At 35.3% G+C, this 57,671-nt stretch carries 61 protein-coding genes, 7 pseudogenes and 2 other annotated features (2 of these 70 only partly in view); of the genes and pseudogenes, 59 read left to right on the forward strand and 9 right to left on the reverse strand.

Going from position 1 to position 57,671, the window contains the following annotated elements:
* The 3 genes in view from ACWPVO_RS02515 to ACWPVO_RS02525 are tightly spaced (at most 35 nt apart) and all read left to right on the forward strand, a layout consistent with a single transcriptional unit that may run on beyond the window.
* Positions 1-563, forward strand: the 3' portion of a protein-coding gene (locus tag ACWPVO_RS02515) for an ABC transporter substrate-binding protein (protein WP_454206319.1). It extends 427 nt beyond the left edge of the window; the window shows 563 of its 990 coding nt (coding positions 428-990); the start codon falls outside the window, past its left edge; it ends in the stop codon at positions 561-563.
* Positions 564-598: 35 nt separating this feature from the next.
* Positions 599-1,483 (forward strand): ABC transporter permease, encoded by an 885-nt coding sequence (locus ACWPVO_RS02520; RefSeq protein WP_005956138.1) that lies wholly within the window; start codon positions 599-601, stop codon positions 1,481-1,483.
* Positions 1,470-2,282: an ABC transporter ATP-binding protein gene (locus ACWPVO_RS02525; RefSeq protein ID WP_454206321.1), complete on the forward strand. Its 813-nt coding sequence runs from the start codon at positions 1,470-1,472 to the stop codon at positions 2,280-2,282. Before ACWPVO_RS02520 ends, ACWPVO_RS02525 begins: the two co-directional genes overlap by 14 nt.
* Before the next feature lie 74 nt (positions 2,283-2,356).
* Here the strand turns inward: ACWPVO_RS02525 and ACWPVO_RS02530 are convergent, their stop codons facing one another.
* From ACWPVO_RS02530 to ACWPVO_RS02545, 4 genes are all read right to left on the reverse strand, one after another.
* Positions 2,357-3,397, reverse strand: coding sequence for a DUF4179 domain-containing protein (locus ACWPVO_RS02530; RefSeq protein ID WP_454206323.1), 1,041 nt, complete (start codon positions 3,395-3,397; stop codon positions 2,357-2,359).
* Complete coding sequence (locus tag ACWPVO_RS02535; RefSeq protein WP_454206325.1) at positions 3,387-3,908, reverse strand: sigma-70 family RNA polymerase sigma factor; 522 nt, start codon at positions 3,906-3,908, stop codon at positions 3,387-3,389. Before ACWPVO_RS02535 ends, ACWPVO_RS02530 begins: the two co-directional genes overlap by 11 nt.
* Before the next feature lie 128 nt (positions 3,909-4,036).
* Positions 4,037-4,867: an ABC transporter permease subunit gene (locus ACWPVO_RS02540; protein ID WP_060799374.1), complete on the reverse strand. Its 831-nt coding sequence runs from the start codon at positions 4,865-4,867 to the stop codon at positions 4,037-4,039.
* Positions 4,857-6,131, reverse strand: a complete 1,275-nt coding sequence (locus tag ACWPVO_RS02545) for an ATP-binding cassette domain-containing protein (protein WP_454206328.1) — start codon at positions 6,129-6,131, stop codon at positions 4,857-4,859. Before ACWPVO_RS02545 ends, ACWPVO_RS02540 begins: the two co-directional genes overlap by 11 nt.
* 378 nt (positions 6,132-6,509) lie before the next feature.
* Here ACWPVO_RS02545 and ychF point away from each other — a divergent pair, with 378 nt between their 5' ends.
* The 27 genes from ychF (at position 6,510) to ACWPVO_RS02680 (ending at position 29,801) form a co-directional block, all read left to right on the forward strand.
* A complete protein-coding gene (ychF, locus tag ACWPVO_RS02550) occupies positions 6,510-7,598 on the forward strand; it encodes a redox-regulated ATPase YchF (RefSeq protein ID WP_454206330.1) in 1,089 nt (362 codons plus the stop codon).
* 25 nt (positions 7,599-7,623) lie between these two features.
* Positions 7,624-8,454 carry an HAD-IIB family hydrolase gene (locus ACWPVO_RS02555; protein ID WP_412275923.1) on the forward strand — a complete coding sequence of 277 codons (831 nt, stop codon included), beginning with the start codon at positions 7,624-7,626 and terminating at the stop codon, positions 8,452-8,454.
* Complete coding sequence (ylqF, locus tag ACWPVO_RS02560; RefSeq protein WP_454206332.1) at positions 8,455-9,306, forward strand: ribosome biogenesis GTPase YlqF; 852 nt, start codon at positions 8,455-8,457, stop codon at positions 9,304-9,306.
* A complete protein-coding gene (locus ACWPVO_RS02565) occupies positions 9,293-9,910 on the forward strand; it encodes a ribonuclease HII (protein ID WP_270673977.1) in 618 nt (205 codons plus the stop codon). The genes ylqF and ACWPVO_RS02565 overlap by 14 nt, the downstream gene beginning before the upstream one ends.
* On the forward strand, positions 9,904-10,263 hold the full coding sequence (locus tag ACWPVO_RS02570; protein ID WP_195443263.1) for a YraN family protein: 360 nt from the start codon (positions 9,904-9,906) through the stop codon (positions 10,261-10,263). Before ACWPVO_RS02565 ends, ACWPVO_RS02570 begins: the two co-directional genes overlap by 7 nt.
* A 126-nt stretch (positions 10,264-10,389) precedes the next feature.
* Positions 10,390-11,136: a Fe-S cluster assembly ATPase SufC gene (gene sufC / locus ACWPVO_RS02575; RefSeq protein WP_454206334.1), complete on the forward strand. Its 747-nt coding sequence runs from the start codon at positions 10,390-10,392 to the stop codon at positions 11,134-11,136.
* A gap of 37 nt (positions 11,137-11,173) precedes the next feature.
* Positions 11,174-12,553 carry a Fe-S cluster assembly protein SufB gene (gene sufB / locus ACWPVO_RS02580; RefSeq protein WP_250342633.1) on the forward strand — a complete coding sequence of 460 codons (1,380 nt, stop codon included), beginning with the start codon at positions 11,174-11,176 and terminating at the stop codon, positions 12,551-12,553.
* Positions 12,554-12,560: 7 nt separating this feature from the next.
* Positions 12,561-13,610, forward strand: coding sequence for a SufB/SufD family protein (locus tag ACWPVO_RS02585; RefSeq protein ID WP_454206336.1), 1,050 nt, complete (start codon positions 12,561-12,563; stop codon positions 13,608-13,610).
* Complete coding sequence (locus ACWPVO_RS02590; protein ID WP_413013248.1) at positions 13,611-14,852, forward strand: cysteine desulfurase; 1,242 nt, start codon at positions 13,611-13,613, stop codon at positions 14,850-14,852.
* Complete coding sequence (sufU, locus tag ACWPVO_RS02595) at positions 14,842-15,297, forward strand: Fe-S cluster assembly sulfur transfer protein SufU (protein ID WP_148465365.1); 456 nt, start codon at positions 14,842-14,844, stop codon at positions 15,295-15,297. The genes ACWPVO_RS02590 and sufU overlap by 11 nt, the downstream gene beginning before the upstream one ends.
* Before the next feature lie 11 nt (positions 15,298-15,308).
* Positions 15,309-15,704 (forward strand): RrF2 family transcriptional regulator, encoded by a 396-nt coding sequence (locus tag ACWPVO_RS02600; RefSeq protein ID WP_148465366.1) that lies wholly within the window; start codon positions 15,309-15,311, stop codon positions 15,702-15,704.
* A 7-nt stretch (positions 15,705-15,711) separates the two neighbouring features.
* A complete protein-coding gene (locus ACWPVO_RS02605; RefSeq protein ID WP_454206339.1) occupies positions 15,712-16,839 on the forward strand; it encodes a cysteine desulfurase family protein in 1,128 nt (375 codons plus the stop codon).
* Positions 16,840-16,843: 4 nt separating this feature from the next.
* Positions 16,844-18,127 carry an AI-2E family transporter gene (locus ACWPVO_RS02610; protein WP_282925391.1) on the forward strand — a complete coding sequence of 428 codons (1,284 nt, stop codon included), beginning with the start codon at positions 16,844-16,846 and terminating at the stop codon, positions 18,125-18,127.
* A 77-nt stretch (positions 18,128-18,204) separates the two neighbouring features.
* Complete coding sequence (alaS, locus tag ACWPVO_RS02615) at positions 18,205-20,817, forward strand: alanine--tRNA ligase (RefSeq protein ID WP_454206342.1); 2,613 nt, start codon at positions 18,205-18,207, stop codon at positions 20,815-20,817.
* A 48-nt stretch (positions 20,818-20,865) separates the two neighbouring features.
* Positions 20,866-21,120, forward strand: coding sequence for an IreB family regulatory phosphoprotein (locus tag ACWPVO_RS02620; RefSeq protein WP_005956238.1), 255 nt, complete (start codon positions 20,866-20,868; stop codon positions 21,118-21,120).
* A gap of 57 nt (positions 21,121-21,177) precedes the next feature.
* Positions 21,178-21,594, forward strand: a complete 417-nt coding sequence (gene ruvX / locus ACWPVO_RS02625) for a Holliday junction resolvase RuvX (protein WP_005956077.1) — start codon at positions 21,178-21,180, stop codon at positions 21,592-21,594.
* A gap of 8 nt (positions 21,595-21,602) precedes the next feature.
* A complete protein-coding gene (locus ACWPVO_RS02630; protein ID WP_005956313.1) occupies positions 21,603-21,848 on the forward strand; it encodes a DUF1292 domain-containing protein in 246 nt (81 codons plus the stop codon).
* Entirely contained in the window at positions 21,849-22,307 is a 459-nt protein-coding gene (locus ACWPVO_RS02635) for a Fur family transcriptional regulator (RefSeq protein ID WP_005956136.1), read from the forward strand. It abuts the gene before it with no gap.
* Positions 22,307-23,968, forward strand: coding sequence for a ribonuclease J (locus ACWPVO_RS02640; protein WP_005956166.1), 1,662 nt, complete (start codon positions 22,307-22,309; stop codon positions 23,966-23,968). The genes ACWPVO_RS02635 and ACWPVO_RS02640 overlap by 1 nt, the downstream gene beginning before the upstream one ends.
* A 42-nt stretch (positions 23,969-24,010) precedes the next feature.
* On the forward strand, positions 24,011-24,667 hold the full coding sequence (locus tag ACWPVO_RS02645; RefSeq protein ID WP_454206346.1) for an O-methyltransferase: 657 nt from the start codon (positions 24,011-24,013) through the stop codon (positions 24,665-24,667).
* Positions 24,654-25,883 carry a peptidase U32 family protein gene (locus ACWPVO_RS02650; RefSeq protein WP_454206348.1) on the forward strand — a complete coding sequence of 410 codons (1,230 nt, stop codon included), beginning with the start codon at positions 24,654-24,656 and terminating at the stop codon, positions 25,881-25,883. Before ACWPVO_RS02645 ends, ACWPVO_RS02650 begins: the two co-directional genes overlap by 14 nt.
* Positions 25,873-26,490, forward strand: coding sequence for a uridine kinase (gene udk, locus ACWPVO_RS02655; RefSeq protein ID WP_060799404.1), 618 nt, complete (start codon positions 25,873-25,875; stop codon positions 26,488-26,490). Before ACWPVO_RS02650 ends, udk begins: the two co-directional genes overlap by 11 nt.
* A 73-nt stretch (positions 26,491-26,563) precedes the next feature.
* Positions 26,564-27,184: a translation initiation factor IF-3 gene (infC, locus tag ACWPVO_RS02660; protein ID WP_231723709.1), complete on the forward strand. Its 621-nt coding sequence runs from the start codon at positions 26,564-26,566 to the stop codon at positions 27,182-27,184.
* Positions 27,185-27,195: 11 nt separating this feature from the next.
* A complete protein-coding gene (gene rpmI, locus ACWPVO_RS02665) occupies positions 27,196-27,387 on the forward strand; it encodes a 50S ribosomal protein L35 (protein WP_005956626.1) in 192 nt (63 codons plus the stop codon).
* 12 nt (positions 27,388-27,399) lie between these two features.
* Positions 27,400-27,750, forward strand: coding sequence for a 50S ribosomal protein L20 (rplT, locus tag ACWPVO_RS02670; protein ID WP_005956682.1), 351 nt, complete (start codon positions 27,400-27,402; stop codon positions 27,748-27,750).
* 68 nt (positions 27,751-27,818) lie between these two features.
* Complete coding sequence (locus ACWPVO_RS02675; protein ID WP_454206351.1) at positions 27,819-29,147, forward strand: TrkH family potassium uptake protein; 1,329 nt, start codon at positions 27,819-27,821, stop codon at positions 29,145-29,147.
* Positions 29,148-29,150: 3 nt separating this feature from the next.
* The gene (locus ACWPVO_RS02680; RefSeq protein WP_005956632.1) at positions 29,151-29,801 is read left to right on the forward strand and encodes a potassium channel family protein; all 651 of its coding nucleotides are present in this window, start codon (positions 29,151-29,153) and stop codon (positions 29,799-29,801) included.
* A gap of 71 nt (positions 29,802-29,872) precedes the next feature.
* Here the strand turns inward: ACWPVO_RS02680 and ACWPVO_RS02685 are convergent, their stop codons facing one another.
* On the reverse strand, positions 29,873-30,046 hold the full coding sequence (locus tag ACWPVO_RS02685) for a hypothetical protein (RefSeq protein ID WP_156417309.1): 174 nt from the start codon (positions 30,044-30,046) through the stop codon (positions 29,873-29,875).
* 343 nt (positions 30,047-30,389) lie between these two features.
* Between ACWPVO_RS02685 and ACWPVO_RS02690 the strand changes: the two genes are divergently transcribed.
* The 4 genes from ACWPVO_RS02690 to ACWPVO_RS02705 all read left to right on the forward strand — a co-directional run bounded on the left by ACWPVO_RS02690 (position 30,390) and on the right by ACWPVO_RS02705 (position 33,527).
* The gene (locus ACWPVO_RS02690; RefSeq protein ID WP_454206354.1) at positions 30,390-31,484 is read left to right on the forward strand and encodes a DUF3048 domain-containing protein; all 1,095 of its coding nucleotides are present in this window, start codon (positions 30,390-30,392) and stop codon (positions 31,482-31,484) included.
* 46 nt (positions 31,485-31,530) lie between these two features.
* Positions 31,531-32,031, forward strand: a complete 501-nt coding sequence (locus tag ACWPVO_RS02695; RefSeq protein WP_060799410.1) for a DUF4342 domain-containing protein — start codon at positions 31,531-31,533, stop codon at positions 32,029-32,031.
* A gap of 66 nt (positions 32,032-32,097) precedes the next feature.
* Positions 32,098-32,844, forward strand: a complete 747-nt coding sequence (locus ACWPVO_RS02700; protein ID WP_454206356.1) for a TrmH family RNA methyltransferase — start codon at positions 32,098-32,100, stop codon at positions 32,842-32,844.
* On the forward strand, positions 32,841-33,527 hold the full coding sequence (locus ACWPVO_RS02705; RefSeq protein ID WP_454206358.1) for a DUF6873 family GME fold protein: 687 nt from the start codon (positions 32,841-32,843) through the stop codon (positions 33,525-33,527). The genes ACWPVO_RS02700 and ACWPVO_RS02705 overlap by 4 nt, the downstream gene beginning before the upstream one ends.
* Before the next feature lie 88 nt (positions 33,528-33,615).
* Here ACWPVO_RS02705 and ACWPVO_RS02710 read toward each other — a convergent pair whose 3' ends face one another.
* Together ACWPVO_RS02710 and ACWPVO_RS02715 are read right to left on the reverse strand one after the other, a co-directional pair.
* Positions 33,616-34,119, reverse strand: a complete 504-nt coding sequence (locus tag ACWPVO_RS02710) for a hypothetical protein (protein WP_454206360.1) — start codon at positions 34,117-34,119, stop codon at positions 33,616-33,618.
* A 28-nt stretch (positions 34,120-34,147) separates the two neighbouring features.
* Complete coding sequence (locus ACWPVO_RS02715; RefSeq protein WP_454206362.1) at positions 34,148-34,396, reverse strand: hypothetical protein; 249 nt, start codon at positions 34,394-34,396, stop codon at positions 34,148-34,150.
* Between the two features lie 170 nt (positions 34,397-34,566).
* Positions 34,567-34,745, forward strand: a binding site (T-box leader).
* Between the two features lie 40 nt (positions 34,746-34,785).
* Between ACWPVO_RS02715 and thrS the strand changes: the two genes are divergently transcribed.
* The 23 genes and pseudogenes from thrS to ACWPVO_RS02830 form a co-directional block, all read left to right on the forward strand.
* Complete coding sequence (thrS, locus tag ACWPVO_RS02720; protein WP_454206364.1) at positions 34,786-36,696, forward strand: threonine--tRNA ligase; 1,911 nt, start codon at positions 34,786-34,788, stop codon at positions 36,694-36,696.
* Positions 36,697-37,004: 308 nt separating this feature from the next.
* Positions 37,005-37,072 (forward strand) — a sequence feature (ribosomal protein L21 leader region).
* An 11-nt stretch (positions 37,073-37,083) separates the two neighbouring features.
* Positions 37,084-37,389 carry a 50S ribosomal protein L21 gene (gene rplU / locus ACWPVO_RS02725; protein ID WP_412593453.1) on the forward strand — a complete coding sequence of 102 codons (306 nt, stop codon included), beginning with the start codon at positions 37,084-37,086 and terminating at the stop codon, positions 37,387-37,389.
* Positions 37,389-37,727 carry a ribosomal-processing cysteine protease Prp gene (locus ACWPVO_RS02730; protein WP_060799420.1) on the forward strand — a complete coding sequence of 113 codons (339 nt, stop codon included), beginning with the start codon at positions 37,389-37,391 and terminating at the stop codon, positions 37,725-37,727. Before rplU ends, ACWPVO_RS02730 begins: the two co-directional genes overlap by 1 nt.
* Positions 37,720-38,019 carry a 50S ribosomal protein L27 gene (gene rpmA, locus ACWPVO_RS02735; RefSeq protein WP_005956665.1) on the forward strand — a complete coding sequence of 100 codons (300 nt, stop codon included), beginning with the start codon at positions 37,720-37,722 and terminating at the stop codon, positions 38,017-38,019. The genes ACWPVO_RS02730 and rpmA overlap by 8 nt, the downstream gene beginning before the upstream one ends.
* A gap of 147 nt (positions 38,020-38,166) precedes the next feature.
* Complete coding sequence (gene obgE / locus ACWPVO_RS02740) at positions 38,167-39,435, forward strand: GTPase ObgE (protein ID WP_454206366.1); 1,269 nt, start codon at positions 38,167-38,169, stop codon at positions 39,433-39,435.
* A 12-nt stretch (positions 39,436-39,447) separates the two neighbouring features.
* Positions 39,448-39,735: a ribosome assembly RNA-binding protein YhbY gene (gene yhbY / locus ACWPVO_RS02745; RefSeq protein ID WP_412621595.1), complete on the forward strand. Its 288-nt coding sequence runs from the start codon at positions 39,448-39,450 to the stop codon at positions 39,733-39,735.
* Positions 39,735-40,343, forward strand: coding sequence for a nicotinate-nucleotide adenylyltransferase (nadD, locus tag ACWPVO_RS02750; protein ID WP_250341835.1), 609 nt, complete (start codon positions 39,735-39,737; stop codon positions 40,341-40,343). The genes yhbY and nadD overlap by 1 nt, the downstream gene beginning before the upstream one ends.
* Positions 40,333-40,905 carry a bis(5'-nucleosyl)-tetraphosphatase (symmetrical) YqeK gene (gene yqeK / locus ACWPVO_RS02755; RefSeq protein ID WP_454206369.1) on the forward strand — a complete coding sequence of 191 codons (573 nt, stop codon included), beginning with the start codon at positions 40,333-40,335 and terminating at the stop codon, positions 40,903-40,905. The genes nadD and yqeK overlap by 11 nt, the downstream gene beginning before the upstream one ends.
* Complete coding sequence (locus ACWPVO_RS02760; protein WP_454206371.1) at positions 40,902-41,780, forward strand: LCP family protein; 879 nt, start codon at positions 40,902-40,904, stop codon at positions 41,778-41,780. Before yqeK ends, ACWPVO_RS02760 begins: the two co-directional genes overlap by 4 nt.
* Positions 41,781-41,788: 8 nt before the next feature.
* The gene (gene rsfS, locus ACWPVO_RS02765) at positions 41,789-42,133 is read left to right on the forward strand and encodes a ribosome silencing factor (protein ID WP_005956671.1); all 345 of its coding nucleotides are present in this window, start codon (positions 41,789-41,791) and stop codon (positions 42,131-42,133) included.
* A 5-nt stretch (positions 42,134-42,138) separates the two neighbouring features.
* The gene (locus tag ACWPVO_RS02770) at positions 42,139-42,516 is read left to right on the forward strand and encodes a RidA family protein (RefSeq protein WP_454206373.1); all 378 of its coding nucleotides are present in this window, start codon (positions 42,139-42,141) and stop codon (positions 42,514-42,516) included.
* A gap of 54 nt (positions 42,517-42,570) precedes the next feature.
* Positions 42,571-42,861 carry a rhodanese-like domain-containing protein gene (locus ACWPVO_RS02775; RefSeq protein ID WP_454206375.1) on the forward strand — a complete coding sequence of 97 codons (291 nt, stop codon included), beginning with the start codon at positions 42,571-42,573 and terminating at the stop codon, positions 42,859-42,861.
* Positions 42,862-43,991: 1,130 nt separating this feature from the next.
* The gene (locus ACWPVO_RS02780) at positions 43,992-44,249 is read left to right on the forward strand and encodes a hypothetical protein (RefSeq protein WP_454206377.1); all 258 of its coding nucleotides are present in this window, start codon (positions 43,992-43,994) and stop codon (positions 44,247-44,249) included.
* Positions 44,135-44,632: a Rib/alpha-like domain-containing protein gene (locus tag ACWPVO_RS02785; RefSeq protein ID WP_454207173.1), complete on the forward strand. Its 498-nt coding sequence runs from the start codon at positions 44,135-44,137 to the stop codon at positions 44,630-44,632. The genes ACWPVO_RS02780 and ACWPVO_RS02785 overlap by 115 nt, the downstream gene beginning before the upstream one ends.
* Positions 44,583-44,933, forward strand: a pseudogene (locus tag ACWPVO_RS02790) (Rib/alpha-like domain-containing protein); the annotation flags it as partial. The gene ACWPVO_RS02785 and the pseudogene ACWPVO_RS02790, both read left to right, overlap by 50 nt.
* Positions 44,857-45,612, forward strand: a pseudogene (locus tag ACWPVO_RS02795) (Rib/alpha-like domain-containing protein); the annotation flags it as partial. The pseudogenes ACWPVO_RS02790 and ACWPVO_RS02795, both read left to right, overlap by 77 nt.
* Positions 45,613-45,634: 22 nt before the next feature.
* Positions 45,635-45,982 (forward strand): annotated as a pseudogene (locus ACWPVO_RS02800) (Rib/alpha-like domain-containing protein); the annotation flags it as partial.
* A gap of 105 nt (positions 45,983-46,087) precedes the next feature.
* Positions 46,088-46,834, forward strand: a pseudogene (locus ACWPVO_RS02805) (Rib/alpha-like domain-containing protein); the annotation flags it as partial.
* A 172-nt stretch (positions 46,835-47,006) separates the two neighbouring features.
* Positions 47,007-48,701: pseudogene (locus tag ACWPVO_RS02810) on the forward strand (Rib/alpha-like domain-containing protein); the annotation flags it as partial.
* Positions 48,613-49,188 carry a Rib/alpha-like domain-containing protein gene (locus tag ACWPVO_RS02815; protein WP_454207175.1) on the forward strand — a complete coding sequence of 192 codons (576 nt, stop codon included), beginning with the start codon at positions 48,613-48,615 and terminating at the stop codon, positions 49,186-49,188. The pseudogene ACWPVO_RS02810 and the gene ACWPVO_RS02815, both read left to right, overlap by 89 nt.
* Positions 49,139-49,696, forward strand: a complete 558-nt coding sequence (locus tag ACWPVO_RS02820; protein ID WP_454207177.1) for a Rib/alpha-like domain-containing protein — start codon at positions 49,139-49,141, stop codon at positions 49,694-49,696. Before ACWPVO_RS02815 ends, ACWPVO_RS02820 begins: the two co-directional genes overlap by 50 nt.
* Positions 49,697-49,725: 29 nt before the next feature.
* A pseudogene (locus ACWPVO_RS02825) lies at positions 49,726-50,265 on the forward strand (Rib/alpha-like domain-containing protein); the annotation flags it as partial.
* Positions 50,244-50,723 (forward strand): annotated as a pseudogene (locus tag ACWPVO_RS02830) (Rib/alpha-like domain-containing protein); the annotation flags it as partial. The pseudogenes ACWPVO_RS02825 and ACWPVO_RS02830, both read left to right, overlap by 22 nt.
* Before the next feature lie 263 nt (positions 50,724-50,986).
* On the opposite strand, the gene ACWPVO_RS02835 reads toward ACWPVO_RS02830, so the two are convergent.
* Positions 50,987-51,265, reverse strand: a complete 279-nt coding sequence (locus ACWPVO_RS02835; RefSeq protein ID WP_454206379.1) for a hypothetical protein — start codon at positions 51,263-51,265, stop codon at positions 50,987-50,989.
* 6 nt (positions 51,266-51,271) lie between these two features.
* Positions 51,272-51,598: a hypothetical protein gene (locus ACWPVO_RS02840; RefSeq protein ID WP_454206381.1), complete on the reverse strand. Its 327-nt coding sequence runs from the start codon at positions 51,596-51,598 to the stop codon at positions 51,272-51,274.
* A 208-nt stretch (positions 51,599-51,806) separates the two neighbouring features.
* Between ACWPVO_RS02840 and ACWPVO_RS02845 the strand changes: the two genes are divergently transcribed.
* Entirely contained in the window at positions 51,807-52,157 is a 351-nt protein-coding gene (locus tag ACWPVO_RS02845) for a copper amine oxidase N-terminal domain-containing protein (protein ID WP_454206383.1), read from the forward strand.
* Between the two features lie 1,182 nt (positions 52,158-53,339).
* Positions 53,340-57,671, forward strand: the 5' portion of a protein-coding gene (locus ACWPVO_RS02850; RefSeq protein WP_454206385.1) for a hypothetical protein. 582 nt of this gene lie beyond the right edge of the window; only the first 4,332 of its 4,914 coding nucleotides appear in the window; it begins with the start codon at positions 53,340-53,342; the stop codon falls past the right edge of the window.

Consider the following 57,671-nt stretch of genomic DNA (forward strand, 5'->3'; position numbering starts at 1 on the left):
ATATAACAGGAGTTTCTGATTACTTCTCAATACAAGCTCAACTAGAAGAAATGATCAAGATCTTCCCAAATATTAAAAACATTGGAGTTATGTTCTCAACAAATGAAGCCAATTCAAAATTCCAAATCGAAGAACTAAAGAAGGCTGCAGATGGTTTTGGACTTAACGTTGTGGAAGTTGGAGTAAACAATATTAACGACGTATCAACAGCTATAAAGACAATTGAACCAAAGATAGACATCTTCATGTCAATCACAGACAACACAGTTTCATCTGCATCAACAATAATTGCAGAGTCACTAAAGGCTGCTAAGATCCCTTCCTTTGCATCAGAAGAAGGACCAGTTGAAAATGGAATTCTTGTAAGTGCAGGAGTTGACTATGTTGACCTTGGCAAGAAGGCAGCAGGCATGGCAAGTGATATCCTTGGTGGCAAGGCTGTAAAAGATGTTCCAGTTTTATTCTCATCTGACACAAGAAAAGTTGTTAACAAGAAAACTGCTGAAGCTCTTGGCCTAGAATATGATAAGAACTTAATGGATAATGCAAAAGTAGTTGAATAGATGAAAAATAATTAAAACAAATTAGGAGGAAAAAGTTGAATTCAGTAATAATGGAATCCATTGTCATGGGACTTATATTTTCCATATTGACAATAGGAGTTGTAATAACCTTTAAAATTTTAGATTTCCCTGACATGTCAGTGGAAGGGACTTTCCCACTGGGGGCCTTCGCCTTTGCTAAGATGTTGACACTTGGCATGAATCCTGTGCTTGCTATGGTGGTTTCACTTGCAGCAGGGGGACTTGGAGGCTACATCACATATATTTTATTTAGGAAGTTTAAGATCCAAGCTATCTTAGCTGGGATCCTAACAATGACATTTTTATATTCAGTGAACCTAAGAATTACTGGTACGCCAAATGTTACTTTTTTCGATTATAAAACTATATTTCAACTTTTTGAAAGCCTTCCTAAGATGTTAATTCTTGCAATAATAACACTTGTTATAAAATTAATTCTTGATTGGTTTTTAAAAACTGAGAAGGGCTACCTTCTTTTGGCAACAGGAGACAATGAAACTCTTGTTAAGTCCCTTGGGAAAAATCCAGACAAGTACATTGCAATTGGCCTTGTAATATCCAATGCACTTGCAGCACTTGCTGGAGCTTTAATGGCACAGTCCAATGGTTATGCAGACATAACAATGGGACAAGCCATAATAGTATCAGCACTTGCATCAGTTATAATTGGCGATGCCTTCTTAAAGAATGCAAACTTTTTAAATAGGACAACAAGAGCCATCATCGGTGCAATAATTTACAGGATCATCTATGGAATCGCCCTTTACCTAGGACTTGCTCCAAGTGATTTAAAGGGAATAACTGCAATTATCGTAGTATTCTTCATAGTTTACAATAATGTTTCTTCAAAGGGACTATCTGTTTTAAAAGGAAAGAGGGAAGAAAATGCTAAGAATTAAAAATTTATCAAAAACTTTTTACAAGGGTATGGAAGAAGAAAATCAAATTTTTGATAATTTCTCCCTTGATATAGAAGAAAATAAGTGCGTTGCAATTTTAGGACCTAATGGTTGTGGCAAGTCTACACTTTTTAATATGATTTCAGGTTCACTTAATCCTGACTCAGGAGAAATAATGCTGGGAGATGTGGACATTGCAAAATTATCTGAAGACAAGAGGGCAATAGACATTGGAAAGGTAAACCAAGATCCATCAAAGGGAGTTTGCCAAAGTCTTAATATTTTAGAAAATATGTCTATGGCCTTTAAGAAGGGTCACAAGTTCACCTTCAAGAGGTTAATCGATAAGAACAACATCGACCAAATTATAGAAAAGCTAAAGTCTATTGACCTGGGACTTGAAAACAAATTAAAGACTCAAGTAAAGTTTTTATCAGGTGGACAAAGACAATCACTATCTCTTTTAATGGCAACTGTAAAGAAGCCAAAAATTCTTTTATTAGATGAACACACAGCAGCCCTTGATCCAAAGACTTCAAAGATAATAATGGATAAGACCAATGACCTTATCAAGAAGGAAAAAATCACAACACTAATGATCACTCACAACTTAAAAAATGCTATTGACTACTCAGACAGAATTATAATGCTAAATAAAGGCAAGGTTGTCTTAGATATCCTTCCAAGCCAAGTTACAGAAGAAGAACTAAATAGGATCTACAACGAAAAGATTGAAGAAGAAAACAATGTAGAAGTAGAAAGTATGACAGGAGTAAAGCAAGTAGAAAAAATTGCATAAATTTCATAAAATAATAACATGAAAAAATCCTACCCACTGAAGGGTAGGATTCTTTTTGAATATAAAATTTTATTCTATCTTAATTTAAGAGTAAATTCCTTGCCAATTGCTTGTTCTTCAATAGGCATTTCTCTGTTGTCATAGCTGTGAACTGTCACTCTGTATAATTGGCATTTTAGTGTTTTTATTTCATTTAAAAGTTCATCGGAAGTAACTTTGCTAATGACTGGTGAAAAGTATAGGTTGGATTTATTTTTCTCTGCTTCGTGAGTTTCAAAATATACGAACCTATTTTTAGAATCTCTGGCTTTTATTGAATAAATATATCCATCTTCGCTGTCAGGATAGCTTAGTACAATTTTTTGTGAAGCTGGACTTGTAGTAAAGCTTTCAATGACAATGTTATTAGTATCTGGAATAGTAAAGTCCTTTGCTATAAGATTTTTATTCATTTTCATTTGAGACATATCTATATTTGTTGAAAGATTAATTTTTTTCTTGTCTCCTAAAAATTCATCAAAGGAAAATTCTAAATTAACTTTGCCTTCTTTTGGTAAGGAGTCTTCCAAAGCATATTTAAGAGTATAGACATTTACTTTTTCATCTTCAGGTAAAGTATAGGCAGAGCCAGTAGAACTAAGAATTATATTTTTCTTGCCATTAACCTTAAGTTCAGTTAAGTTAACTTCTCCAGAGGGTATTTTTTCTGAGTCATTTAGGCTTAAAATAACTGTGTATAAATTGTTATCTTCAATAATAAATTTATCTAGAATATATTTTTTGCCATTTATTTCAAAAGCTTCGTTTAAATTTACGCTGTACTCATCAACTTCCCTTGACAATCCCATGGCATCAGATAAAGTAATTTTAAAATTACTTGCTACTTCTTTTGTCTTTGCCAATACATAACCACCAGATGTGTGGTTTGTTATTCCTAAAATCAATATAAGAGACGCTGCTATTGCTACAATTCTTTTATTAAACTTATTTTTCTTATTTTTTATTTTTAATGATTTCACAGTTCTTTTTAGTTTTTCTCTTTCGAAATCATTAAGAGGAACTTCTTCATATTCTATTTTCATGTCGTTTAATTCATCATAAATATTATTTTTCATAAAAACTTTCCCTCCATTTTTTTAAAAAATTTCTTCCTCTGCTAACTTTTTTGTAGGCATTTGCTGTGGAAATATTTTGTTTTGATGCTGCCTCTTTATAGGAAAGACCATGGATAAAAATATTTTCAAAAAGTTTTTTATCTTCATCATTTAAAAGTGAAAGGACTTCTTCTATTTCTAAATTTGAAGATAAATCTGAATCGACGATTTTTGAATCTTCATCTAGTCTAAGGCTTTCAAATTTAATTTCTTTTCTAAGAATATCTATGGCTCTATATTTAGCAACAAGGGCACACCAATTTTTAAAAGTGGATCTACTTGGGTCAAAGTATTCTATATTTTGCCATATACTTAGGAGAGCATCATTCATAGCTTCTTCCCAGAGGTTTGGATATTTCCAAAGTGTTTTTGAAATAACACCTTTTAATATTTTTCCATATTCTTCAATAAATATATAAAGGGCATCTTCATCTCTCTTTTTTAGCCTTTCTATCAAGTCTTTATTATCCATATTTCCTCCTTCACTTATATATTCGTGATAGAGATAATAATTCTGACAAATTTTTAAAATTAAAATTTATGAAAAATAATTTTGAGCGCAAAAAAAACTATCCTGGTCATCCAAGATAGTTTTTAAAATTAATATTTAAGTTCTTTATTTGAATAGATAGAGTAAGTTAATACTATCATCAAGATAAATATCACTGCATTTGCTATTAGGCCAAATAGGTTTAGGTTTGCGCTGACAAAACTATAAGGTCTAAAGGCTTCGTTAGGGAAGTAAGTAACCACCATTCCAAAGACGTCGCCAATAACTTTTCCTACAATTGTAAGTAGTACAAGAAGGAATACAAAAAGTGCAGATACTGCATCTTGATGTAGGGCTGACTTAGACATTGAAGAGAAGAAGAATCCAATGGACATAAAGACAAGACCAGAGCCAAGTAGTCCAACGAAAACTTTTACAAGTCCTTCAATAATTTCAAAGCTTGTAACTTGTGGAGTGTCGCTTCCAAGAGAAGAAACTCCAAGAACAAGTCCAAAACTTGCAAGTGCCATAATAATTAAAAATAAAATATAAATTAAAATATTTGCTGTGAACTTTCCAGTTACAATTTCTGATTTAGAAATTGGGTTTGAATAAATATATTCAATGTTACCTGAAGATTGTTCCTTTGCAAGGGAGTTAGCTCCAAGTTGCATTGCAAATACAAAAATTAATATTCCAAGATAGTGGTAAACTAGGGCAAGATAGTCGCCAATGTTTACTATATCCATGCCTTCATAAAAGCCCAAGATATTTTTTGTCGGCTCGTTAAAACTTTCTAAAACTGAATTAAAGAGCGAATTCATTTGTGACTCTGCAAGGAAGGGATAAAAGGCAAGCATAAGTCCCAGTAAAATTATTAGGACAATGGCCCAAGAAATCATCTTTGCAAAGTTTGATTTAAATTCCATATTAAATATCATCTTTGTCCTCCTTTAGCTTTGTTTCTTCACTAGCATTGAAGATGCCTTCATTAGAGGTATCAAATACTATTGTGTCGACAGAAGTTTTTTCTTCCTTTGGAGGATCAAGAACTTCTCCTTGAGGAGTCTTTGGATTTTCTCCAAGAACTTTTTCAGAATACTCTTCATCAACGAATAGGTTTGTCTTTGTGTTGTGGACTGTATCTTTTTCCATTTCATCTTCGCTTATGCCTTCAACACTATTGAAGTTGTTATCAGCTTGGTCTAGCTTAACAGTAGCCTCACTTACTCCATTAATAGTATCTGCTTCTATAGTTGAAGTTTCTTCTAGCTTGATATCCTTAGATTCAATAGGAGCTTCAGGCTTTCTTCTTGGAAGTTTTGCATTTTCTCCCTTGTAGTAAGCTTCAACCTTGTCGCTTAGCTCAGCATCTTCAAGAATATAATTTTCTAAACCTTCTTCATAGATAATTTTTGAAAGTTCTGGAAGAGGACCGTCAAAGTAAAGGATAGTTTCGTCTTCTTCGTCTTTGATAATTCTTGCTCCAATGGAAGTAAAGTAATTTAAATTGCCCCTGTAGGAATCAATTTTTAGGACCTTATCTCCAGCTGCCTTTACATTGTTGTACTCAATGTCTTGAACCTTACCATCAGATAGGTAGGCAATACGAGCAGAATATTTTTTTGCCTCTCTTAGTGACTCAGATAGGAGTAAAACTGTTAGGTTTTCTTGTTCATTTAATTTCTTCACATGAGAGAAGAGTCTGTCAATGTCCTTGTCATCTAAAAACTTAGAAGGATTGTCTAAGATTAAAAGTCTTGGCTTAATAATTAGGGCGTTAATAATAGCTAAGAGTTTTCTCTCCCTGTCTCTCAAGTCACAAACCCTTAAGTTTGAATTAAATTCAAAATAATCACAGAGGATGTCAATGTCTTCTGTGTTGGATAGGTTGTGTGCATTAAGTGTCTTTTTTAATAGTGCGAAGGACTTGATCTTTGAATCGAAGATCATATCTTCTGGCACAAGAGACACGCTTTCTTTTATTTCTTTTGATTCTTTAAATGAATCCATATCATAAACCTTAATAGATCCGCTATTAGGTTTTAAAAATCCCATTATAATTTTTGCAAGAGTAGTCTTTCCAGATTTTTCAGTTCCAAGTAGGGAGAAGAATTCTCCTTCAAGGATTTCAAGATTTAATTTTTGTAAAACTTTATCTTTACCCTTGCCCTTTGTCAGGTCATTTATGACGATGGCACTCATACTATTCACCTCTTTAATAATTGATAAACTCATTATACAATAAAAAATATTTAAATAAAAGATTAGTAAGCCCATCTTAGTTAAATAATAGAAAAGATTGAATCAAAATCATTTCAAATTTTTATTTTTTATAACTTATTGTATATTCACAAGCTAGTAAAAATTTATGACTTTATAGAAAGTTATGACTTCATAGAAAGTTAGGACTTCATAGAAAACTATGACTTAGTAGAAATTTGTGAATTAATAAAAATTTACAACTTTACAAAAACTTATGACTTTATAAAAATTTTACAAGTTGAGGACTAAGACTAATTAAAATAAAATGACTTAAAAAGTGGCTTGTGATATAATTTTACTTTGAATGGAGGTTTTTAAATGAAACTTGGAATCGTGGGACTACCTAACGTTGGTAAGTCTACTTTATTTAATGCCCTAACAAGTGCTGGAGCAGAAGCTGCAAACTATCCCTTTGCAACAATTGAACCAAATGTTGGGGTTGTAAACGTGCCTGATGAAAGACTAGAAGTTCTTTCAAAACTAAATAACTCACAAAGAATTGTCTACACTAATATAGAATTTTATGACATTGCTGGACTTGTTAAGGGAGCCAGCAAGGGGGAAGGACTTGGCAACCAATTTTTATCGAATATCCGTGAGGTTGATGCCATTGTCCACGTTGTAAGATGTTTTGACGACGAAAACATTATTCACGTTGATGGTTCAGTTGATCCTTTGCGTGACATTGAAAATATAAACCTAGAATTAATTTTCTCTGACCTTGAGCAAGTTGAAAATAGGTATGGAAAGGTTGCAAAAAAAGCAAGAGCTGAAAAAAATCTTGCAAAAGAAAGAGACCTTTTAGAAAAAATTAAGACTGCCCTTGAAGAAGGAAGGTCTGCAAGAGAAGTTGAACTTGATGAGGAAGAAAAGAAAATTATCAAGAACTATTCACTTCTTAGTGCAAAACCTGTTATCTATGTTTGTAACGTTGCAGAAAGTGAACTAACTAAGGATGACAATAAGTATGTAAAGGCAGTAAGAGAATACGCAGAAAAAACTGGCGACGAAGTTGTAGTTATCTCTGCTGAAATTGAATCAGAAATAGCTGCCCTTGATGAAGATGAAAAGGAATTATTCTTAGAAGAGCTTGGTCTTGACTCCTCAGGTCTTGATAGGTTAATTAAGTCAAGCTACAAACTCCTTGGACTAATTTCCTTTATCACAACTGGAGAAATGGAAACTAGGGCTTGGACTGTTAAAAAGGGTTCCAAGGCACCAGTTGCTGCAGGAAAAATCCACACAGATATGGAAAGAGGATTTATTAAGGCAGACACAATTTCTTACCAAGACCTTGTTGACTCTGGCTCTATGGCAAATGCGAGGGACAAGGGACTTATTAGAAGTGAAGGAAAGGACTATGTCGTTGAAGATGGCGACGTAATTGTCTTTAAGTTTAACGTATAATTAAGCTGAAGAAAAAAGGTGATTTATGATAAAAATGCTTTCAATGGACCTGGATGAAACTCTCTTAACAAGCGATAAGGTTATGACAGAATCCTTTAGGCCCTTTGTGGAAAAATTAAAAGCTAATAATATTATTCCCGTGGTTGCAACTGGAAGAGAATTCTACACTGCTCACAGGTTTGTGGGCGAAGATCTTGAGATAGATTTAATTTGCAACAATGGAAATATTATTAAGAATAACAAAACTGGAAAACTTGAATTTGTAAATCCCATGTCAAAGGAAGATGTAGATTTAATTATGTCCTTTGACAATAATGACAAGGTCTATTCCACAATTCACGTTGAGAGGGAAGATGGGATTGACCTCCTATACAAGAAAAAGAATTTTGATTCTCTTGAAGGGACTTATGTGGATGCCTTTAGGGGAAGAAATCTTGGACTTGATAACTTTGATGACTTTGAAGGTCATCCTCTTTCAATTGTTTTTGCAGGAAGTCACGACGACTTAGTTGAACTTAGAAGGAATATAAAAGATGGAATTGGAGATGATAAGTTCAACTTCCATCTTATGAAGATAAAGAGACATCCAAAGTGGATGTTGGAAATCCTTCAAAAGAATGGGGACAAGTTTTTCGGCGTAAAGAAGTATGCAGAAAATAGAAATATAAAACTAGAAGAAGTTGCAGCCATTGGCGACGACTCCAACGACAAGATGCTTGTAGAAAATGTTGGACTTGGCTTTGCCATGATAAATGCTGTTGATGTCTTAAAGGAAGTTGCTGATGTGGTTTCTGACTATGACAACAACCATGATGGCGCAATAAAAATTTTAGATAAGGTTTTATTTGGTGATTAAATGAATATTAACTGGTACCCTGGTCACATGAAGAAGACCATAGAGGATATTGAGAAGAAGTTAAAGCTCGTTGACTTTGTAATAGAAATTATAGATTCCAGAATCCCCTTCTCAAGTAGAAATCCTCTCTTTGATGACCTCTTAAAAAACAAAAAGAGGCTTCTTATTTTTAACAAGTCAGACCTTTCTGATCCTAAGTTAAACGAACTTTGGATGGACAGACTAACTGATGAGAACAACTTTGCCATCTCCTACAATGCAATGAAGCCCAATGTTGGTCTTGTTGTAAATAAGTCGGAAGAACTCATGGCAGAAGAAATAAAAAAATTTGAAGACAAGGGCCTTAACAAGGGACCTCTTCGTGCCATGATTGTTGGGATTCCTAACTCAGGCAAGTCAACTTTTATCAATTCAATATCAGGCACAAGGTCAGCCAAGACTGGAAACAGGCCAGGAGTTACCAAGGTCAACCAGTGGATAAAGATTCATCCCAAGCTCCACCTTCTTGACACGCCAGGAGTTCTTTGGCCAAAGTTCCAAGATAAGGTTGGACTTAACCTTGCCTTTACTGGTGCCATAAAAGATGAAATCATGGACAGGGAGACTCTTGCCTTGAGATTAATTGAAAAGTTAAAGGAAATAGCTCCTCCTTCATTAGAAGAAAGATACAAGCTTCAAGATATCCGTGACATGACTGGAATTGAAATCATGGATGAAATTGGAAGTAAGAGGGGAGCCCTAATGCGTGGAGGCTACATTGATTATGAAAAAGTCTCTGGCATTATCCTAGATGAATTTAGGAAGGGAATCCTTGGCAGGATTACATTGGAGGTTCCAGATGAGTTTTTATAATTTTGAAGAAGAATATTATGAAAAGGGCTACAAAAATATTTGCGGAATAGATGAAGTTGGCAGGGGATGTCTCTTTGGCGATGTAGTTTCCTGCGCAGTAATTATGCCAAGGGGAGAATACATTGAGGGAGTAAATGACTCCAAAAAATTATCTCCCAAGAAGAGGGAGGCCCTCTACTTAAAAATTTTAGAATCTGCAATTGCAGTTGGTATTGGCAGGGCAAATGCTGACATAATTGATAAGGTAAATATTAGGATGGCAACCCACATCTCCATGATCAACGCTCTTGAAAATTTAAGAGACAGTGAAAATAATAAAATCGAAGCTGACTGTGTATTAATTGATGCAGAAACTATTGACACTGGAATTTTTCAAAAGGCAATAGTTAAGGGTGACGAGTCTTGTTACTCCATTGCCTGTGCATCTATTGTTGCAAAGGTCTACAGGGACAATTTATGCAAGAAGTGGGCAGAAGAATACCCCCAATATGGACTTGAAAAGCACAAGGGCTACGCAACAAAATATCACAGAGAAGCTCTTAAAGCTTACGGTCCAAGTGACATGCACAGAAAAACTTTTTTAAAGAATATAAAATCATGGTAGGACATAATTTATTTTTCGGTAATCGTGGGGAAGATATTGCCACAAAATTTTTAGAAGACAAGGGCTACCTTATATTAGATAGAAATTATCGCGCCCTTGGGACAGAAATAGATATTATTGCACGTGACAAGGATGAACTTGTCTTTGTAGAAGTGAAGTCACGTAACTCGAGAAAGTATGGAGATGCTTACGAAGCTGTCACAGATTATAAGATGCAAAATATTATTCAAACAGCAACAGCTTACATTATGGCAAAGGGGCTTTTTGATATTATGGTTCGCTTTGACATAATCGAAGTTTATTTTAATGAGAAGGAAATCAATCACATAGAGTCGGCATTTATGCTTTCATAAAACTAGGTTAAGCCTAGTTTTTTTATTTGCAATAATTACTTGCTAATTAAAAAACTTGTGTTATTATAGTTAATAGAAAAAAACATAGTAATTTTGTATGAATTATTTTTAATAAATGGAGGAAGTATGACAGAGTTATTGAGAATAGAAAATTTAAGCGCAGGCGTAGAGGAAAAGCAAATTTTAAAAAATATAAATTTGAAAATTAATTACGGCGAAGTTCACGTAATCATGGGACCAAATGGTTCTGGTAAATCTACTCTTGCCAATGTAATCATGGACAATCCTGTTTACAATGTAACAAGCGGAAAGATCTACTTAGATGGTGAAGACATAACAGATCTTACTACAGACAAGAGAGCAAACAAGGGACTATTTATGTCCTTCCAAACTCCAGAAGAAGTTCCTGGAATTTCTGTAGAAAACTTTATTAGGACTGCAAAGTCTTTAAAGGAAGACAAGACAATTTCAATTTTAAAATTTAAAAAAGAAATTAAGAAGGAAATGGAAGAATTAAAAATGGATTCTTCTTACGCAGAAAGATATTTAAACGTAGGCTTCTCTGGTGGAGAAAAGAAGAAAAATGAAATTCTTCAAATGTTAATGTTAAAGCCTAAGCTTGCTATTCTTGATGAAACAGACTCAGGTCTTGACGTTGATGCAACAAGAATTGTATCAAGTGGTATTGAAAAATATTTAAACAAGGACAATGCAGTTTTAATTATCACCCACCACAAGGAGTTAATCGACAACATTAAACCTGACTTTGTTCACGTTGTATTAGATGGTGAAATTGTAAAAGAAGGAGACGCTTCTCTAATCGATAAAATCGAAAAAGAAGGATTTAACTGGATAAGAGAAGAGGTGAAATAATTTGGTTAAGAAGGTAGAAAAAACTTATGTAGAAGACATGGACCGTGGGGTCTATGACATTAAAAATAAATTCACATTTAGGTCAAAGACTGAGAAGGGACTTACAGAAGAAATTGTAAGACAAATTTCTGCTGAAAAGGACGAACCAGAATGGATGCTTGAAAGTAGACTTAAGGCTCTTAAGATCTTTAACGAAAAAGAAAATCCAAAATGGGGTCCAGATCTTTCTGAAGTTGACATGGATGAAATCACAACTTATATAAGGCCAGATGCAGATATGTCTGACGACTGGAAAAATGTTCCTGATGAAATTAGGGATACTTTTGACAAGCTTGGAATTCCTGAAGCAGAAAAAGAATCCATGCTTTCTGGTGTTGGAGCTCAATACGACTCTGAAGTTGTTTACCACTCCATCCAAAAATATCTTTCAGACCAAGGTGTAATTTATACAGACTTTGAAACAGGACTTAAAGAATATCCTGAAATTGTAAAAAAATATTTTAGCAAGTGTATCACACCTAATCTTCACAAGTACGCAGCCCTTCACTATGCAGTATGGTCTGGTGGATCCTTTGTATATGTGCCAAAGGGAGTAAACGTAGATATACCTCTACAATCTTACTTTAGACTTAATGCTCCAGGCGCAGGACAATTTGAACACACACTAATTATTATAGAAGAGGGAGCCTACTGTCACTTTATAGAAGGTTGCTCTGCTCCAAAGTACAATGTTATAAACCTACACGCAGGTGCAGTTGAACTTTTTGTTGGAGAAGGCGCAACTCTTAGGTATTCAACAATAGAAAACTGGTCAAGAAATATGTACAACCTCAATACAAAGAGGGCAATAGTAGAAAAAGATGGAAAGATCGAATGGGTTTCAGGATCCTTTGGTTCAAAAGTTTCCATGCTTTACCCAGCGTCAATCCTTGTGGGAGAAAATGCATCTAGTGAATTCACTGGTATCTCCTTTGCAGGTGAAGGACAAAATCTTGACACTGGAGCACAAGTTGTTCACGCAGCACCACACACTACTTCAACTGTAAATACAAAATCAATTTCAAAATCTGGTGGGATTGCAATTTACAGGGGACTTGTTGAAATAAAAGAAAATGCTGTTGGCGCAAAGAACGCAACATCTTGTGAGTCCTTGATGCTTGATAATAAGTCAAGATCAGACACTATTCCTACAATTAAAATTGAAAACAATAATATTGATATTGGACACGAAGCAAAAATCGGAAGGATTAGCGACTCAGTTATCTTCTACCTAATGTCCAGGGGTATCTCTGAACAAGAGGCCAAGGAAATGGTAGTAAGAGGTTTTGCTGAGCCAATAGCTAAGGAACTTCCTATGGAATACGCAGTTGAGATGAATAACTTAATTAATCTTGAACTTGTTGGAGCAATTGGGTAGGTGAAAGATGAATAAATTAATAGGAAATGAAATTGCCTTTAAGACTTTTGACTTCTTAAGGGTAAATGAAGCAGAAATAGAAATTCCCCAAATTAAAGGGAAATCATATAGAGAAGTAGGAGAAGATAATCCAGGAGAAATTTCTGAGTTTGAAAATATTAAGTACGGCATATCAAATGACGTCTTAGATTTAAATAGGAAATACCTAAACTATTACAAGTCCTACACAAGTGAAGAAGGAAAGACAGAAGAAGCCTTCAAGTTGTTTGAACTTGACGATGAATATTCTGAACTCTTTGACCTTAATCACATAGTTGCAGAAAAAGATTCAAAATTAAAAGTTGTCCTTGACTATACATCTTGTGGCAGCAGTGAAAAATTTAGGAATACTGTTATAAAAGTCCTTGCAAAAGAAAACTCTGAAGTCGAAGTTTTTGTAATAGCAAGAGATGATGACAAGTCCCTAGTTCTTGAATCTATTGGAGTTTATACAGAAGACCATGCAAAAGTCAGCGTCCACCAATATGAACTTGGATCAGCTAGACTTTACACAAACTACAAGTGTGAATTAATTGGAGAATACTCGGAAGGTCATGTAAATTCAATTTACTTTGGCCAAAAGGATGAGTACATCAACATGAACTATGACATGATTCACAAGGGCAAGAAGACTGAGTCAGACATCTTAGTTAATGGAGCCCTAAAGGGTAGGTCATCAAAGAACTTTAAGTCAAACCTTCAATTTATAGAAGGTGCTAAGGGTGCAGTGGGTTCTGAAGAAGAGTACTCAATACTACTTGATGATACAGTTCACTCAATCTCAGTTCCCCTAATGCTTGCTCATGAAGATGATGTTGTTGGTAACCACGCATCTAGTTCTGGTAAGCTTGATGGCAATCAAATTTTTTATCTAATGTCTAGGGGCATAAGCTATGAAGAAGCGGAAGCCCTAATAGTTGAGTCCAAGTTCTCTGGAGCTATTGATGCCCTAGGAGATGAAAAGTTAAAGGACGAAGTTTGGGAAGCAGTTAGAGAAATTATAAAGAGAGGAAATTAAATGTTTACTAAAAATGAAATAGAAGAAATTAGAAAAGAGTTTCCCTTTTTAAATTTAAAACCCAATGGAAAGCCAATAGTTTATCTTGACAATGGTGCAACAACACAAAAGCCAAGAGAAATTATTGACAATATAAAAAACTTTTACGAAAGTGAAAATGGAAACCCTCACAGGGGAGCCCACTATCTTGCAATGAAGTCAACTGAAGTTTACGAAGATGCAAGACAAAAGATAGCAGACTTTATTGGAGCAAGGAAGGCATCAGAAGTAGTATTTCTTAGAAATGCAACTGAAGCCTTAAACCTTCTCGCTTACTCTTATGGACTAAATAACTTAAAAGAGGGCGATGAAATTGTAATTTCAATTATGGAACACCACTCCAACCTTGTGCCTTGGCAAGAAGTTTGTAAGAAAACTGGAGCAAAGTTAAAATTTTTATATGTTGACGATGATATGCAAATTCCATTTTCTGAAATCGAAGAAAAAGTTACCAAGAACACAAAGATTCTTTCAATCACAGGAGCATCTAATGTTGTTGGAACAAATCCTGATATAGAAAAAATTGTAAAGTATGCAAGAGAAAATTCTGATGCGAAAATCATTCTTGATGGAGCACAACTAGTTCCTCACAGGAAGGTAAATGTAAGTGAACTTGACGTTGACTTTATGGCCTTCTCTGGTCACAAGATGTACTCTGCCTTGGGAATTGGTGTACTTTATGGTAAAGAAGAACTCTTAAACAAGATGGACGTCTTCCTTACTGGTGGCGACATGATTGAATATGTCTACGAAGACCACACAACTTTCTTAGATGCACCACAAAGGTTTGAAGCAGGAACTGCCAATGTTGAAGGGGCAGTAAACCTTGCAGCAGCCATTGACTTTATAAATAAATACGGTATGGAAAGAATTGACGACTACGAAAGATTTTTAACTGACTACTGTTATAGCAAACTTAAAGAACTAGACTATCTTGAAGTCTATACGACAAGTGACAAGAACAGGGCCCCAGTAATTTCTTTCAATTTTAAAGAAGCTCACCCTCACGATGTTGCATCAATCCTTGACACTTATGGAATTGCCATAAGATCTGGTCATCACTGTGCTCAACCTCTTCACAGGTACTTGGGTTCAAACTTCTCTTGTAGGGCAAGTTTTGCAATCTATAACACAGTGGAAGAAATTGATTATTTTGTTGAACATCTTGAAGATGTAAGGAGGATTTTAGGAATTGAATCTTGATAATATTTACACAGAATTAATCTTGGAACACTCCAGGAACAAACACAACAGGAGAGAGTTAGAAGACTACACAAAAAAAGAACTTGGTCACAATCCAAGTTGTGGAGATGAAATCACTCTTGAAGTTAAGATTAAAGATGACACCATAGAAGATATATCCTACACAGGTCACGGCTGTGCCATCTCTCAAGCTTCAACTTCAATTATGTGTGACAATGTAAAGGGCATAAAAGTTGAAGAAGCTATTGAAAGAGCAGACAAATTTATTGGTATGGTAAAGGGAGAGATTGACGATTCAGATGAGCTGGAAGATCTTGACGATGCCATTGCCTTTGAATCTATTTCAACTTTGCCTGCAAGAGTAAAGTGTGCAGTCCTATCCTGGTACACATTAAAAAACATGTTAGAAAACAATGAAGATAAGGGATCTTTTAATCCATTATAAGAGGTGATTAGATGAAATTATCTACAAAGGGTCGTTACGGCCTAATGGCCATGTACAACTTAAAGGAAAATATGGGCAAGGGTCCCATAGCCTTAAAGGATATAGCAAAAGATGAAAATCTTTCTGAATCATATTTGGAACAACTCTTCACCCTTCTTAGAAAGGCAGATCTTGTCAAATCAATTAGGGGTGCAGGAGGAGGTTATGTCTTAGCAAGAGACCCACAAAACATAGCAATTGGAGAAATTATAAATGCCCTTGAGGGAGATATTTCTCTTTCCTGCTGCGACCTTGGAAAAAATGTTGCTTGTGGCAAGCAAGCTGATTGTGCAACAAGAGATATCTTATCTAAACTTCAAGGCCAAATTGAAGGTGTCATGGAGTCCATGACTCTAGCAGACATGTGAGGCCCCTATGATTTACATGGACAATGCTGCAACTACTAGGATCACAGACAGTGCTTTTGAAGCCATGCTTCCTTATTTAAAAGAAAATTATGGTAATCCATCGGCTATCTATTCACTGGGTCAAAGATCTAGGGCAGCAATAGAAAATTCAAGAATAAAAATTGCAGAGATCTTGGGAGTAAAGGCAAGTGAAATTTACTTTACTTCCTCAGGGTCTGAATCAGATAACTGGGCCCTAAAGGGTTCACTCTTACCCAATCAAGAAAATCACCTTATCTCATCAAGGATTGAACACCCAGCAGTTTTAAATTCACTGAAAAAAATTGAAAGTTGGGGAGGAGAAACTAGTCTTGTTTCAGTTGATGAAGAAGGTTTTGTTGACTTAAGAGAAATTGAAAATTCAATTAAAGATTCCACAAGACTTATTTCAATTATGTTTGCCAACAATGAAATAGGAACTATAGAACCACTTGCTGAAATTTCAAAAATAGCTAGAGAAAAAAATATTTTATTTCACACAGACGCAGTCCAAGCTATAGGAAATATAAAATTTAAAATCAAAGACATTGGAGTAGACATGCTTTCCTTATCAGGTCACAAGCTTGGAGCACCTAAGGGAGTTGGGGTCCTTTACCTTAGAGAAGGAATAGACCTAGATAACTTCCTAGATGGTGGCGAACAGGAAAGAGGAAGGAGGGCATCAACAGAAAATCTTGCATCAATAGTTGGACTTGCAAGAGCAATGGAAGATGCTTACAATAATATTGAGGACTATTCATCTTACACAAGAGATTTGAGAGATTATACAATAGAAAAACTTTTGAATGTAGATGGAATAATTTTAAATGGTCCTAGAGAAAATAGACTTCCTGGAAATATAAATATCACTTTAAAAAATACTAAGCCTCAAACCATGGTGCAGTATCTTGATATGTTTGATATATGTGTTTCTTCTGGATCTGCTTGTGCAGCAGGAAGCATTAACCCATCTCATGTTTTAAGGGCAATAGGAAGAAGTGAAGAAGATTCACTTTCTATGCTTAGACTTTCCCTAAATCACGAAAACACAAAAGAAGAATGTGATTACGTAGTGGAAAAAATAAATCAAGGGATGAAAAAGTTCAAGAACAGGTGATATTATGTTAGAGCAAATATCTGGTAACGCTGCTAGATTTATGATTTATGCCCTTGTCATCCTCTCTATTCTTTTAATATTTTTAGCAATATACTATCTAATAAATATTGGGAACAGGTATATAGAAGGCAAGAAGAGAATAAATATAGACCTAAGCCTTATCACAAAAATATTTTTGGGGATACTTATTTTTTACTTAATAAACATACTCTTTAATAAGTTCCCAATCCTTGGCTACACACTTTCATCGGTTATAATCGCAATAATTTTTGCTTATATAATCAATCCAATAGTAAACTACTTGGAGAGAAAGGGAGTCAAGAGACAGTTTGGTGTAATAATAGTTTACATCTCAGCCATACTTATTTTTGGAATTTTAATAGTTTCTGTAATTCCAAAAACGATTAACGAAGTTTCAAATCTTCTTACAAGTTTACCTGGTATGGTGGATACATTAATAAGAGAATTTAACAATTTCTTGTCAAATGTATTTGCCAAGTTTAACATCGAACTACCAGAAAACTTTATAAACATTTACAAAGAAACAAATCCAAAGGTAAATGGAAATGTAGAGACTCCACAAATAGTTTCTAACATCTTGGACTCTATTAAGGGCACTATTAACGACTTAATAGTAAAAGTTCAGGGGTCACTAATGGGTTCACTTTCAAATGTGATTTCTAAACTTTATGGATTTTTAACTTCAGCCTTTAGGTTAGTCTTAATAATTATTTTTTCTTTCTACTTTTCAGTGGACAAGGAAAGATTTATGTTGAGAGTGAAGAAGGCAATACCAAATAAACATAGAGAAGACATTTCTTACTTGACAAGGAACATTGATATAGCCCTTCAACAATTTATAAGAGGAAGAATGCTTATGGCAATATTTGTGGGCTTACTCACAATGATCTACCTCTTAGTATTAAGAGTGGACTTTGCCATAATAATTGGTCTTATAACTTGTGTTGCAGATATAATTCCTTTTATTGGTCCTTTCCTTGGTTGTGCGCCGGCAGTTTTATTTGCCTTTATGGACTCACCAATGAAGGCCCTTTGGGTTCTAATATTATTTGTAATAGTTCAATGGGTAGAAAATAATATTCTTGCACCAAAACTTATTGGAGACTCAACAGGACTCAACCCACTCGTAATTTTAATTTCAATAATTATTGGTGGTGGAATCTTTGGTGTATGGGGAATGGTTATCTCCGTTCCATTGACGTCAATTATCTTTATACTCGTTGATTTTATCAAAATAAAATACAACGATAGGTATAGCTCTAATTGACATTCATATTCTTTATAATTATAATATTTATAGCACATCCTCCCAGGGTATGGGAGGATTTTTAATAGGAGTTGTTTATGAAATATTTAGGTTTACACGATATAAGAACAGAGTTTTTAAAATTTTTTGAATCAAAAGGACACTTCATACTACCAAGTTTTTCACTAATTCCAAAAAATGATAAATCACTTCTTTTAATAGGAGCTGGAATGGCACCAATGAAGAAATTTTTCACTGGCGAAGAAATTCCTCCTGCAAAAAGAGTTACAACTTGCCAAAAATGTATTAGAACTGGCGACATAGATAACGTAGGTTTAACAGATAGACACGCAACATTTTTTGAAATGCTAGGGAACTTCTCCTTTGGTGATTACTTCAAGCACGAAGTAATTCCATGGGCTTGGGAATTTTTAACAGTTAATCTTGAAATTCCAAAAGAAGATCTTTGGGTCACAGTTTATTATGAAGACGACGAAGCCTATAACATCTGGAAGGATGTAGTGGGAATCGACGAAGAAAAAATAATTAGACTTGGCAAAGAAGATAACTTCTGGGAACTAGAAGTTGGTCCATCTGGTCCATGTTCTGAAATTTATGTTGACAGGGGACTTGAACACGGATCTGAAGATGAAAGACCTGGTGGAGAAGGAGACAGATTTATTGAAGTTTGGAACCTTGTATTCACTCAATTCGACAAGGACGAAGAAGGTAACTACAAACCTCTAGCTCATCCAAATATTGATACAGGTATGGGACTTGAAAGAATTGCAACTGTCCTACAAGGAACTGACAACATTTTTGAAATTGATGCAATAAAAGATATTATCCAAGAAATTGCAAAAGTTTCTGGCAAAAAATATGGCCAAGATAAAAATGCAGATATATCCTTTAGGGTAATTACTGACCACATTAGGGCTATGACTTTCATGATTTCTGATACAATTGTCCCTTCTAATGAAGGAAGAGGCTATGTACTTAGAAGACTTATAAGAAGAGCTGCAAGACATGGAAGAAAACTTGGCATCGAAAGAGCCTTCTTATATGAAATAGCTGACATGGTAATTAACTCTTGGGGCGAACAATACACAGAACTTAAGGAAAACAGAGAATCCATAAAAGAAATCATTAGAAGAGAAGAAGAAAAATTCTTGGAAACTATTGATGGTGGTCTAGTTAGACTTAAGGCCCACATAGATGAAATGAAGGAAAACAATGAAAAGCTATTAGATGGAGAAAAAGCCTTTAAGCTTTATGACACTTATGGTTTCCCAATTGACTTAACAGAAGAAATCCTCAGAGAAGACGGCTATGACGTTGACATGGAAGGTTTCCAAAAAGAAATGGATGACCAAAAGAGAAGAGCCAGAGAAGCTAGAAACGACTCCAATGTTGGCTGGGCTAACCAAGACAACAAGCATCTTTTTGAAGGACTTAGTGATGAGTTCCTAGGCTATGAAAAAGATGAATGTGATGCAAATATTACAAGAATAATTGCTGATGATGAAATTGTTGATTCCCTTGAAGAAGGTCAAGAAGGCCTTGTAGTTCTTGATAAGACAACTTTCTATGGAGAAAGTGGTGGTCAAGTTGGAGACACTGGTGAAATTATTTCAGACAACTTCAAGTTAAGAGTTACTGATACAAAGAAAACTAAGGATGGACTTCACCTTCACCTTGTAAAAGTTGAAGAAGGAAAGCTAGAAAAAGCACCAGTTAAGGCTATTATTGATTCTAAGAGAAGAAACAATATAAGAAGAAACCACTCTGTAACTCACTTACTTCACAGAGCTCTTAAAGATGTTTTAGGTAGCCATGTAAACCAAGCAGGTTCCTTAGTTATGGCTGATAGGATGAGATTTGACTTCTCTCACTTCGATGCAATGACAAAAGAAGAAATTGCCGAAGTAGAAAGAAGAGTTAATGAAAAAATCTTTGAAGGACTTCCGGTTGAAACGAAAGTAACAGGACTTGAAGAAGCCAAGGAAATGGGCGCTATTGGACTTTTCGAAGGCAAATACCAAGACCAAGTTAGGGTCTTATCTATGGGAGATTACTCTCGTGAACTTTGTGGTGGTACTCACGTATCCAACACTTCAGAGATTTCCATGTTTAAAATCCTATCTGAAAGTGGTATAAGTAATGGGGTTAGAAGAATTGAATCCATTACTGGACCAGCTGTTTATGAATATTTAAACAACTTAAGTGCAAAAGAAGAAGAAATAGCTAGTGAATTAAAATCCAATAAGGATGAAATAATTCAAAAGATAAAATTAAATATTAAAAATCTTAAAGAAGCAAATAAAAATCTTGAAAAACTTGAACATGATCTTGCTAAGGATCAAATTTCTGATATAACAGGTGATGTTAGAGAAAAGAATGGAATCAAGTATGTAATCAAAAAGTTCGATGGAGTAGATGTTAATACTCTTCGTGACCTAGCTGACGAAGTTAGAAATAAGCTTGGATCAGTTGTTGTTTTATTTGCTGCAGTAAATGATGATAAACTAAACTTTGTATGTGCAGTTTCCAAGGATCTTGTAGAGAAAAAGATTGCTGCAGGTAAACTAATCAAAGAAATCGCCAAAGTAGCTGGCGGTGGAGGAGGCGGTAGACCTGATATGGCAACTGCTGGTGCAAAGGACTTAAACAAGGTGGAAGAAGCTCTAAATAAGCTAGATGAGCTCTTATAATAATGTCAAAATAGATACTTTTATGGTATAATCTATTTGGAGGTAATTATGGGTCAAAATAACAATACACAAATTTTTGAAAAAAGCATTTTGGAACAAGAAAGAATTAAGAGTATTTTAAGAACAGTTTATAATGCTCTAGAAGAAAAGGGATACAACCCAACTGACCAAATTATAGGATATATATTATCAGGTGATCCCACATATATCACAAGCCATGATAATGCAAGATCCATGATACAAGAAGTAGAGCGTGACGAGCTTTTACAAGAAATGTTAAAAGTTTATTTAGAAAAAATTTGAGATGGCTTGACCATCTCTTTTACATATTATATATGTACCTGTAAAGGTTGTGGTTAAATGAATAAAATTTTAGGCCTTGACGTAGGAGATGTGTGGATTGGGGTTGCCATAAGTGATGCCCTAATGCTTACTGCACAACCTCTTATGACAATAAAAAGAGAATCTAATAAGATAGCCTATGAGAAAATTCATGAAATTATAAAAGAGAACAATGTAGAAAAAGTAGTGGTAGGTCTTCCAAAGAACATGAACAATACTATTGGGCCACAAAGTGAAAAAGTAATCAAGTTTGCAGAAAAATTAAAAAACAAATTTAAAGTAGAAATTGAGTATGTTGACGAGAGAATGACCACTTTAATGGCTGAACAAGTTTTAATAGAAGGTTCTGTTCGAAGAGAAAATAGGAAAAAATATATAGATAAAATTGCTGCGACTTATATCCTGCAATCCTATCTGGATAGAATAAATTTATAGGTGATAAGATGGAAAAAATAAAACTATATGACGAAAATGATAAAGAAGTTGAATTTTTTGTTGATGCAAAATTTTCTGTTGAGGACATTGATTATGTCGCACTCTATACTGACGAGGAAAATCCAGAAGTATATATTTTAAAAATAATTGAGGACGAAAATGGTGACGAGCTTCTTGCTGGCATCGATGATGACGAGTTAGAAGTTGCAAGCAAAGCTTATGAAGAACTATTAGATGAATTAGACGGTGAATAAATGAAAAGAAACGTTGAACCTGTTAAAAAAATCTTAAAAGAGAGTGGATATAAATACACTAAACAGAGGGCAAAAGTCTATGAAATTTTTCTGGACAACAAGGACAAACACTTGACGACAGAAGAAGTTTATAACTTAGTTGCAAAAAAAGACCCAGAAATGGGAATTGCAACTATTTACAGGACTGTGCAATTATTCCACAAGCTTGGAGTCTTAGATCAAATTGCTTTTGATGATAATATTTTGAGATATGAACTGAGAGTACCAAGTGAAGGACATAGGCACCACCATCTCGTTTGCATGAATTGCGGAAAAGTAGAAGAAGTTGACATTGACAACTTAAATGAACTAGAAGCTAAAATAGAGAAAGAGAAGAATTTTAAAATTGTTGACCACACTCTAAAATTTATGGGTTATTGCGAAGACTGCCAACACAAAATTGAGGAGAAGGCAAATTAATGAAAAACACAAATAAGGTGAAGATAATTCCCCTGGGAGGACTTCACGAAATCGGAAAGAATCTTACACTAGTTGAATATAGAGATGACATCATCATCATAGACTGTGGTATGACTTTCCCAGAAGACGAAATGCTTGGTATTGATGTAGTAATACCAGATGTAACTTATCTAGAAAACAACAAACACAGGATAAGGGGACTTGTCCTAACTCATGGTCACGAAGACCATATTGGAGCTATTCCATATGTGCTAAGAAAATTAGACCTAGACATTTATGGAACAGGACTGACAATTGGATTATTAGAAAACAAATTAAAGGAACACAGACTTTCTAGAGACAAACTTCATGTAGTAAGCGCTGGTGATGTTGTTAAACTTGGAAAAATGGAAGTTGAATGGATAAATGTAAACCACTCTATTCCTGATGCTTGTGCCCTTGCAATTAAGACACCACTTGGATATGTTTACCACTCTGGTGACTTCAAGGTTGACTTTACTCCAATTAGTGGAGAGCCAATTAACTTAACTAGAATTGCAGAAATTGGTCAAAAGGGCGTACTTGCCATGATTGGTGAATCTACAAATGTCCTAAGAGAAGGCTACACAATGAGTGAGTCCAAGGTTGGAGAAACTTTTAATAGGCTTTTCCAAAGTTTGTCAGACAACAGAATTATTATTGCAACTTTTGCATCCAATGTTCACAGGGTTCAACAAATTATTAACTCTGCAGAAAAGTATGGAAGGAAGGTTGTTTTATCTGGTAGGTCCATGGTAAATGTAACAGAAACAGCGAGAAAGCTTGGACAATTTAGGGTTAAAAAGGATACTTTTATCGACATCAAGGATATGGATAAGTATGACGACAGTGAGCTTGTATTAATTACAACAGGTTCACAAGGAGAGCCAATGTCAGCTCTTACAAGAATTGCCTATGGAGAACATAGAAAAATTCAGCTTACACCAAATGATGCAATTATTCTTTCAGCAACTCCAATACCAGGAAATGAAAATGCTGTTACCAAGGTAATAAATAGACTTCTTGAAAGAGGAGCCAAGGTAATTTACGAAACCTTATCAGAAATTCACGTTTCTGGTCACGCATGTCAAGAAGAGTTAAAACTTATCTTAAGCCTAGTAAAACCAAAATACTTTATACCTGCTCACGGTGAAGTAAGACACCTTATGAAGCACGCTAAGATTGCGCAACAAATGGGCATGGATGAAGAAAATATTTTTATAATGGAAAATGGAAACTGTCTTGAAATTTCACAAAAGTCTGCAAAGCTTGTTGGAGATGTTCCATCTGGCAACATCCTTGTTGACGGACTTGGAGTTGGTGACGTTGGTAACATCGTCCTAAGAGACAGAAGACACTTGTCAGAAGACGGACTAATAATTGTTGTTATCTCCTTGACAAAAGAAGGTAAGGTTGTTTCAGGTCCAGACATTATTTCAAGAGGTTTTGTATATGTAAGAGAGTCAGAAGACCTTATTGAAGATGCAAAGAATGTTGTTAGAAAAATTCTTAACGACGATTCACGTGACAACTTAAGGGATTGGAATGGACTTAAGTCTGATATAAGAGATAACTTGAGATCATATATTTTCAAAAACACAAAGAGAAATCCTATGATTTTACCAATTATTATGGAGGTTTAGGATATTTAGGGAATCTACGAGGTTCCCTTTTTTAGAGGAATTATGCCAAATATAAATTACGATTATATAGAAGATTATTTAAGAGATTTAAAAGATTTAAAAGATGAAAAACTTCGCGAGATGATGGATTACGCAGAAGAAAATCACGTTCCAATAGTGGAGAGGGAAAGTGAAGAGTTTATCAACTTCCTTCTTGCAATGCATAAGCCCAAGAAAATCCTTGAGCTTGGAACTGCCATAGGCTATTCTTCTATTTCCTTTGCCAAGAGGAATAAGTGCATAGAAAAAATTGACAGCGTAGAGTTAAAAGAAGAAATGGTAGAAATTGCGAGAAGAAATATTCTTGAAGTGGGCCTAGAAGATAGGATAAAGGTTCATCACAGTGACGCCTATGATTTTCTTTTAGACTTGGATGAAAAATACGACTTTATATTTATAGATGCAGCCAAGGGACAATATGAAAAATATTTTGATGAGGCCCTTAAGAATTTAAATGAGGGAGGGATAATCCTCTGCGACAATGTTCTATTCAAGGGAATGATAGCAGAAGACTCCCTAGTTAAGAGAAGAAAGATAACAATTGTAAAAAGACTTAGGAAGTTTTTAAAAGATATTTCCGGTGATGAGAGATTTGACTCATCAGTTATACCAATTGGGGACGGAATACTTTTAGTAAGGAGAAAAGATGAAGAAGATTGAACTTTTAGCACCAGCAGGTGATATAAATAAATTAAAAACTGCAGTGGAATATGGTGCTGATGCAGTGTATCTTGGAGGAGAAAGTTTTGGACTTAGAAAAGCTTCCAAAAACTTCTCCATGGAAGATATTAAGTGGGCAACGGATTATTTACACGAGAGGGGAAAGAAAATCCACGTAACTCTTAACATAATTCCCCACAACCATGACATGGAAGGTGTAGAGGACTACATCAAAGAACTATATGAAATTGGAGTTGACGCCCTTATAGTTGCTGATCCAGGTATGTTTATGAAGGTTAAGGAAGTTGCACCAGACTTTCCAATCCATATTTCAACTCAAGGGTCAGTAACCAATGTGGAAACTGTAAAATTCTGGCAAAAGCTAGGAGCAGAAAGAGTTGTAATGGCAAGAGAGCTAAGCCTAAAAGAAGTAGCTGATATTATTAAAGAAGTTGGTGACTCTATAGAAGTTGAAACTTTTGCCCACGGTGCCATGTGTATGTCCTACTCAGGAAGATGCCTTCTATCAAATTACATGACAGGAAGAGATGCCAACATGGGTGACTGTGCTCAACCTTGCAGGTATAAGTACCACCTAGTTGAAGAGAAGAGACCTGGAGAATACTTCCCAATAGAAGAACACGACGAGGGAACTTTTATAATGAACTCCAAGGACCTTTGCATGATTGAACACATTGACGAAATGATTGAAGCTGGTATTGCCAGCCTAAAGATTGAAGGACGTGTGAAAAGTGAATACTATCTTGCAACAGTAATTAGGTCTTACAGGATGGCAATTGATGCTTACTATAAAGATCCAGAAAATTACAAGTACGACCCATCACTATTAGAAGAAATTAAAAAGGTAAGTCACAGAGATTTCACAACAGGTTTCTTCTTTGGACAAGCTAATGAAAATTCACAAGTATATAAGGACAACTCCTACATCAGGGGTTACGACTTTGTGGGAATTGTATTAGACTATGATGAGGACACAAAGATTGCGACAATCGAACAAAGAAATAGGGTCTTTGTTGGTGAAGAAATTGAAATCTTTGGACCTGGCGTAAAACATTTTGACTACAAGATAGAAAAGATGTTAGATGATAAGGATAGAGAAATCGACGTTGCAAATAAGGCAAAGCAAATTTTTAAAATTAAAATCGACCAACCTATTAAAAAAGGATTTATTTTGAGGAGAGAAAATGAAGAATAAGGCCTGTATTATTGGAATATGCGGTGGAAGTGGTAGCGGCAAGAGTACTGTTACCAAAAAACTAATTGATTTAATTGGAAGGGACAAGGTCTCTGTTATTGAGCAGGACTCCTATTACAAGGACCAATCAAACTTAGTCTTTGAAGAAAGAGTTAAGACTAACTATGACCATCCCCTTGCCTTTGACAATGACCTCTTGTTTGAACACTTAGAAATGTTAAAGGATGGCAAGTCTATTGAGAAACCAATTTATGACTTTGCCCTTCACAACAGAAAAAAAGAAAAGGAAATTGTTGAAGCAAAACCAATTATTATTCTTGAGGGAATTTTAATCTTTAATGAAGTCAACCTAATCGACATCATGGACATAAAAGTTTTTGTTGATACTGATGCCGATGTGAGAATCATTAGAAGAATAAAGAGAGACATGCTTGAGAGAGGAAGGTCACTTGACTCAGTTATTGATCAGTACCTTTCAACAGTTAGACCATCACATCTCCAATTTGTTGAGCCATCAAAAAGGTATGCAGACCTAATTATCCCAGAGGGTGGCGAAAACGAGGTGGCCATAGATATTTTGTACCAAAAAATTAAATCTTTGGTATAAAAGTGTTTGACAAGGGGTAACCTATGTGTTATCATTGTCTTTGTTATTAAAGAAGAAGTCCGCTTCTCACCTAATGGCTCAGTCATTTAGGTTATTTGAAAATTACGATGAATTTGCGGGCATCTTTTTAGGTGCCCGCTTTTTTAATTTACGGAGGTGCTTAGAAATTAAAGAACTTCAAATCAATGAAGAGATAAGAGAAAAGGAAGTCAGATTAGTAGATGATGAGGGCAATCAACTTGGTGTTGTGTCCAGAAATCAAGCCATCGACTTGGCTACAACTAAAAAACTTGACCTAGTGAACGTTGCGCCAAACGCAAAACCACCAGTATGTCGTATAATGGACTATGGTAAATACAGATACGAGCAAGAGAAAAAAGAAAAAGAAGCTAGAAAAAAGCAAAAAGTTATCAATGTTAAGGAACTAAGATTTAGTCCAAACATTGAAGACCATGACTTGAATACTAAGGCCAATAGAGCTATTGATTTCTTAAAAAACGGTGATAGAGTTAAGGTTTCAGTTAGATTTAGAGGTAGAGAGATGGGTCATACTGATCTTGGTAGAGAAGTTCTCGACAAGTTTTATGATTTAATTTCTGAGTATGGAGTTGTGGACAAAAAACCCAAAATGGAAGGAAGAAGTTTAGTTATGTTCCTTTCAGAAAGAAAAGACAGCGACAAGTCTGATAATTAAGGAGGATTTTTATGGCAAAGATGAAAACTCACAGAGCTTCCGCGAAGAGGTTTAAGAGAACAGGTTCTGGAAAGCTTAAGAGATTTTACGCTTTTAAAGGACATTTAACAGGTAAGAAAACTGCTAAGAGACTAAGAAAACTTAGAAAGAGCAGTACGGTTTCTAAAGGTGATCAAAGAAGAATTGATCACATGATCCCTTAATAGGAGGTAAAAATGGCTAGAGTAAAAAGAGGCGTTAACGCTAAAAAAAGACATAAGAATATACTAAAGCAATCCAAGGGATATTTTGGTGCTAAATCAAAATTATTTAGAACTGCTAACCAAGCTGTTATGAAATCTCTTAACTATGCTTACATTGGTAGAAAACAAAGAAAAAGAGATTTTAGAAAACTTTGGATTACAAGAATTAATGCAGCTGCAAGAATTAATGGCATGAGCTATTCAAAATTCATTAGCGGTCTTAAGAAAGCAAACATCACTATTAATAGAAAGATGCTTTCTGAAATGGCAATTAATGATCCAGCTGGCTTTGCAAAACTAGTTGAAATTGCAAAAGAACAATAAATTATTGCTCCCTTTTGGGAGCATTTTTTGTATAATGAGTTTGAAAAAATATATTTAACGAGGAAACTATGATTAGAAAAATAAAAAATAATCCACCTCTTATGGTCTGCCTTTCATTTTTTGGATTGATTCTCTTTGGGGCGATTTTATTAAACCTTCCTCTTGCATCAGCAGATGGAGTATCAATTGGATTTTTAAATGCCCTATTCACATCGACGTCTGCTTCTTGTGTAACAGGACTCATTGTTGCCAACACTGCGACTCAGTGGACAGTTTTTGGAAAACTTGTAATCATAACTTTAATACAAATAGGTGGCTTGGGAACAATGGTCTTCTTGTCCCTAATAGCTCTTGTCTTAAATAAAAAAATTGGAATCACTCAGAGAAGAATTATAAAGGAACAAACTAATGCTGATACAAGCAAGGGGATCATTAGACTTGTTATCTACATTATTAAGTTTTCTTTAAGTGTGGAACTTATTGGGGCAGTCTTACTTGCAACAAGATTCATTCCAGACTTTGGTTTGGAAAGGGGAATTTTATTTTCTCTCTTCCATGCAGTGTCAGCCTTTTGTAACGCAGGTTTTGATATTATAGGCAACTCCCTTGTAGACTATGTAGACAACATAACTGTTAATCTTGTCATAGCCTTTCTAATAATTTTTGGTGGTCTTGGCTTTACAGTTTATCTTGATATATACAAGAAGAGGAAGTTTAGGAACTTGACCCTCCACTCCAAGGTTGTTATATCAATTACAAGCATCCTAATTCTAGTGGGAAGTCTTGCCTTCTTTATCTTAGAGCACAAGGGTGGTTCTATGGAAGGCTTGAGCTTAAAGGGAAAAATTTTGGCCTCCTTCTTCATGTCAGCTACATCTAGAACTGCAGGATTTAACACTATCGACATTGGCAAGATGCAAGAGGGTTCTGTTATTGTAACTATAATACTTATGTTTATTGGTGCATCGCCAGCTTCCACTGGTGGCGGTATTAAGACAACAACTTTTGGGGTCTTGTTATTCTCAACCCTATCTGTTTTAAGGGGAAATGATGAAACAGAAATTTTTCACAAGACAATTTCTCGTGAAGCCCTCTTAAAGAGCCTTTGTATATTTACATTGGGATCTTTCTTGGTAATTTTTTCATCACTTTGGATAACAATTATTGAAAATGGAAAATTCTTATACCTTGATATCCTTTATGAAATTGTATCGGCCCTTGGCACAGTGGGAGTTACTAGGGGAATCACTCCAAACTTAAGTCCTCTTTCAAAGCTAATCTTAATAGTTTTGATGTATATAGGTAGAGTTGGAGCAGCCACTCTTGGCATAAGTATTTTAAATAGAAAAAATAAGAAGCACACAAGATATTCTTATGGAAAAATTATAGTGGGGTAAATTATGAAGACATTTATTGTATTTGGCTGTGGGAGATTTGGTTCAACTGTAGCCACTAGATTATACGATTTGAAAAACGATGTTGTAGTTGTGGACTCAGATCATGAAAAAATTGATTTAATTAACGACAATGTTACTGAGGCAATTGTTTGTGATCTTGAAGATGAAAAGGCAGTAGGAGAGCTTGCCCTAAATAATTATGACGTGGCAATAGTTGCCATTGGTGAAAGTCTTGAGCCAGCAGTTATGGCAGTCCTTGCATCAAAGGAAGCAGGAATTGAAAGAGTTATTGCCAAGGCAACATCTGATAAGTTTGGAAAAATTTTATTAAAGTGTGGGGCTGACAAGATCATCTTTCCAGAAAGAGATATTGGATACAGACTTGCAAATAATCTTTCCAACGACAACTTGTTAAACTCAGATGAAATTTCCAAGGGCTACAGCTTTTATGACTTCAAGGCACCTGTCAAGATGAATGGAAAGGGACTTACTGAGCTTGGACTAAGGGAGGACTACAACTTCAATATCTTAATGGTAAAGAGGAATGGAGAAAATTATGTAAATCCAAACTCTGATTTTAAGATCAAGGAAGAGGACATCTTAACAGTTGTGGGTTCAGATAAGGACATCAAAAGGTTTATAGAAGAAAACTAAAAATTTATAAATAAAAATAAAAGTAAAAGGACTAAGTTGTCTAAGACCTAGTCCTTATTTTTTGCAAATTTTTATATAAATTTTTTTAAGACAAATTCATATAGAAGGATTAACACAGCTATGAGGTTAAATATAAAAGAAAGTTTTTTTCTAAGTTTTTCATTTTTTATAATTTTTGTGTATCCAAATAAAAAGTATCCAATCAGAGCAGTAAAATAGATAATTATTTCAAGATACATATTCATAAAACCATCTCCCATTTTTGCGAAATTTTATACAAATAATCTTATTACAAAATAACATAAAAGTATGAGCCAAGCTATGACATGACAAGTAATATTGACTCTCTTTCTTATTTTTTCATTTTTAATAATTCTTGTGTACTCAGTTAAAAAATATCCTGCCAAGCAAATAAAATAAAGGGGAACTATTGTAAGATAAAACATAAAATCACCACTTGTTTTAATTTTATCACGAAAAACTATTAGAGTACAAAAAAATATAAAAATCCTCTTGTTTACATATTTATATTTATAAACTACAATTATCTTAATATATAAAAGAAATTTAAGAGAAAGAGGAGAGACAATGAAAAAATTAAAAAAACTTTTACTTGTGGGCCTAGTAGCTACAAGTCTAGTTGCTTGTGGCAAGACGACGGAAAATAAAAACCAAGCTCCAGAAGTTAAGGAGCCAGAAAAAATAGTTTACTACACACCACTTACTCATGAAGAGAGAGACAATGAGGACCAAGCAAAGAAAAAAATCTTTGCAGTTATGCTTGATAACCACGACGACGCAAGACCTCAAGCACAAATCTCTAAGGCAGACATAATTTATGAGTACAGGGTTGAGGGCGAGTTTACAAGATACATGGCACTTTTCCAAAGTAATTTCCCAGAAAATGTGGGTCCAGTTCGTTCTGCAAGACCTTACTTTGTCCAAACTGCCAAGGAGTACAATGCAATCTATGCCCACTGGGGTGGTTCAGTTGCAGGACTTGAAGAAGTTAAAAAGAGAAATGTAGTGGACCTTGACGGGATTGCCCTTGAAGGAATTGTATTCCACAGAAATAAAAATGTTGGCAAGCGTGCACCACACAATGGCTACATCTCACTTCCAGAACTTGAAAACTACCTAGTGGAAAAGGGAGTTGACGTAAATGACAACACAGCAGCTCTTAACTTCTACGACAAGGAAGCAAATATAGAAGGACTTGATGTAAAAGAAATAACTTTAAACTTCAACAATAGGTACAAGACAAACTTTATCTATGACGAAGCCACTGGAAAGTATAAATATATCCGCCAAGGTCAACCAGTAATTGACGAGGCAACAGGTCAAGAGTTTGACACAGACAATTTAGTAGTTTTATTCCAAAAGGGAGTAGTTGCTGGACCTAAGGGAACTTTAAAAATGGCAAACATAGGGACTGGCACAGGACTTCTTCTTCAAAAGGGAAAACTTGCACCAATAACTTGGGAAAAGGCAAATGAAGATGCAAGGACAATTTTAAAATATCCTGATGAAACTGAAGTTAAATTCTATCCAGGCAGAACTTTCTTCTCTATAGTTGATGAAGAGAAGGATGCAGTCTACCAAGTTCCAGAAAGTGAAACACAAGCAGGGGAAGGTAATTCTACAGAAAACCATGACCCAGCAAAAGTTGATAGCCAAAAATAGAATTTAAAAAAAATATTTTGGGTAAGTAAGACTTAGAGGTGATTTTATGATTAACATGACAAAAATCGACTATGTAATAAATATAACTGGCGCGTCCTATGACATTGTAAGAAAGGCACTTTTAGATAGCGACGGCGACGTTGATGTTGCAATATCTTATATCAGAGAAGGCAAGTACGATGCAAATATTGAGCCTTCAAGGGTTTATGAAAATGAGAAAGAAAAAGAATCTGACTCTCACGGAGAAAGAAAATCTAGCAAGGACTATGTTGACGATGTAATCAAGTATCTTGACGAAATTCTTGAAGCAGTAAAGGAAATCTGGAGAAAGGGAAATGCCAGCAGGTTATTGGTGGAAAATAAGGGCGAAACTGTCCTATCACTTTCACTGACAACATCTGCTATTGGCATGCTTTTAGCCCTTCCAGCATCACTACTTGGTCTATCTGCAGCCTACATCTATGACTATTCCTTCAAGATCATCATGGACAATGGAGAAGTAATTGACGTCAAGGAATATCTAAAGGATAAGAGCAAATTTTTATAAAGCTTATTAAAATTTATTAAAGTTAAGAGCCCCTCGGGGCTTTTTTCTTTAAAAATGAGGGAAAAAATGATAATTACTAGTAAAAATAACAATACATACAAATTTTTAAAGGGACTTTTGGAGAAAAAACACAGGCAAGAAAGCAAGCTATTCATGGTGGAGAAGCCTGTAGTAATAGAAGAGGCTGAGGGCTTTGAAATTAAATATCTTGCCCTTAGTGAATCTACCTACAGGTCAAATAAATTTGAAAATATTATAAAAAAACTGGACCAAGATAAGATTTTTGTATTTTCCGACAATATTTTCAAAAATCTTTGCGACGCAGTCACATCTCCTGGGATAGTTGCCTATTACAGTGAGATACATAGAGAATTTCATGAAAAATCTGGGAAATTTTTATACCTTGATGACATAAGGGAGCCAGGCAATCTTGGGGGAATAATTCGTTCTGCTGATGCCCTGGGACTTGACGGTCTTATAATTTCTCCTGAATCCTGTGACCTTTACAATCCAAAGACAGTTAGGTCCTCCATGTCCTCCATCTTTAGGCTCCCAATTTACTTTATGGCTCGAGAAGACTTGGTTAACTTAGACTTTAATATTCTTGCAACTTCATTAGAAAATTCCACTTCAACAAGGGACTACGACTTCAAGGACAAGGACATAGTTGTAATAGGCAACGAAGCCAAGGGGGTTTCGGACTTTATAATGTCCCATGCAAGGGGCTTTTTAAATATTCCAATTTCTCCCAAGGTTGACTCCCTTAATGCCAATGTTGCAGCATCAATTATAATTTACGAGATGATGAAATGACCTATGTATTAGTGGCAGAAAACTTTCCAGAAGAGTCTGCAGAAAAATTAAAAAATTATGGTCAAGTAATAAGGACCAAGGCAAACAAAAAGGTCTTAAAAGGACTAGATACCCATCCAGACATCTTGGTCCATCCACTTCCAAGTGGAGATTTAGTGGTAGATAGGGATAATTATGACTATTACAAAGAGATTTTTGGAGACAAAAAAGTTATTCCATCTCATTCATCTTTGTCAGGGAAATACCCAAGTGACATCCTCTTAAATGCCTTTGCCTTTAAGAAGATTTTCATCCACAACTTAAAGCACACAGACCAAGTCATCCTAGATTATTACAAGAGGGCTAGCTATGACCTGGTGAATATCAAGCAGGGCTATGCCAAGTGCTCCTGCCTTGTGACTAATGACTTTATCATCACAAGTGACGGTGGAATCTACGAGACCTTAAGAGACTTGATTCCCATTTATAAGATAGACCACGGGCAAATTAAACTTCAAAACTTCAACTATGGTTTTATTGGTGGGGCAAGTGGAGTCTTGGACAAAAAAATATTCTTCACAGGAGACTTTTCTAATCATTCATCCTATGAAGAAATTTTAAAAATTATTAATAAGTATAATTATGAAATTGAAATTTTGTCAGATGACCCCATAGAAGATTTTGGTTCTATTTATTTTATTTAAGGGTTTTATAAAAGTGGCAAGCATAAAAGATGACCTTATAGAATGGTTAATTCCATCTTGTAAGGTCATCCTTTTTTATAAACATATACTATCTATTTATTTTTTTGTGAAGAATTTTGTTATATAAAAATTTATTGTAATCGATATAATCAAACATTAACTTAGAAAGCAAATCTTTAAATAAATCATCTTCTTCAAGGTAAGATTCCTTAGAGACTCCAGAAACATAAGTCATCTCTATTAGAAGTTTACCACTATTTGTACACATATATTTAGTCTTTTCTTCAAGTATAAAAAAAAGAAAATTACCATTTTCAGCTTCATCTGGATCTACATATTTTATACTTTTTTCATTTTCTATAATTTTAAAGAAGCGAAAGGACATGTCCTTTATCTCAACATTTAGCTTATCATTTCCCACGTAATATTTTGCATTTTCACTAAGCATATCCCTCTTGTAGGAAGGTAATTCTGAAAAATCAATTTCAACAACATCAAATTTATTTTTGAGATAACTTATAAGGTCTTTTGAATTTCTCTCGCCAATAGGAATTAGGTGCTTGAACATTTTAATTTGAGTTTCATAATCCATTTTACTTTTAGATTTCCTCCGATTATTATTACTTATTAAAATGGTCTTTAATCATTAAATCTAGGTAAATAAGTGATAAGGCAATTAGTGGATACCAATAAAAAGCTGAACTTACACTATTTCCTAAATAGTCAAGAAAATAAAATATAAAACTAAATTTACTATTTGGGCTACGATAAAAACCATAAAATTCACTTAAGGCTGTATAAAGTCTAAATAGGATTGGAATAAGAAATAATAAGGTTAATACAATTCTCTTTTTAGTTTTTATTTTCATAAGTCCCTCCAAAGAATTTTTTTTTTCTTCTTTAATTATATCAAAAAAAAGAAAAATCTTGTTATAAAAAAATTCCTCTGGGTAATATATAGGGGCGAGAGAAATGATAATTTCTCTTACAATTATTCTTGAAGATATAAGACCTTTGTGTTATTATAGAAACAATTTTAAAAGAGACTTTGATAAGAAGAGTAAAATCTATAATATTCTTAGAGAGGAAATGGCTGGTGAAAATTTCCAATTTTATATTTTTGAAAACTAACTTGGAGTCCCATAGCAAACTATGGCGTCAGGACGCGTTAAGTCCCTAGAGTTTAATTAAGGTGGAACCACGGTCATCGTCCTTTGGGATGGTGGCTTTTTTTATTATTAATTTTTAGGAGGATAAAATGATTATAAAGTACCCAGACGGATCACAAAAAGAATATGAAAGTGGAGTTAAGGTATCTCAAATTACTGGAGATATCTCAGAAGGTCTTTTAAGACAATCTCTTGGAGCAGTAGTTAACGGTGAAATCCTAGGCCTTGACGACAAGGTTTATGAAGACGCTGATTTCAAGGTTGTAAAATTTGAAGACAAGGAAGGCAAGCAAATTTTCTGGCACACTGCATCCCACATCATGGCTTATGCAATCCAAGAACTTTACCCAGATACAAAATTTGCCATTGGACCTTCAACTGAAACAGGCTTCTACTATGACCTTGACCTTGAACACAGATTTGTAGAAGAAGACTTCAAGGCAATTGAAGACAAGATGAAGGAAATTGCAAAGAAGGACCTTCCAGTAGAAAGAATTGAAGTTTCAAGAGAAGAAGCTCTTAAGTATTTCAAAGAAAAGGGACAAGACTACAAGGTTGAACTAATAAATGACCTTCCAGCAGATGAAAAAATCACAATGTATAAGATTGGCAACTTTCTTGATCTTTGCAAGGGACCTCACCTTCTTTCAACAAAGAAAATCAAGGCTATTAAACTTCTTTCAATAGCAGGTGCTTATTGGAGAGGGGACTCTAACAATAAGATGCTACAAAGACTTTACGGTATTGCCTTTGAAAAACAATCACAACTAGAAGAATATATCACAAGACGTGAAGAAGCTGAAAAGAGAGACCACAGAAAACTTGGTAAGGAACTTGACCTCTTTAGCATGCACGAAGAAGGACCAGGCTTCCCATTCTTCCACCCAAATGGAATGATTTTAAGAAACAACCTACTAAACTGGTGGAGGGGAGTTCTTGAAGAAAATGGTTATGGAGAAATCCTAACACCAATTATCCTAAACGAAGCCCTATGGCACAGATCAGGTCACTGGGACCACTACAAGGACAACATGTACTTCACAAAGATTGATGACGGCGACTACGCAGTTAAACCAATGAACTGTCCTGGCTCAATCCTTGTTTACAATTCAAACAACCACTCTTACAGGGACCTTCCTATTAGACTTGCTGAATATGGTATAGTTCACAGACACGAACTTTCTGGAGCCCTACACGGTCTATTTAGGGTAAGAACATTTACTCAAGATGATGCTCACGTTTATTGCTTGTTCTCACAAGTTAAAGACGAAGTATTTAAGATGATTGACCTTGCAGACTACCTATACTCAACATTTGGATTCAAATATTCAATAGAACTTTCAACAAGACCAGATGACTACATGGGAGAACTTGACGCTTGGAATCTTGCAGAAAAAAGCCTAAAAGAAGCCCTAGAAGAAAAGAATCTTCCATACACAATTAACGAAGGCGACGGAGCATTCTACGGCCCTAAGATTGACTTCCACCTAGAAGATGCCATTGGTAGAACTTGGCAATGTGGTACAATCCAACTTGACTTCCAACTTCCAGAAAACTTTGACTTAACTTACGTTGATGAAAATGGAGAAAGACAAAGACCAGTTATGCTTCACAGGGCCTTACTTGGATCAGTTGAAAGATTTATGGGTATCCTAATCGAACACTTTGCTGGTAAATTCCCACTATGGTTATCTCCAGTACAAGTTGAAGTTATTCCAGTATCTGACAAGTTCAAAGACTTTGCTGAGTCTATTGCAGATAAACTTCACGCAGCAGGACTTAGGGTTCACCTTGACGGACGTGCTGAAAAAGTTGGTTACAAGATTAGAGAAGCACAAGTTAAGAAGATCAACTACATGCTAGTTATTGGTGAAAAAGAAGAAACTTCTGGCAAACTTTCAGTTAGAAAGAGAAATGGAGAAGAAGTTCAAGATGTTGATGTAGATGAATTTATCGCATCACTTAAAGAAGAAATTAAAAACAAGACAATCACAGATTAAGATGTACTTGAAAAAATAAAATATAAAATCTTAGCAGGTCTCAAGGGCCTGCTATTTTTGTAGAAATTTTTATAAATCAATAATTTTTTATAAAGTCAGAGACTTTTATGGCTAAGTGAGATATTATAGAGTCATAAGGTTTTATAAAGTCATAAAAATTTATGAAGTCCTAAAGACTTGCAAGGTCATGGATTTTTACAGGCTTATAAAGATTCATAAAGTCATAAAATATTATGAGGACATAAAAATTAATAAAGCCATAAATATTTATAAAATTTCTTTACAAAGCTGGGTCCTTGTGATAGAATACATTGATGTAACCGCACAGAATAGGTTTTAAACTTCGGTACCTAGGATGGCGAGTCTTGTAATGAGGAGGTGCTACAAATGTACGCAATTATTGAAACAGGCGGAAAACAATACACTGTTGAAGCTGGTGACAAAATTAGAGTTGAAAAACTAGATGCAAATGAAGGCGATGTTGTAACTTTTGACAAGGTTGTTTTCGTATCTGGTGACGAGCCAAAAGTTGGTACTCCATACGTTGAGGGTGCTAAGGTTGAAGCTAAGGTATTAGCTCAAGCTAAGGCTAAAAAAGTTATCGTATATAAATACAAATCTAAGAAAAACGAAAGAAAGAAAAACGGACACCGTCAACCATACACTTTAGTTGAAATTTCAGGTATTAACTAATGACTAGGATTGACCTTTACAAAAAGGGCGATTATTACTATGGATTTAAGTCTTGTGGTCACGCAGAGGGAGAATTTGACAAACTTGTCTGCTCCAGCATATCCACTCTCACTCAAACCCTATACTTTACCTTAATTGATAAATTGGGTCTAAGTGAAAGTGACATTAGGGACTCACAGGGCGACGGAATGTTAAAAATAGAAATTTTAAAAAGTGATATTTTTAAAAGAAATGATATTCAAACTTGTTTTGAATTTATGATTAAGGGGATAGAACTCATTGACGAGGCCTATCCAGGATATTTAACACTAAAGAAGGTGGAGGTGCAAAATGATTAAATTTGATTTATTGCTTTTTTCTTCAAAAAAGGGAGCAGGTTCTTCTAAGAACGGTCGTGACTCAAACTCAAAGAGACTTGGAGTTAAGAGAGGCGACGGACAATTTGTTCTAGCAGGTAACATTATCGTTAGACAAAGAGGAACTAAAATCCATCCAGGTGAAAATGTAATGAGAGGGTCAGATGACACTTTATTTGCAACAGCTGATGGAATTTTAAGATTCACAACTAAGGGCAAAGGCGGAAAGAAATTCGCTAATGTTTACCAAGAAGAAAAAGTTGAATTAGCATAAAGATAAAGCAAGGGAAACCTTGCTTTTATTTTTTTAAGAGTAAAGTCTATTTTTCACAAAGATTTTACATATTTGACATAAGGTTCAAGTTTTCACTACAATTCTGTGCTAATTCTGTGATATAATTTTAGAAAATGCGAGGTAAAAATGTTTATAGATATAGCTAAAATAAAATTAAAAGCCGGAAAAGGTGGAGATGGCGCTGTCGCTTGGCGAAGAGAAAAATTCGAACCAGCAGGAGGACCAGCTGGTGGCGACGGAGGCAGAGGTGGCAATGTAATTGTAATGACAGACTCTGGACTTCACACTTTGATGGACTTTAGATACAAGAGAGAATACAAGGCCGAAAACGGACAAAACGGCATGAGCAAATTAAAATTTGGAAAAGATGGAGAAGACATAGTCCTAAAGGTACCGGTGGGAACCCTAATTAGGGACGCCAATACCAACGGGGTTATCTACGACTTAAAGGAAAATGGCATGGCTGTAACTGTCTGCAAGGGTGGACGTGGCGGCATGGGTAATGCCAGATTCAAGACTTCCACTAGACAGGCACCAGCCTTTGCCCAAGCAGGTAACATGGGAGAAGAAAGAGAGATAATCTTGGAACTTAAACTCCTTGCCGATGTGGGACTAGTTGGTTTCCCTAACGTAGGTAAGTCAACTCTTCTTTCCATAGTTACATCTGCCACACCAAAGATTGCCAACTATCACTTTACAACCCTTTCTCCAAATCTAGGCGTTGTAAAAATTGATGAAGGCGAATCCTTTGTTATAGCAGACATACCTGGACTTATTGAGGGAGCATCAGAAGGAGTTGGTCTAGGCGATGAATTCCTAAAACACGTTGAGAGGACAGGAATCCTCATCCACGTCCTAGATGTTTCTGGCTCAGAATACAGGGACCCAGTGGAAGACTTCTACAAGATCAATGAAGAACTTGTGAGATACAATGAAAAGCTGGGAGAAAAGAAGCAAATTATTTTTGCCAACAAGACTGATGTTCCAGGTGCAGAAGAAAATCTTGAGAAATTAAGAGAAGAACTTGGGGACAAGTATGAAATAATTGCAGGTTCCTGTGCCACAACAGAAAATGTAGACAAGCTAATGAAGGAAACTTATAGGCAACTTCAAGAAGTGGACTACACAGATTATGAAACCTACGATATAGAACATGTAGAAGAAGTTAAGAGAGAAGAAGGCATCAGGGTCTTCAAGGAACAAGGAGAATACTTTGTTGAGGGACCTTACATTGACAAGCTCCTTCGCTCAACAAACTTCGATGATTACGATTCACTTAAATACTTCCAAGAAAACCTTAGAAAGAATAAGGTTGTAGAAAAACTTGAAGAACTTGGAGCCCGCGATGGCTGTTCAGTTTTTATTGGCGAATATGAATTTGAATTTTTTGAATAAGCAGGTGATATAATGTTAACAGGAAAAGAGAGATCCTACTTAAAGAGCCTTGCCCACAACATGGACCCACTTATCCAACTGGGAAAAGACGGAATAAACCAAGGCTTTTTAAGTCAAATAGATAAACTATTAGAAGACCACGAAATTGTAAAAATCAATGTCCTACAAAATGCACCAGTGGAAGTTGATGAAATTGTAGACGACATCCTTGATGCAACAGGAGCAGAATTTGTCCAAAAAATTGGCAAGAAGCTTACAATTTATAGGGAATCTAAAGAAAATAAAAAAATAGAATTATAATGAAAAAGTACGGAATTTTTGGAGGCAGCTTTAACCCCATCCACTATGGTCACCTCATGATATGCGAGTATATCAAGGAGGAAATGGGCCTGGACAAGGTAATCTTTATACCAACAGGCAACCCACCCCACAAGGAACTTGAGCTTTCAGCAGAAGACAGGTACGAGATGGTTAGACTTGCCATTTCTCCAAACCCAGATTTTGAAATATCAGACATAGAGACTACTAGGGTCAAGAAGTCCTACACAGTGGACACCATTAGGGAACTGAAAAAAATCTACAAGGAAGAAAAATTATATTTCCTCATAGGCTTGGACTCCCTCTTCCAACTTAAAACTTGGATGAAGATAGGGGACCTATCCCAGGAGATAGAATTTGTAGTTGCCCTAAGGCCAGGCTATCTTGATAAAGAAGAAGTAAATAAGGAGATAGACTTTTTAAGAGAGAACTTTGGGACAAAAATAAATCTTATTAAGACCCCTCTCTATGAAATTTCTTCCACTGACTTGAGAGATAGGATCCGTGAAGGCAAGTCTCTAAGATATTTAATTCCAAAAAAAGTTCTAGATTATATAGAAGAAAGTGGGTTTTACAAAGTTGACCTATGATTTAAAAAAATATGAAAAAGAAATACGTGATAGGATAGGAGAAAAAAGATTTCTCCACACTTTAAGGGTGAGAGACACTGCCATTGAACTTGCAAAAATTTATAATGTTGACCTAGAAAGTGCAGAAGTAGCAGGATTTTTACACGACTGTGCTAAGATAAGAGATCATGAAAAACTAATGAAGGCAGCAAAGGAAAATAAACTTCTCCTAACAAAGGAGATGATCAAGGCACCACAAATTATCCATTCCTATCTTGGAGCTCTTTTTGCAAGAGAACTTTATGGCATAGAAGATGAGGACATCCTAAATGCCATCACTTACCACACAACAGGCAGGGCAAATATGTCAGACCTAGAAAAAATAATTTTCTTGGCAGACTACATCGAGCCCATGAGAAACTTCGATGGGGTTGAAAAGGCAAGGCAACTTGCAAAGAAAGACCTTGACGAAGCCATGTATTTCGCCCTAAATAATACATTAAAATTTTTAGTTGACCACGACACTTACATAGTGCCAACAACAGTGACAGCTAGAAATTATTATAAGGAGTTGAATCCTTGAAAACTTTTTTTAAAGCCTTTTTTACAACAATAATATTAATACTAATACTTGCCCTTGCAGGAGTGGCAGGCTACTTCTACTTCTTTGAAGGCGAAGATGCTGACAAGATAGACCAAGGTGGCGAAGACCTACAATTCTTGATGCTGGGAGTGGACTCCCTTGATTCAAAGAAAGCAGACAATGCAAGGTCTGACACAATAATGGTAGTCAACCTAGACGGCAAGACTGGAAAAGTAAATATAATTTCAATCCCAAGAGACACCTACACAAAGATAAAGGGTTACAAAAAGACAAAAATCAACCACTCCTTCAAGTTTGGTGGAAGTGAGCTTACCCTTGACACAGTGAACAAACTTCTTGGGACAGATATAAAATATTACGTCACAGTGGACTACAGGTTTGTAGAAGACGTGGTAAATAAAATTGGCGGAGTAGAAGTTGATGTCCCAATAGATATGAAGTACCAGGACCCAACAGCAGACCCACCACTAACAATAGACATCAAGGCAGGTAGACAAAATCTAATGGGCTACGATGCCATAGGATTTTTGAGATTTAGGAAGGGCTACAAGGACGCAGACCTTGGAAGAGTAAAGGCACAACAACAATTTATGTCAGCCATCCTATCCAAGATGAAAGAACCAAAAACCCTAGTCAAGGCACCACTATTACTTTCATCCTATGTTTCCTACACAGAAAACAACATCCCTGTAAAGAAACTTATAAAAATCGCAGCAAAAATGCGTCACGTGACAAGTGAAGACATAGTGACCAACACCCTACCGGGAGCTCCAAAATACATGGGAGGAGTGTCCTACTTCATACCAAATGACAACAAAATACAAGTAATGTTATTGGAAAATAATTTTAAATAGGAGGTACAATGACAACTCAAGAAAAATTAGATATCATAGTAAAATCTTGTGAAGACAAAAAGGGAATCGACATCAAAGTCCTAGACATTAAGGGCATGACATCAATCGCAGACTACTTCGTAATAGTAAGTGGTAACTCATCAACACAAGTTGATGCCCTAGCAAGAGAAATCGACGAGAAACTATCTGAAAAGGGAGAAGGACCACAAAACCAAGAAGGCAAAAACTCATCAAGGTGGATAATCTTAGACTTTGGCGATATAATAGTACACGTATTCCACAAGGACGAAAGAGAATACTACAATCTAGAAAGATTGTGGGAAGAAAACCAAGAAACAAAAGAGGAGGAATAAAAATTATGGTAAAAACACTACACACAGACAAAGCACCAGCAGCAGTGGGACCTTATTCACAAGCAACAGAAGTTAACGGATTTATATTCACATCAGGACAACTTCCACTAGTTCCAGAAACAGGAGAACTAATCACTGACGACATCAAAAAAGCAACAGCAAGAAGTCTTGACAACATCAAGGCAATCCTAGAAGAAGTAGGCTCAAACCTAGACAAAGTTGTAAAAGTTAACATCTTCCTAGATGATATAAATGACTTTGCAGCAGTAAACGAAGTATATTCAGAATACTTTACAAACCACAAACCAGCAAGATCTTGCGTAGAAGTAGCAAAGCTACCAAAGGGTGGCCTACTAGAAATCGAAGCAATAGCAGTAAAATAATTTCTAAAAAGGACCCTGTGAGGGTTCTTTTTTTATAAAATTTAAGAGGTAGACATGAAAGAAATAAATGTTAACGAGATAGATAGGGTTGTGGACCCCATAATTATAGACGTGAGAGAAGACTACGAGCTAGAAGAAACAGGCACCATAAATGGAGCCATCCACATTCCTATGAATGAGATTCCAAATAGACTTAACAATATCCCAAAAGACAGAGAAATCTATATCCTCTGTAGGTCAGGAGTGAGATCCTACAACGTGGCAAAATATCTAAACCAAATAGGCTATGAAGCCATAAACCTAGACGGCGGCATAATAAACTACAAGGGTGAACTTCTTAAGTAAGACGTAAGAAGAAACAAGTTAATATAAAATGAACACAATCCCACAGGAGAAATCTTGTGGGATTTTTTGTTGGTAAGTGGGGAAGAATTATTTGTTACAGACTTATACTTTCTTGCCGGTCTAGGATTTTTATATAACTTGTAAAAATTAATTAAGTCGTAGTTATTTAATAACTTGTGACTTACTATTAGCTTGTGGTATTTTAAAAAGCTATATTAATTTGTCAAGTAGTAAAGACTTGTGACTTAATAAATTTTTAATAAGTTCCGATTATACATTAAGTTGTGAATTAATCTTGTACCATAACTATTTGTAAAAATTCCAATATTTATAAGTTTCTAATTTCCTATAAATTAAAGTTTTCTTATTTAGTATGCGTGTCAGATTTACTAATAAATTGTAAGTATTTTATTATTTTTTAAAATTTTTTTCTTAAAACCCTAAAACTTAAAAAAATTTTTAAAATTTAAAAATTTTACAAAAAGTAAACAAGAGATACCGACAAACTTTTTATTAATGATAATGAAAGATTAAACTATAATAAAAAATGGTTTTTTACAAAATAATAAAAAAAAGATGTCATTAAAGTATATCTATTAATTTGAAATATACAAAAAATAAAAATAAGGATATTACTAAGTTAGACATAAATAGCACAAAAGATAAAATGAAGAAAACGGAAATAAGCATAAACAGGTGTGCACATATAAAAAACATTAAATTGTTCTTATTACTGTAATTTTAATAAAAAAATAGACTGTTATTGAGAACGGTTAATAGATTGACAAAGTTAATGTATAAAATAATTGTATTTTAAAAGGACTATTTTACTTTAAATGAAGATTAAAACTGCCAAAATATTAGATTTTATGCCGATTTATAAAGAATACACTAGAAAAATATATAATGTTTTGATATGATTGTTAATCATGAATAGTGATTCGAAAAAGTATTATCTCTATTCTATGAACCTTGCATACTTTTATGCAAATGAATAAACATTTCATATAAAGGAGGATGGATCACGAGATTAATAGAAATAGTATAAATAGAAGTAATATTATATAGAAATAATATTAAATTAGGAAGAAAGTAAGAAAAAGAAAGTCTAATTATTGAAAGGAGAAATAATGGATAATAAAAAGAAATTCAATACCAATAGACTTGCAGCCTATGCCCTATCAGGTGTAATGCTAGCAAGTGTGGTACCTTACAATGTATTTGCAAACACAGAAGCACTTAATAACAATCTAGAAATTTCAGACGTAATAAAATCTGGACAACAAAAAGCAGGACAAGAAAAAGACGTACCTGTAACAGTAAAAGACTCAAAGCTGGTCAAAAAGACAAAGACAAATACGAACCAGAAGTTAAGAAGGAAAAAGTAGAAAAAGGTGGCAAAGTTGATTTAACAGACAACGTAACAAACCTAGACAAACTTCCAGAAAACACAAAAGTAGAAGATGTAACTCCAGAAGGAGCAATCGACACAAATACACCTGGTGACTACACAGGAAAAATCAAAGTAACTTACCCAGACGGATCAAGTGAAGAAAAAGACGTACCTGTAACAGTAAAAGACTCAACAGCTGGTCAAAAAGACAAAGACAAATACAAAGTTGAACAGACAGAAGTTAAGAAGGAAGAAGTAGAAAAAGGTGGCAAAGTTGATTTAACAGACAACGTAACAAACCTAGACAAACTTCCAGAAAAACACAAAAGTAGAAGATGTAACTCCAGAAGGAGCAATCGACACAAATACACCTGGTGACTACACAGGAAAAATCAAAGTAACTTACCCAGACGGATCAAGTGAAGAAAAAGACGTACCTGTAACAGTAAAAGACTCAACAGCTGGTCAAAAAGACAAAGACAAATACGAACCAGAAGTTAAGAAGGAAGAAGTAGAAAAAGGTGGCAAAGTTGATTTAACAGACAACGTAACAAACCTAGACAAACTTCCAGAAAACACAAAAGTAGAAAAAAGTAACAAACCTAGACAAACTTCCAGAAAACACAAAAGTAGAAGATGTAACTCCAGAAGGAGCAATCGACACAAATACACCTGGTGACTACACAGGAAAAATCAAAGTAACTTACCCAGACGGATCAAGTGAAGAAAAAGACGTACCTGTAACAGTAAAAGACTCAACAGCTGGTCAAAAAGACAAAGACAAATACGAACCAGAAGTTAAGAAGGAAGAAGTAGAAAAAGGTGGCAAAGTTGATTTAACAGACAACGTAACAAACCTAGACAAACTTCCAGAAAACACAAAAGTAGAAGATGTAACTCCAGAAGGAGCAATCGACACAAATACACCTGGTGACTACACAGGAAAAATCAAAGTAACTTACCCAGACGGATCAAGTGAAGAAAAAGAACCTGTAACAGTAAAAGACTCAACAGCTGGTCAAAAAGACAAAGACAAATACGAACCAGAAGTTAAGAAGGAAGAAGTAGAAAAAGGTGGCAAAGTTGATTTAACAGACAACGTAACAAACCTAGACAAACTTCCAGAAAACACAAAAGTAGAAGATGTAACTCCAGAAGGAGCAATCGACACAAATACACCTGGTGACTACACAGGAAAAATCAAAGTAACTTACCCAGACGGATCAAGTGAAGAAAAAGACGTACCTGTAACAGTAAAAGACTCAACAGCTGGTCAAAAAGACAAAGACAAATACGAAAGCAAAGTTGATTTAACAGACAACGTAACAAAGACAAACTTCCAGAAAACACAAAAGTAGAAGATGTAACTCCAGAAGGAAAGACACAAATACACCTGGTGACTACACAGGAAAAATCAAAGTAACTTACCCAGACGGATCAAGTGAAGAAAAAGACGTACCTGTAACAGTAAAAGACTCAACAGCTGGTCAAAAAGACAAAGACAAATACGAACCAGAAGTTAAGAAGGAAGAAGTAGAAAAAGGTGGCAAAGTTGATTTAACAGACAACGTAACAAACCTAGACAAACTTCCAGAAAACACAAAAGTAGAAGATGTAACTCCAGAAGGAGCAATCGACACAAATACACCTGGTGACTACACAGGAAAAATCAAAGTAAAAATCAAAAAGACCCAGACGGATCAAGTGAAGAAAAAGACGTACCTGTAAAGTAAAAGACTCAACAGCTGGTCAAAAAGACAAAGACAAATACGAACCAGAAGTTAAGAAGGAAGAAGTAGAAAAAGGTGGCAAAGTTGATTTAAAGACAACGTAACAAACCTAGACAAACTTCCAGAAAACACAAAAGTAGAAGATGTAACTCCAGAAGGAGCAATCGACACAAATACACCTGGTGACTACACAGGAAAAATCAAAGTAACTTACCCAGACGGATCAAGTGAAGAAAAAGACGTACCTGTAACAGTAAAAGACTCAACAGCTGGTCAAAAAGACAAAGACAAATACGAACCAGAAGTTAAGAAGGAAGAAGTAGAAAAAGGTGGCAAAGTTGATTTAACAGACAACGTAACAAACCTAGACAAACTTCCAGAAAACACAAAAGTAGAAGATGTAACTCCAGAAGGAGCAATCGACACAAATACACCTGGTGACTACACAGGAAAAATCAAAGTAACTTACCCAGACGGATCAAGTGAAGAAAAAGACGTACCTGTAACAGTAAAAGACTCAACAGCTGGTCAAAAAGACAAAGACAAATACGAACCAGAAGTTAAGAAGGAAGAAGTAGAAAAAGGTGGCAAAGTTGATTTAACAGACAACGTAACAAACCTAGACAAACTTCCAGAAAACACAAAAGTAGAAGATGTAACTCCAGAAGGAGCAATCGACACAAATACACCTGGTGACTACACAGGAAAAATCAAAGTAACTTACCCAGACGGATCAAGTGAAGAAAAAGACGTACCTGTAACAGTAAAAGACTCAACAGCTGGTCAAAAAGACAAAGACAAATACGAACCAGAAGTTAAGAAGGAAGAAAGAAAAAGGTGGCAAAGTTGATTTAACAGACAACGTAACAAACCTAGACAAACTTCCAGAAAACACAAAAAGTTGATTTAACCAGAAGGACAACAAATAACAAACCAGAAAAACAAACTTCCAGAAAAAACACAAAAAAAGAAGATGTAACTCCAGAAGGAGCAATCGACGTAACAAATAGACAACACCTGGTGACTACACAGGAAAAATCAAAGTAACTTACCCAGACGGATCAAGTGAAGAAAAAGACGTACCTGTAACAGTAAAAGACTCAACAGCTGGTCAAAAAGACAAAGACAAATACGAACCAGAAGTTAAGAAGGAAGAAGTAGAAAAAGGTGGCAAAGTTGATTTAACAGACAACGTAACAAACCTAGACAAACTTCCAGAAAACACAAAAGTAGAAGATGTAACTCCAGAAGGAGCAATCGACACAAATACACCTGGTGACTACACAGGAAAAATCAAAGTAACTTACCCAGACGGATCAAGTGAAGAAAAAGACGTACCTGTAACAGTAAAAGACTCAACAGCTGGTCAAAAAGACAAAGACAAATACGAACCAGAAGTTAAGAAGGAAGAAGTAGAAAAAGGTGGCAAAGTTGATTTAACAGACAACGTAACAAACCTAGACAAACTTCCAAAAAACACAAAAGTAGAAGATGTAACTCCAGAAGGAGCAATCGACACAAATACACCTGGTGACTACACAGGAAAAATCAAAGTAACTTACCCAGACGGATCAAGTGAAGAAAAAGACGTACCTGTAACAGTAAAAGACTCAACAGCTGGTCAAAAAGACAAAGACAAATACGAACCAGAAGTTAAGAAGGAAGAAGTAGAAAAAGGTGGCAAAGTTGATTTAACAGACAACGTAACAAACCTAGACAAACTTCCAGAAAACAAAAAAGTAGAAGATGTAACTCCAGAAGGAGCAATCGACACAAATACACCTGGTGACTACACAGGAAAAATCAAAGTAACTTACCCAGACGGATCAAGTGAAGAAAAAGACGTACCTGTAACAGTAAAAGACTCAACAGCTGGTCAAAAAGACAAAGACAAATACGAACCAGAAGTTAAGAAGGAAGAAGTAGAAAAAGGTGGCAAAGTTGATTTAACAGACAACGTAACAAACCTAGACAAACTTCCAGAAAACACAAAAGTAGAAGATGTAACTCCAGAAGGAGCAATCGACACAAATACACCTGGTGACTACACAGGAAAAATCAAAGTAACTTACCCAGACGGATCAAGTGAAGAAAAAGACGTACCTGTAACAGTAAAAGACTCAACAGCTGGTCAAAAAGACAAAGACAAATACGAACCAGAAGTTAAGAAGGAAGAAGTAAGCAAAGTTGATTTAACAGACAACGTAACAAACCTAGACAAACTTCCAGAAAACACAAAAGTAGAAGATGTAACTCCAGAAGGAGCAATCGACACAAATACACCTGGTGACTACACAGGAAAAATCAAAGTAACTTACCCAGACGGATCAAGTGAAGAAAAAGACGTACCTGTAACAGTAAAAGACTCAACAGCTGGTCAAAAAGACAAAGACAAATACGAACCAGAAGTTAAGAAGGAAGAAGTAGAAAAAGGTGGCAAAGTTGATTTAACAGACAACGTAACAAACCTAGACAAACTTCCAGAAAACACAAAAGTAGAAGATGTAACTCCAGAAGGAGCAATCGACACAAATACACCTGGTGACTACACAGGAAAAATCAAAGTAACTTACCCAGACGGATCAAGTGAAGAAAAAGACGTACCTGTAACAGTAAAAGACTCAACAGCTGGTCAAAAAGACAAAGACAAATACGAACCAGAAGTTAAAGACAAATACGAACCAGAAGGAAGAAGTAGAAAAAGGTGGCAAAGTTGATTTAACAGACAACGTAACAAACCTAGACAAACTTCCAGAAAACACAAAAGTAGAAGATGTAACTCCAGAAGGAGCAATCGACACAAATACACCTGGTGACTACACAGGAAAAATCAAAGTAACTTACCCAGACGGATCAAGTGAAGAAAAAGACGTACCTGTAACAGTAAAAGACTCAACAGCTGGTCAAAAAGACAAAGACAAATACGAACCAGAAGTTAAGAAGGAAGAAGTAGAAAAAGGTGGCAAAGTTGATTTAACAGACAACGTAACAAACCTAGACAAACTTCCAGAAAACACAAAAGTAGAAGATGTAACTCCAGAAGGAGCAATCGACACAAATACACCTGGTGACTACACAGGAAAAATCAAAGTAACTTACCCAGACGGATCAAGTGAAGAAAAAGACGTACCTGTAACAGTAAAAGACTCAACAGCTGGTCAAAAAGACAAAGACAAATACGAACAAATACGAACCAGAAGTTAAGAAGGAAGAAGTAGAAAAAGGTGGCAAAGTTGATTTAACAGACAACGTAACAAACCTAGACAAACTTCCAGAAAACACAAAAGTAGAAGATGTAACTCCAGAAGGAGCAATCGACACAAATACACCTGGTGACTACACAGGAAAAATCAAAGTAACTTACCCAGACGGATCAAGTGAAGAAAAAGACGTACCTGTAACAGTAAAAGACTCAACAGCTGGTCAAAAAGACAAAGACAAATACGAACCAGAAGTTAAGAAGGAAGAAGTAGAAAAAGGTGGCAAAGTTGATTTAACAGACAACGTAACAAACCTAGACAAACTTCCAGAAAACACAAAAGTAGAAGATGTAACTCCAGAAGGAGCAATCGACACAAATACACCTGGTGACTACACAGGAAAAATCAAAGTAACTTACCCAGACGGATCAAGTGAAGAAAAAGACGTACCTGTAACAGTAAAAGACTCAACAGCTGGTCAAAAAGACAAAGATGGAAAAAGACACCTGTAAAAAAGATTTAACAGACAGACAAAGAGCAATACGAACCAGAAGTTAAGAAGGAAGAAGTAGAAAAAGGTGGCAAAGTTGATTTAACAGACAACGTAACAAACCTAGACAAACTTCCAGAAAACACAAAAGTAGAAGATGTAACTCCAGAAGGAGCAATCGACACAAATACACCTGGTGACTACACAGGAAAAATCAAAGTAACTTACCCAGACGGATCAAGTGAAGAAAAAGACGTACCTGTAACAGTAAAAGACTCAACAGCTGGTCAAAAAGACAAAGACAAATACGAACCAGAAGTTAAGAAGGAAGAAGTAGAAAAAGGTGGCAAAGTTGATTTAACAGACAACGTAACAAACCTAGACAAACTTCCAGAAAACACAAAAGTAGAAGATGTAACTCCAGAAGGAGCAATCGACACAAATACACCTGGTGACTACACAGGAAAAATCAAAGTAACTTACCCAGACGGATCAAGTGAAGAAAAAGACGTACCTGTAACAGTAAAAGACTCAACAGCTGGTCAAAAAGACAAAGACAATACGAACCAGAAGTTAAGAAGGAAGAAGTAGAAAAAGGTGGCAAAGTTGATTTAACAGACAACGTAACAAACCTAGACAAACTTCCAGAAAACACAAAAGTAGAAGATGTAACTCCAGAAGGAGCAATCGACACAAATACACCTGGTGACTACACAGGAAAAATCAAAGTAACTTACCCAGACGGATCAAGTGAAGAAAAAGACGTACCTGTAACAGTAAAAGACTCAACAGCTGGTCAAAAAGACAAAGACAAATACGAACCAGAAGTTAAGAAGGAAGAAGTAGAAAAAGGTGGCAAAGTTGATTTAACAGACAACGTAACAAACCTAGACAAACTTCCAGAAAACACAAAAGTAGAAGATGTAACTCCAGAAGGAGCAATCGACACAAATACACCTGGTGACTACACAGGAAAAATCAAAGTAACTTACCCAGATGGATCAAGTGAAGAAAAAGACGTACCTGTAACAGTAAAAGATAACACTCCAGAAGATAAGAAGACAACTGTTGACACTACAGGTCAAAAGCCAGTAGACCCAACAGATAAAAACCAAGGCACAGGAGTAATCGTTAATAACCCAGATAAGGATACAAAGGTAACTGCAAAAGATGAAGATGGTAAAGACGTACCAGCAGTAATCAATCCAAAGACTGGAGAAATCGAGGTAACACCAGGAAAAGATGTAGACGGACCTATTACAGTAGTAGTTGAAGATCCAGATCTTCCAGGTGGAAAAACTAAAGTTGAAGTTCATGTTAATACAAAAGTCGATGATAAAAACAAGAAACCAGTAGACCCAACAGATGAAAAACAAGGAACTGGCGTAATTGTTAATAACCCAGATAAGGATACAAAGGTAACTGCAAAAGATGAAGATGGTAAAGACGTACCAGTAGTAATCAATCCAAAGACTGGAGAAATCGAGGTAACACCAGGAAAAGATGTAGACGGACCTATTACAGTAGTAGTTGAAGATCCAGATCTTCCAGGTGGAAAAACTAAAGTTGAAGTTGAAGTAGAAGGCCACAAGAAGGGTCAAGACGATAATAATTCTGACAAAAAACCAGAAGACAAGAAAACATCAGTTGACGAATCAGGTAAAAAGCCAGTTAAACCAACAGATGATAAACAAGATACAGGCGTTAAGGTAGAAAATCCAGACAAGGATACAAAGGTAACTGCTAAAGATGAAGATGGTAAAAATGTTCCAGCAATAATCGACGAAAACGGAAATGTTGTTGTAACACCAGGTGAAGATGTTGATGGACCTATCACAGTAGTTATTGAAGACAAAGATCTTCCAGGTGGAAAAGTTGAAGTTGAAGTTGACGTTATTGGACACGAAAAGGGAAGAGACGACAACCACAATGGTTACCCATCTGATGGTGGAGAATATATCATCCCTGGAATCAGATACAGAGACCACAAGACTCCAACATTCCCAGTTTATACTGTAGCTCCAGAAAAAACTGAAGTTGGAACTCCAGTTCGTGATACTCTATGGTATGTATTCCGCATCAATGACTTTGAATACGAAGTTGTTAGAAACGGAGTTGTTACTAAGAGAAAGATGGATGTAACTCCAGTTCTACAAAATAACAGAACAATGCTTCCACTTAGATATGTAGCTGAAGCTCTTCAAGCTGACGTTAAGTGGGATGCTAAGACAAGAACTGCAACATTCACAAAAGATGGTTTAGTTGCATCAATCCAAATCGATAGTGATGAAATAGTTCTTTCTAACGGCAAGACTGTTAAGATGGACTCTAAACCACTTAATATCAATGATAGAATCCTAGTTTCTGTTACTAACGTAGCCAATGTATTTGGTCTAACTAACGGAAATACTCAAGATAAGATTGATCAAGATATAGAATGGGAACAACAAGACAAGAGTGCAACAATTTATATTAGAAGATAAGTTGTCAATAATTAAGAGGAACCCTCAGGGGTTCTTCTTTTTTTTATGCTTATTTACGCAAGTTACAATAACAAGGAAGTCCTTTGACCTAGTAAATTAATATGAAGTCATAGGATCTCATGGAGTTAAAAGACCTAATGAAGTGATAAGATCTCACAAACTTATAAAAATTTAAAAATAAAACTTATAGGCTCATAGAAAAGTGTGAGATAAGTAAAATTTAAAAATAAAAAAATATAAGCTTATAGAAAGCTAAGACTTAGGTAAAATTTAAAAATCAAAGCTCATGACATCATATTAAGTGAGTAGTTAAAGAAAAATTAAAAATAAAAACTTATAGACTCATAGAAATCTAGTATTTAATTAAAACTTATAGACTCATATTAAGCTAGTATTTAATAAAAACTTATCAAGAGTGAAAGAGAAATCAATAAACTAAAAAAGACTAACCAAAAACCAAAACAAATAAAAACATTATATAGATAGAAGAAACATTTCTTATAAACTTACAAAGAATAAAAATATAAATCTTTAGATAGGAATAAAATATAAAATAAAAAGTTTTCATAAAATTTTTTTGTAGAAGAAAGAATATTAACAAAATATTTTTGGTAAATTTTCTTATATTCACAGAAAATCTATAAAAATCATGTTTATATGATAGAAAATATTTATAGATATTAAGCTAAATATATTAAAAATTTTAAAATCAAAGCTCTAAAAACTAAGAAAAGCCTAAAAATACCGAAAAAAATATATAGGGCAAGACCAATTAAAACTTATCTTTTTATTATGACCAAAATCCTTGGAAAAAGCTGTACAACTTAGTAAATATCGAACTTATAATAAAACCTGAATTAAAAACTTTATAGGTTTAAAGGAAAAACAGACTAATATTAATAGAAAACAATAATAGATTACACTTTATTAAAAGAATGTATAAAAAAAGTACAAAATTACAAATGAATAAAAATTATACAAAATATACGACATCAAACTAGCTACAATACTAAATCTCGCTGAAAAATATGTACTAATTTGGTACAATGGATACATATAAATATAGTCCATAAGTATGCATTTTTATTTATTTTTTTAATTATACAAACTATGGGCGACCTTATAGGAGGCGATATATAAATAAAAGTTTAATATCCAAAAAAATTTAGAAAGGAGAGAAAAATGGATAAAAAACAAATAAGTAAAAGATGTTTAGCATTATTTTTATCGCTTATCATGATAATCGGTATAATGCCTCTAAATATTTTTGCAGAAGTCGAACCGGCCAACTGGGTCGACGACGCACAAACAGCGAGATACTGGCCAATACCCCACCAAGGTAGACTGGTTAAGGTATCTTCAGCAGAAGCATTAAAGAACCCAACCCTAAGATACATCGGGGGCTACACTAGACCGGACGGCAGAGAAGTAGTAAGATTAGCTTTTGGCGGATATCTTACTATTACATCAGGAGTTTGGAAGAGGCTTATTTTAAAACCAGACAACAATTTAAATGCATTAATAGACTGGGACGAGTCTGGCATGGGTAAAAAGATGCCGGGACAATTTCCTAACAACCATGACGGCTGGAGTTTTAATAATGAGTTTATTAGGTTTAAACCCTTATCAGCCCAACAAGGTGGCTCAGGCAACTTACATGTAGTTGATTTAGGCTTAGATGGTACACAAACTACAAATGCACCACTACAATATGTTAACTTTGAAACGCCAATAGACCTAGTTCTTAAAGCGGGACAAACAGTTAAAAACTTAGACAAGAACCCATTAATACAAATGAGATTGACAGATGATAAGTATGAGAGAATATACTCTACAATTATAGAAGAGAATCAAGAGGTTCCATACTCATCCTATACTATTTCGACTTTCATACCTGTAAGAGTAGATTTAAAGCAAGGCATACTTAATACGGACGTAGTACGTAACTATGAAAACACTTTCCAAACAGCTTCATCTTATATTAAATATAATGAAGAAAAGGGTTACTTCGATGTTTACATGAGAAGAACTCAAGGTCAAGTAGGTTCTGTAGCTGACGTAGGTGGCTCTATGAACTCTGGAGATACTAGAAACAGGGGCGACTACGGATTTATGCAATCCTTTGACGAAAGCTTAATTGATATTCTAAAACCTCAAGATGAGTCTAAAACGGTCATTCAATTATTCTCAGCAGATGGAAACGATAAAATCTATAATGCATCTGAAGACCCAACAGTTCCAAAGCCTGCTAACAGAATAGACTATTCTTTAAACGATATTGAAAGAAAAAATGGCGTCGGTATTGTTAAGTATTCAAGTAATGATCCTAACAAAACCTTCTTACCAGGAACACCTACATTAACAGGATACGGTAACTCTACAGTAGTTAGATACTACGTTGACAAGGACAAGCTAAAAGAAAAATTCGGATCCAGCGATATCATTTCCTATGAATTCTTCTCTACACTATTTGCAACTAACGAAACAGGGGTTGAAGAATTTAAATCCGTTCCAAGAAATGAAGATATCAATCTGAAACGTGGAGATACTATTGACATTCGTTTTGACGGTAGACGTGACCTTATTACTTTAGGTACTTTTGATACCAACGGTTCTTTTATCCAAATCGGCGATGATCAATACAAAATAAGCCTTAGAACTACTGGTGATAAAACATCATATACTGGTGGACTTCTATTGGGTGGTAAAGACTACATGCGTAAGATGACTGTGTCAGTTCCATTCGATATCAAAATCAAAAAAGATACACCTCTTACCATCTTCTCAAGAAAGACAAAAATGCAAGAAGTATCACCTGGTATGACAGTTACATTTAACTACTCAGACAAGAACCTTTCTGGTGGGACTATTACTAAAAGTAAGACTTACAGATTTGAAAGACCACTTGTAGAAGGATACACAAGAAATGAAAAGGGCGAAATCTTTAAAGATGGCCAAAAGATAAATAATCCTAACGATTCATTGTTTATAGACAACCACGACCCACTAATGAGTTCTCGCCAAGAAAACTTCGGTGGCGGTATCTTAACAAGAACAGCTGACGCACCGGATATCGACGAAATATTTACAGACTCCGAATACCTAACAGGTCGTTCAAAATACGATAGAGTGTATGTATATCCATACGATGCCAATAAGAACGAAGTTACTACAGCAAAGAGACTGGGAACTATCCAAGCAGCAGACAAAAAGATAGAAATGAATGTCAACGGCGACGATGTTCAAGGTTTTGAATGGACATCAGCATCAAATGACGCAGATCACAAGATAAATTCAAGCTACTGGGCAACAAAGGACATGCCACTTTACTTCACAAACCAAGACGTTCTAGCAAACGCACTTGAGAGTAAAGACCCTGTAGTGGAACAAGTTCAAGCCAAGGTAACCTTTGATTTAAACGGGGGTACACTTGACCAAAGCGTGCTATCTTACAAGGGTGTAGATAAAGATAAAAAAGTAGGTACAGAACATGCATATCTAAGTAATAGAACTAACCAACAAGAACCTGTTGTGCGTATTGCACCAATGAACGAAAAATTCGCTAACCAAGAAGGCTATGTAGCTAACGGTTTTGAAGGTGCCAATGTAGACTTAAAAGACCACAACGGCAAGAACTTTGAAAAAAATATTGCAGCATTAACAAGTGCAATTGCAGAAGCATCAGGCGAAAAGAAGACAAAACTTCAAGGCGAATTAGAAAGAACTAAAAAAGCTCTAGAACTTAGAAAGTTTGTTGAAAAAGATCCAAAAATATCAGGAAAAACATTCCTAGGATGGACAACACAAAAACTCACAGGTACACCACAAGAAGTTACAGAAGCTTTCATAAAACTTAAAGAAGCAGACTCAGTTGATAAGTATATCAGTGGAGACAACTTAATCTTTACTAGCACTTCACCAATAACTAAAAACATGACTGTATACGCAGCTTATGGTTCACCACTTGTAACTTTCCACACTAATCCACCAGCTGGATTGAAAGGCAAAACTGACGAAACAGTAACACAATCACTAACAGAACAAAACCTTACAGACCGCACAGTTCGTCTACAAAAGAACTGGGGAGATCCTAAGTTCAAGATGGAAGGCTACTCACTAGTAGGTTACTCAACAGATCCTAACGCAGATATACCTGATGAAAACAAAACAGGAACTGGTGTTAACGTTGATAACTACCTTCGTGACGGAGACCAATACCCACTAACAGCAGACCAAGTTAGAGATGGTGTTGACCTATATGCAGTTTGGAAGAAGAACTACCATGTAGATGTGAAAAAAGTTTGGGAAAGTGAAGATTTAAAAACAAAGAACTACGAAAAAATAAAAGTAGGTCTTTTAGCAAGACCAGCAGTAGGAGCAGCAGGTTTCGAAATTGTAGACCAAAATGCAGTATACAGACCAGTACCTGGATCTGTACAAGCTTTATCTTCAGCAACGCCAAAGACTGGCAAGATTAACTGGAACAACCTACCTTCCTATGACGAAGCAGGTCACAGAATGTCCTATATTGCAGTTGAGCTTACAGATTCAACTGAAAAACTATTTAATGCAGGTAGTATAAACTACAAGGACTACGGGGCAACCATTGTAAACACCAACCAAAACGAAGGTAAAGGTGGATACAAAGTCCAACTTGTAAATACTGACGGCGTTGACTCAATGTCAGCAGCTACAATGCGTAGTCACTATACAAAAGATGGAAGTCTTATTAATCCTAACGAAAATAAGACTATGAAATACTTCGACACTTACGGTTATTCCATCACACTTACAAATAAAAAGGTAGATGTTCAACCACCTACAATCGATCCGATTAAGTATGATGCTACACAGGTAGTTGTTAGAAAAGTTGGAGATCCAAGCAAGATTGTTACAACTCTACCAGACGGTAAAACAGTAACAGTTGTTAAGCATACAAACGGTAACTATGTATTTGACCAAGTCAGCAGTACTTTCACAGGAACTGTGACTGTTGATAATGGCGTAATTACTATTCAAACTGGCAAGTTGACACCAGGAGATATAGTTAAAGCTCAACAGTTTAAAGTAATTGGTCAAGCAGAAACTCCATCTGCAATAACAGAAGCCAAAGTTGAAGCTCAACCAGTTTCACACAAGGTTGAAGAAAAAGAACAACTTCCAAAGGATGAAAATGGCAACGCAGTTGTGGAATTCAACGTACCGAACCATCCACTTCTACCACCTAAGGCAGGATCAAAGTATACTTTAGGTTACTTTGAAGGAGAGGGCGAAGAAAAGAAATTCGTTCCACTAGCACCAGTTGATGCTACAGACAAAATAGATCCAGTTGTTCTAGACAAAGATATGGTTTCTGACGACAGAACCGAAGTTAAGAAACAAATCTTAATACCTGCAGATAAGTTCGACCAAATCAACAAATTGAAGGAACAAGGAATAGAGCTTGTTATCCAATCTGATGAAGAAGGCAAGAAGCCTAATTATTCAGACGGATTTACCCTTGACTTAACAGCT

The organism is Peptoniphilus sp. Marseille-Q6390, assembly GCF_965119475.1.

Coding starts and splice junctions, on each gene's coding strand:
- ACWPVO_RS02525 (WP_454206321.1), top strand. CDS start 1,470: ATGCTAAGAATTAAAAATTTATCAAAAACTTTTTACAAGGGTATGGAA.
- ACWPVO_RS02530 (WP_454206323.1), bottom strand. CDS start 3,397: ATGAAAAATAATATTTATGATGAATTAAACGACATGAAAATAGAATAT.
- ACWPVO_RS02535 (WP_454206325.1), bottom strand. CDS start 3,908: ATGGATAATAAAGACTTGATAGAAAGGCTAAAAAAGAGAGATGAAGAT.
- ACWPVO_RS02540 (WP_060799374.1), bottom strand. CDS start 4,867: ATGATATTTAATATGGAATTTAAATCAAACTTTGCAAAGATGATTTCT.
- ACWPVO_RS02545 (WP_454206328.1), bottom strand. CDS start 6,131: ATGAGTGCCATCGTCATAAATGACCTGACAAAGGGCAAGGGTAAAGAT.
- ychF (WP_454206330.1), top strand. CDS start 6,510: ATGAAACTTGGAATCGTGGGACTACCTAACGTTGGTAAGTCTACTTTA.
- ACWPVO_RS02555 (WP_412275923.1), top strand. CDS start 7,624: ATGATAAAAATGCTTTCAATGGACCTGGATGAAACTCTCTTAACAAGC.
- ylqF (WP_454206332.1), top strand. CDS start 8,455: ATGAATATTAACTGGTACCCTGGTCACATGAAGAAGACCATAGAGGAT.
- ACWPVO_RS02565 (WP_270673977.1), top strand. CDS start 9,293: ATGAGTTTTTATAATTTTGAAGAAGAATATTATGAAAAGGGCTACAAA.
- ACWPVO_RS02570 (WP_195443263.1), top strand. CDS start 9,904: ATGGTAGGACATAATTTATTTTTCGGTAATCGTGGGGAAGATATTGCC.
- sufC (WP_454206334.1), top strand. CDS start 10,390: ATGACAGAGTTATTGAGAATAGAAAATTTAAGCGCAGGCGTAGAGGAA.
- sufB (WP_250342633.1), top strand. CDS start 11,174: ATGGACCGTGGGGTCTATGACATTAAAAATAAATTCACATTTAGGTCA.
- ACWPVO_RS02585 (WP_454206336.1), top strand. CDS start 12,561: ATGAATAAATTAATAGGAAATGAAATTGCCTTTAAGACTTTTGACTTC.
- ACWPVO_RS02590 (WP_413013248.1), top strand. CDS start 13,611: ATGTTTACTAAAAATGAAATAGAAGAAATTAGAAAAGAGTTTCCCTTT.
- ACWPVO_RS02600 (WP_148465366.1), top strand. CDS start 15,309: ATGAAATTATCTACAAAGGGTCGTTACGGCCTAATGGCCATGTACAAC.
- ACWPVO_RS02605 (WP_454206339.1), top strand. CDS start 15,712: ATGATTTACATGGACAATGCTGCAACTACTAGGATCACAGACAGTGCT.
- ACWPVO_RS02610 (WP_282925391.1), top strand. CDS start 16,844: ATGTTAGAGCAAATATCTGGTAACGCTGCTAGATTTATGATTTATGCC.
- alaS (WP_454206342.1), top strand. CDS start 18,205: ATGAAATATTTAGGTTTACACGATATAAGAACAGAGTTTTTAAAATTT.
- ACWPVO_RS02620 (WP_005956238.1), top strand. CDS start 20,866: ATGGGTCAAAATAACAATACACAAATTTTTGAAAAAAGCATTTTGGAA.
- ruvX (WP_005956077.1), top strand. CDS start 21,178: ATGAATAAAATTTTAGGCCTTGACGTAGGAGATGTGTGGATTGGGGTT.
- ACWPVO_RS02630 (WP_005956313.1), top strand. CDS start 21,603: ATGGAAAAAATAAAACTATATGACGAAAATGATAAAGAAGTTGAATTT.
- ACWPVO_RS02635 (WP_005956136.1), top strand. CDS start 21,849: ATGAAAAGAAACGTTGAACCTGTTAAAAAAATCTTAAAAGAGAGTGGA.
- ACWPVO_RS02640 (WP_005956166.1), top strand. CDS start 22,307: ATGAAAAACACAAATAAGGTGAAGATAATTCCCCTGGGAGGACTTCAC.
- ACWPVO_RS02645 (WP_454206346.1), top strand. CDS start 24,011: ATGCCAAATATAAATTACGATTATATAGAAGATTATTTAAGAGATTTA.
- ACWPVO_RS02650 (WP_454206348.1), top strand. CDS start 24,654: ATGAAGAAGATTGAACTTTTAGCACCAGCAGGTGATATAAATAAATTA.
- udk (WP_060799404.1), top strand. CDS start 25,873: ATGAAGAATAAGGCCTGTATTATTGGAATATGCGGTGGAAGTGGTAGC.
- infC (WP_231723709.1), top strand. CDS start 26,564: ATGGCTCAGTCATTTAGGTTATTTGAAAATTACGATGAATTTGCGGGC.
- rpmI (WP_005956626.1), top strand. CDS start 27,196: ATGGCAAAGATGAAAACTCACAGAGCTTCCGCGAAGAGGTTTAAGAGA.
- rplT (WP_005956682.1), top strand. CDS start 27,400: ATGGCTAGAGTAAAAAGAGGCGTTAACGCTAAAAAAAGACATAAGAAT.
- ACWPVO_RS02675 (WP_454206351.1), top strand. CDS start 27,819: ATGATTAGAAAAATAAAAAATAATCCACCTCTTATGGTCTGCCTTTCA.
- ACWPVO_RS02680 (WP_005956632.1), top strand. CDS start 29,151: ATGAAGACATTTATTGTATTTGGCTGTGGGAGATTTGGTTCAACTGTA.
- ACWPVO_RS02685 (WP_156417309.1), bottom strand. CDS start 30,046: ATGAATATGTATCTTGAAATAATTATCTATTTTACTGCTCTGATTGGA.
- ACWPVO_RS02690 (WP_454206354.1), top strand. CDS start 30,390: ATGAAAAAATTAAAAAAACTTTTACTTGTGGGCCTAGTAGCTACAAGT.
- ACWPVO_RS02695 (WP_060799410.1), top strand. CDS start 31,531: ATGATTAACATGACAAAAATCGACTATGTAATAAATATAACTGGCGCG.
- ACWPVO_RS02700 (WP_454206356.1), top strand. CDS start 32,098: ATGATAATTACTAGTAAAAATAACAATACATACAAATTTTTAAAGGGA.
- ACWPVO_RS02705 (WP_454206358.1), top strand. CDS start 32,841: ATGACCTATGTATTAGTGGCAGAAAACTTTCCAGAAGAGTCTGCAGAA.
- ACWPVO_RS02710 (WP_454206360.1), bottom strand. CDS start 34,119: ATGGATTATGAAACTCAAATTAAAATGTTCAAGCACCTAATTCCTATT.
- ACWPVO_RS02715 (WP_454206362.1), bottom strand. CDS start 34,396: ATGAAAATAAAAACTAAAAAGAGAATTGTATTAACCTTATTATTTCTT.
- thrS (WP_454206364.1), top strand. CDS start 34,786: ATGATTATAAAGTACCCAGACGGATCACAAAAAGAATATGAAAGTGGA.
- rplU (WP_412593453.1), top strand. CDS start 37,084: ATGTACGCAATTATTGAAACAGGCGGAAAACAATACACTGTTGAAGCT.
- ACWPVO_RS02730 (WP_060799420.1), top strand. CDS start 37,389: ATGACTAGGATTGACCTTTACAAAAAGGGCGATTATTACTATGGATTT.
- rpmA (WP_005956665.1), top strand. CDS start 37,720: ATGATTAAATTTGATTTATTGCTTTTTTCTTCAAAAAAGGGAGCAGGT.
- obgE (WP_454206366.1), top strand. CDS start 38,167: ATGTTTATAGATATAGCTAAAATAAAATTAAAAGCCGGAAAAGGTGGA.
- yhbY (WP_412621595.1), top strand. CDS start 39,448: ATGTTAACAGGAAAAGAGAGATCCTACTTAAAGAGCCTTGCCCACAAC.
- nadD (WP_250341835.1), top strand. CDS start 39,735: ATGAAAAAGTACGGAATTTTTGGAGGCAGCTTTAACCCCATCCACTAT.
- rsfS (WP_005956671.1), top strand. CDS start 41,789: ATGACAACTCAAGAAAAATTAGATATCATAGTAAAATCTTGTGAAGAC.
- ACWPVO_RS02770 (WP_454206373.1), top strand. CDS start 42,139: ATGGTAAAAACACTACACACAGACAAAGCACCAGCAGCAGTGGGACCT.
- ACWPVO_RS02775 (WP_454206375.1), top strand. CDS start 42,571: ATGAAAGAAATAAATGTTAACGAGATAGATAGGGTTGTGGACCCCATA.
- ACWPVO_RS02780 (WP_454206377.1), top strand. CDS start 43,992: ATGGATAATAAAAAGAAATTCAATACCAATAGACTTGCAGCCTATGCC.
- ACWPVO_RS02845 (WP_454206383.1), top strand. CDS start 51,807: ATGGATGTAACTCCAGTTCTACAAAATAACAGAACAATGCTTCCACTT.